Raw genomic sequence first — 53,563 nt, forward strand, 5'->3', positions numbered from 1 at the left:
GGTCAATCTCGACACCCACCTCGCCGGAGTCTCCGGAGTTGCCGCCCCCGGGGACGTGAGGGGGACTCCCCCCGGGCCTCGAACCGTTGTCGCCGCATCGGTCCTGAGCGCCGACCCACGCACCGGTGAATCGACGGTGACGGAGTCCGGAGACGCGGCCGAGCTCCTTGCCCGTCTCGCTGGTGGCAGCGCCAACGTCCTGGTCACCGGGCGCCCGGGCAGTGGGAAAAGCACTCTTCTGCGCGCCCTGGCCGCGGATCCGGAGGTCCGCCGCTTCCGCTTCTACTTCGATCTCGGCCTCAAGCCGAAGGACGAGCCCTTCTCCGAGTACGCCGCCCGGGTCCTCGCACCGGCCATGGCCTCGGACCGTTCCCGCGCGTACGACCTCTTCCTCTACCTCATCCGCTCCGGGACCGCGCTGTGCGTGCTGGACGCCTTCGACGAAGGGGTCACGGAACCGAGCCCCGCCGGGTTCCTGCGCCTGTTCACCGATCTCTCGGCCGTCCTGTCCGCCGAGTCCGCCGTTGTCATCAGCTCCCGAGTCTCGTTCTTGGCGGACTCGCCCCAGGTACGTCAGTTGGTGGACAGCGGCGCCGGCCGCTCCGAACAGCTGGTGGAGCAGATGTACGCGAATGGGGTGGACCCGTCCCGCGTTCCGCACTTCCATGTCGTCCGCCTCACCGAGCCCGAGGCGACGCCGCTCGAGCGAGGTCTCACCGCGCGGCTCGGTCTTGCCCCGGGCCGGCCTCTCGCGGAGATCCTCGGCACCCACCTCACGCGCACGCTGACCGAGCGCGGGCGTCCCGAGCTGGAACAGCGCCTGCCAACCACACTGGGCCGGGCGTTCCTGACCGACCGCACGGTGTTCTCCCTGCTGGACCTGCATCGCGAACTGGGCGGCGACGCCTTCACGGACGGACGGCTCGATCCGGCTTCCTGCGTCCTCGCGCCCCTGCTGCGCCCGGCGGGGCCGGACCACGTAGCGTTCGCGCACACTGCTTACCAGGAGCTGTTGGCTGCCCGGTATCTCGCAGATCCGGCTCATAGGGAAGCCGTGGCCGGCCTATCCGGCGGCGCCTTCCTGACAGAGCAGGTGCGTGCCTTCCTCGCCGGAATGCCCTACGACGCAGCCGGCGCCGGCGCCACGGAGGGCGACGACTGCGTGCTGCCCGCCGGTGCGTACCTCGTAGGCCCGGCCGAGCGGTTACTGGTCCGACGCGTCACGTGCTCCGTCCTCTTCGACCGCCGTGCCGTGACGGTCGCCCGCTACCGGCGTTTCCTCGACTCACTCGACCCGGACGGGACCTCGCGCTGGGACCACCCGGAGCAGCCGTCCCATATCACCCACCGTCCCTGGACGAACCGTTTGCGTCACCCCGACTACTACGAGAACCGGGGCTTCGACAACCATCCGGCAACCTGCGTCAGCTGGTGGAGCGCCTACGCGTTCGCGGCGTTCGAAGGGAAACGGCTGCCGACCTCGCTCGAATGGGAGGCAGCCGCGCGTGGAACCGACGGACGGCTCTTCCCCTGGGGCGACGTCCCGGACATCAGCCGGGTCAACTGCGCCGACACGTGGGTCGGCCGCCCCGTCACGACGTACCAGGCATGGCTTCGGGACTTCGCGGGTGAGGCCGTCCGCCGGGCCGGCGTCAAGCCCACGGACGAACGCACCGGCAACCGTTCCCCGTTCGGCGTCCTGGACATGGTGGGCAACTGCTGGGAGTGGACCTCCACATCGGTGGACGACCCGGCCGAGGCCGTCATCTGCGGCGGAAGCTACGACAACCCGATGCGCGCGGTGCAGACCAGCACGAAAGGCATCTACCGCAAACGTGGTGGAAGCAACGCGGTCGGTTTCCGCTGCGTCGAGGACGTGGACACGGGGGACGGCCCCGCCACGGCCCGGAGCGTCAGCACGACTGGAGTGGAGGGGACAAGGCCATGAGCGTCAGCGGCGAGGGCGGCGGTTTCGGCGGCAGCGGTGGGCCGCGGCACGGGACCATCGTGGACCGGCGGCCGAGCGGCGGAGGAGCGAGTGGCACGGTCGGTTCCTACGTCGTCCGGGACGACGATGACGAGCGGTACTACAACTTCGACTACCGGCAGATCGTGACGGAGGGCTTCCGCACCATCCGTACCGGCGAGCATGTGCGCTTCCACATCAGTGCCACGAGCCCCGGTCAGGCGGAGTTCGTCATCCGTCTCGACCAGCCCGACCCGGCTGAGTACTACCGGTGACGGCTGCCGAGGCCACGCCACGGCTCGACGACGTCACGGGAGCCCGGCAGGAACTGACCGTCGTCCTGCCCGCGCGTCTGCGCCGTGCCCCCAGTTGGCCACAGGGCCCGTTCCCGTTCGAACTCGGCAGCCGCCGTACGGACTCGGCGACGAGATCGACCTACTTCGCCCCCGCTTCCGCCCGGGCCCTCTACGGCAGCCCCGAACGCCCCCGCCGCTGGCACCTGCCCATGGACCTCAAGCACGACGGGCTGCACCTGCTGGGAATAGAACTGCTCCGTGCTGCCACGGCCCGCGACCCCGACCACGCGCTGGCCGTCCTGCACTTGAGTGCCGAAACACCGCTGCTCCCGGTGCTACGCACCTTGGCCGGCCGCGGCTCGCCCGCCACCGGCGAGCCTCTCGTCGGACTCACCGGGCCGTTCGATCCGGCCCTGCTCCTCGACGGCGTCGCCGACGTCGGGGACCCGACCACACCCTTCGCACTCTCCCGGCCGTACACGATCGCGTTCCTCACCCCGACGGCACGGCACACTCCCGCGCTCCGCGACGGCCCCGAGGGCGAACTGCCCACCACCGCCGACCGCTGGCTGTGGCAACTGGCCTCCCGTTCCAGCCCGCAGGACTTCCCGCTGGCCCCGGAGACTCTCGCGACTCACCTCCAGGACGTCGTACGCATCTCCGGAGACTGGAGCGCCCTGGTACTGCGGCAGGGCGCCGCCTTCCTCGGCCACCGCGCCGACACCGGCGAAGCGGACTTCTACCGCTTCGGCGCGCTCCATTCCCGCACCGTCTACCTGGACGCTCTCCTCCTCGGCTCCCTCCAGCGCGACCACATCGACGAACTCACCGACGAGCTGTCGGAGGTGTTCACCTCGCCCCGGCACCTCGCCCGCCGCGTCGCCGCCCTGGAACGCAACATCGCGCACTTCCGCAGCGGCTACTGGCGTCAGCACCTCACCGCCCACGGCCCCGCGAACGAACTCCTCCTCGCCTTCCAGAACCAGCACCGGCTTCCGGCCCGCTTCAACGAGATCCTCGCGGAGGCCGCCGACTACAGCCGCCTGGTCCAGACCCAGGAGAGCCAGCAGATCAGCGGCGCCCTGGGCGTCCTGACCGTCCTCGGCCTACCGCTGGGCACGGCCCTGGGCGTCCTCCAGGTCCTGGGCGACGACTCCCTGTCCCACCTGCTCATCGCCCTGGCTCTGTCGGTGGCGGCGACTGCGGGGGTGCTGACTACGCGGTACGGGCGGTTGGTGTTGTCGTCGTTGCGGGGTGGACAGAGCAGGCGCTAGAGAGAAGGGGCGTCCCCGCCGGCCCAGGACGCGACTGCCCCGAAGAGGCGCAAAACTTCGGGGGCTCTCCACGGACTACCCTCTGTGGTGTGTCAGAGGATCTCGCGTGGGAAGCGCCAGACGGCTCCTGGGCTTCGTCCGCTGCGCGCCGCCGGAATATGCAGGCGATTCGCAGCCGGGACACAAAACCAGAGAAGCTGGTCCGGCGGCTAGTCCATGTCCAAGGCCTGCGGTTCCGTGTCGCCGCCCGTCCTCTGCCAGACCTGCGCCGGACTGCGGACATGGTGTTCCGCCCGGCCAAGGTTGCCGTCTTCATCGACGGCTGCTATTGGCATGGGTGCCCCGAGCACTACGTACCACCGAAGACGAATCAGGGCTACTGGTCCGAGAAAGTCCTGCGCAACGTGGAGCGTGACCGTGACACTGACCAGCGGCTCAGGGAGGCTGGGTGGCTCGTACTCCGTTTCTGGGAGCACGAGCCGGCGGAAGAGTGCTCGCACGCGGTCTGCAAGGCGGTGTCCGACCGAAGGGCACGGTCCCGTAAGACCCCGCACTCGGGCGCCCAGGCTGTGCAGCGTCCCGACCTGGAGGCTTAACGCTTCTCACCATGGCGGAAGAGGCCATGTCACCCCCTTCTCCCTCCCTTACTCTGTCTCCAGCGGATGCAGTTCCGTAAGCGGTTTCTGTGGGGGAAGCTGTCTGGCTGCATTCGCGTCGATGCACAGCTAGTGCGCGCGATCTAGCCGCACCAGCGCAAGAGTTTGGGGGCCAAAGGTGGCGGTTGAGCGCACGAACCGCGATGTCGGCTCTGTCTGTGGTAGATAGAGCGGTTCTACACCCGCGACCAGTGGCTGAACCTGCTTCCCACCACCGGCGGCCTCACCTGGCTTCGCCCCGACCAACCGACTGGGGTACCGGGCGCGATCGGGGACGCCATCGACACCCTGGGGGTCACTTCACGATGCATTACATGACCCTGGCGACCACCGCCGTCCGCATCGGCGCTTCTTGATCCGCAGCCGTGCCGCCTGGTGCCGGTCGGCACGGCGGTTCGGATCCGGCCTCCCGGCGCCCCCACCACAACCCGCCCCCCACCATCCCCAAAGATTTCCCCCACCGCTCCCCTCCCGTTCGCCGAGCCTGGCTACCTTCGCCTCGCCCCGTCCGGTACAGGAGAGGTACACCCATGAGCAGCCCGGTCAACCGAACCGAGACACGGCAGTCCGTGGCCACCATCGCGTCGGCCCGGCAGCGTGGGGAAAGGGGCCGGGACGGGGGTGGGTCCGGGCGGTCGGCGGAGCAGGTGCTGCTCGGGATTCAGGGGAGCGCCGGGAACCGGGCCGCGGCCGCGGCGGTGCAGCGTGCGCGCGGCGCGGACAAGGGCAAGGCGCCGGAGAACGGCGGCGTCGGGGGTGACGGGGCGCAGAAGCGGAAGAGCTACCGGGACCGGATCGCCTCGCTGCTCGACCGGTTCAAGAAGAATCTCGAACCCATCGACACCTGGATCAAGGGCGTCCAGACGCCCACCAACGCCGGCTTCACCCAGCAGGCCGCCGTCTCCGCCAACGAGGGGCTCAAGCACTCCACCGCCGCCTCGGGGACCTCCGCCGCGTCGGGGAACCTCCTCACCGAGGCCGCCGGCACCGTGGTGAGCGGCATGGACGCTTACAAGAGCCTGAAGGACGCCAAGCAGAGCGGGAACGGGGCCGAGCACCACACCGCGAACAAGAGGGCCAAGACCAAGGGGACCGACGCGGTCGTCGGCGCCGCCGGTTCGGGCGCCTACAGCGCGGCCATCGCCAAGGAAGTCACCAAGATCCAGAAGGCGGCGGACGCCGCGGTGGCCTCCGAGGCGAGCGGTGTCGCCAGCGCCGCCGTCGCCGGGATGAAGAGCGTCCGGTCCGTGTTCCGGGTCGGGGGTGCTGCGCGGAAGTACAAGAGGGTGAAGGAGCTGGGCGATCCTCATCTCGTCCACGCCGAGTCACTGGCCCGGCTGAACGAGTCGCGGGAACACGCCAACTGGGCCGCCGCAGAGGCGTACGTCGCGCTGGATGCCTACTGGAAGCAGGAAGGCGAGGGGCGGCTGGAGCTCATCGGCGAGGCCGTCGATGCCGCCTGGGACGCGATGGGTGAAGCCCGTGACGCCGCCGAGAGCCTCCAGCGTGCCGAGAAGAATGTAGAGAAACTGAGCACCGCCCAGGGGTACGCGAAGAAGAAGCAGCTCACCAAGATCGGCAAAGAGACCATCGGTGGCGCCTTGGGGGAGTCCACCAAGGCCGCCGCCGGGGTCGTGACGGCGGTCGCGGCGGGAACGGCCGGGCTCGCGTCCAATCCGGTCGGCTGGGGCCTCGCCGGCGCCGGCGCCGGACTCGTCCTCGGCGTCACCCTCTACAAGGCGCTCCGCGCCGCCACGAAGCGCTACGAGGAGGTCCGCCACCCGGAGATCTGGGCGAAGGAGGGCGAGACACCTGCCGAGGCGGCGTCCCGCAAGGAATCGCTCCAGCACGCCCTGAAGTTCTGGAAGAAGGTGTCCAAGGGCGAGCGGGCGGCCATGGCGCGGGAGATCTACGCCCTGGCCGCGGGGCCCGACATCGCCGGGAGCGGCGGTACGACGGAGGAGATGCGGCAGTCCGGCATGTCCCTGCTCATCGCGCTCAAGTCGGGCCCCGCCGACCACAAGCTCGGCCAGGAGGCGTGGGTGGCGAGCCTCAACGACCCGTCCAAGACGGACGGCTGGATCAAGGAGATCGCGGAGCAGCTGGCGTCGGGGTGACACACACGGAGGTGTGGCCCGTCCTGCGCCCTGCAAGTACCAGGGTGTCATCCCTCAAGGCCAACCTCTTTTCGGCCAAATGGAGTTGGCTGTCATCCGCGCATTTTTCGGCTCAATCCACCGACGGCTCCGTTACATGGTCACCAGGCCGGCACGAGGCGTGAGCGCAAGGGGTAGGGTCCCTTGCCGTACGTCGAACGACGTTCGCGGGTACGGGAGTTCGGGGTGAGTCGGGGCCTGCGGGGTCCCGGGGCGCCTTGAGTCCGCGTCGTCGTCGCCCCCAGCTCGTACCGGCCTCGTGTGTTGCTTGGAGATCCATGTCGTGCGCCGCCCTCACCGTCCCACGAATCGCCGGCTCCTCGGCGCGCGGTGGTCCCGGGAGACAGCACCGGATCTCTTCTGCCTGTTGACGACCCCCGGCCGTGCCACGGGCGTGCCGGTACGTCGTCCCGCGCCTCGCGCTTCGCGCCTTCGCGCCGCCGTCCCCCGGTCTCGGCCCACCCCCACCGACGGCTTCCGATCCGTGAGGACCTGATGACTGAACTGATAGTGAGCGCCGCCGCGTTGCTGGCGGTGGCCGGAGTCGGGGCCGCGTGGTACTTTCCGGCGCAAACGCGACGAGGCGCGGCGCCGGGCCGAGCAGCTGCGCGAGCACGCCGACCGGCTCACCCTGCAACTCGTCGCGGCCGAGCAGTGCGTGAGGCACATCGCGGCCACCGTGGTACCCGCGGTGGCGAAGGGCGGTGAAGGGGCCGAGGCCCGGCTCCTCGTGCCGGCGCAGCTCGACGGGACCCCGCTCGCCGAGCGGCTGCGTGCCGTCCCCGGAGCGGTGGCCTCGGCCGTGGCGGACGTACGGGGGCAGGAGCGGGCGGCGGCCGCCCATGCCGCGGCCCAGGCCGCCGAGCGGGTACGGCAGGACACCGAGCGGCACGTCGCGCAGGTGCGGCAGGAATCCGTCGGCGTGGCCCGCGCCGCCGTGCGCGGCTTCGCCAACAACGTCGTGGCGCGGTCGGCGCGGCTGGGCCGGGCCGTCAGCCAGGGCGTACGGCGGCACATCTCGGACGAGGCGTACGCGACGCTGGTGGAGATCGACCACCTCGCGCAGCAGATGCTGCTCACCGCGTCGGGGTACTCCGTTACTCGCCGGGGACAAGCTGTCCCGGCGCTGGCCCGCCACCTCGCTGACCGACATCACACGCGCGGCGATGGGCCGGATCGAGGGGTACGAGCGGATCAAGCACCCCGAGATGGGGTCCGTGGTGGTCGAGGGGCGCGCGGTGGAGGCGGTCGTGCACGCGCTCGCCGTCCTGCTGGACAACGCGCTGCGCTACTCCCCGCCCGCCGCCAGTGTCCACGTCTCGCTCGAACAGGGGTACCACGCCTGCTTCCTGATCGTGGACGACGCCGGACTGCGCATGGACGACGAGCGGCTGCTGTGGGCCGGCAACGTGATGTCCGGCGAGCAGCGCGACGACATCACCCGCCTCGGCGCCCACCCCCAGACCGGGCTGCGCGTCGCCTCCCTGCTCGCGGAGAACTACGGCTTCCGCGTCGAACTGACCGCACCGAACATCTACCAGGGGACCCGGGCCATGGTCGTCCTGCCGAAGAACCTGCTCGTCGATCCCGCGGCGGGCGCTGCGTCGGGGACTGCCGCCGCGGGGACGGCGCAGCCCGCGGCCGTGCCCGTCGCGCCGTCGGCCGCCGACCCCACGCCCCCGGTGCCCGTCCCCGCCCCCGCGCCAGCCCTCATCACCGAGCCCGCGCACGAGCCCACACCGGAGCACGAGCCCACGCCGCCGGAGCACGAACCCGCCGCCCCGAGCCCGGAACCCGCACCCGCACCCGTACCCCCAACGCCCCCCGCACCCACCCCCACCACCACCGCCAGCGGCCTCACCGTCCGCCGCCGCTCCCCCGCCCCCACCCCGTCGCGGCCACGCCCCGCACCGGCCGCCGACACCGAGCCCGGCCGTCCGGCCGTCGCCGCCGCCTGGGCCGCCGGCACCCGGCGCGGGCGCGACGGGGAGCCCGCACCGGCCGCCCGGGGCACGGACGAGGACACGCCCCGCGAAGCCACCCGCACGGACCGGGACGCACCCCGCGAAGCCACCCGCACCGCCGCCCACCACGCCCCCCACCAGGCCCCCCACCCGGCCGCCCGCGACGCCGCTCACGACGAAGGACACTGATCGTGCAAGACACACACACCAACAGCCTGGGCTGGCTGCTCGACCAGGAACTCGGCACCGTCGAGGGCGTCCGCTACGCCGTGCTGATGAGCAGCGACGGGCTGCTGAAGGCCCGTACGACGACGATCGGCCAGGACGACGGGGAGAAGTTCGCGGCGCTGACCGCGGCGCTGCGGGCGGCGGGCAAGGCCTGGGACGAGTTCACCGGCGGGGCGGGCATGCGCCAGCTGCTGATCGAGTCGGTCGGCTGCATCGGACTGACGACCACCGCCGCGAAGAACACCATGCTGTCGGTGTGCACGACCGGCCCCGACGCCGACGTCGGGCTGATCTCCCATCACATGGTGCGGCTGGCCACCCGGGTGGGGCACGAGCTGGGCACGGCGGAGCGCGTGCCGGTCGCGGAGGGCGCGGAAGGCGGCTCGACGGCATGACGGGGCCGCGGCGTGACCCCGACATGGTCAGGCCCTACGTCCGTACCGGGGGCCAGGTCCGGGCGCGCGAGGACGTGCGCGCGGAGAGCGTGGTCATCGCCGCGACCGGCCCCACGGACACCCTCGCCCCGGACGCCCGCCGGGTGATGCGGCTGTTCGCCGGCGCGGAGGGCGGCCTGGCCGTCGCCGACATCGCCGCCGCGCTGGAGCTGCCGCCCTCCACGGTGCGCATCCTCGTCTCCTCGCTGATGGACTCCGGCCACCTGTCCAGCCCGGTCGCCGCGACCGAGCACCAGCCCGACTTCGACCTGTTGCAGGAGGTACTCCGTGGACTGCGCTCCATGGTCTGACCCGCCCGTCACCTACGTCCCGGCCTCGGTGACGCGGTCGGCCAAGATCGTGGTCGCGGGCGGCTTCGGCGTCGGCAAGACGACGTTCATCGGCAGCGTCTCGGAGGTACGGCCGCTGCGGATGGAGGAACCCATCACGCAGGCCAGCGCCGGCGTGGACGACCTGCGCGGCACCCCGCACAAGACGACGACGACCGTGGCGATGGACTTCGGCCGCATCCACATGGCCGACGGGCGGCTCGCGCTGTACCTGTTCGGGCTGCCGGGGCAGTCCCGGTTCCAGCCGCTGTGGGAGGACCTGGCGGAGGGCGCCCTCGGCTGTCTCGTGCTGGCCGACACCCGCGACCTCGACGCCTCCCACGACGCCCTCGGTCTCCTGGACGGCGCGGGCATCCCGTACGCCGTCGCCATCAACACCTTTCCCGGCGCGCCGGGTTACCCCGAGGCCGAGCTGCGCGAGGCGCTGGCCCTGGAACCCGCCACCCCCCTGACGGCCTGCGACGCCCGCGACCGCACGTCCTCGCTGCACGCCCTGATCACGCTCACCGAGTACCTCTCCGAGCACAAGCAACAGCGCGAGCACCGCTCGGCCGACGCCCTCCTGGAGTCCCGCCCATGACGTTGCCCTCCGCCGAGCCCGCGCCGACGAGCCCACCGGGCCGGATCGCCCTGTACGACCCGGAGTTCGCGGCGGATCCGCACGCCGCGTACCGGCGCATGCGGCGCACCCACGGTCCGCTCGTCCCCGTCGATCTGGCGCCCGGTGTCCCCGCGACCCTGGTGATCGGTTACTACCAGGCCCGCCGCATCCTCAACGACCCGCTGCGCTTCCCGGCCGACCCGCGTGCCTGGGAGAAGCTGATCCCGGCGACCTGCCCGGTCCGGCCGATGATGGAGTGGCGGCCCAACGCGCTGCGCTCGGGCGGCGCCGAGCACGCCCGCTACCGGTCCGCCAACACCCACGCCATCGAGAAGGTCGACCAGCACGGACTGCGCGCCCTCGTCGAGAAGGTCGCCGACGGTGCCATCGACGGGTTCCGCACCGTCGGCTCGGCGGACCTGCTCACCCAGTACTCGTTCCCCATCGCCTTCAGCGTCCTGAGCGCGCTGCTGGGCTGCCCGGACGAGATCGGGCAGCGCATCGCCGACGGCATGGCGAAGATCTTCGACACCACGAACGCCCAGCGCGGCAACGAGATCCTCGCCCAGGCCGTGTCCGACCTCGTGACGCTGCGCCGCCGGCACCCCGGCGACGACATCACGTCCCGGCTGACGCTGCACCCCGCCGAGCTGACCGACGAGGAGATGGGCCATCAGCTCGTCACGCTCTACGGTGCCGGGATCGAGCCGCTGACCAACCTGATCAGCAACACGATCCTGAAGATCCTCACCGACGAGGAGTTCTCCGCCGACCTGCACGCCGGGCTGTCCACGGTGCGCGACGCGCTCGACGCCGTCCTCTACACCGACCCGCCGATGGCCAACTACTGCATCTCCTATCCCCCGTACCCCATCGACGTGGAGGGGGTGCTGCTGCCGGCCGACCAGCCGGTGGTGATCTCGATGGCGGCCGCGAACAACGACCCGGCCCTGACGGAGGGCGTGCCCGAGGGCCGGCACACGGGCAACCGGGCCCATCTGGCCTGGAGCATCGGCCCGCACTCCTGCCCCGCCCGTTCGCACGCCTACCTCATCGCGGAGACCGCGGTCACGCACCTCCTGGACGCGCTGCCGGAGACGGACCTCGCCCGCCCCCTCGCCGACCTCACCTGGCGTCCCGGCCCGTTCCACCGGGCCCTGGAATCGCTGCCCGTCACCTTCCCCGCCGCACACTAAGGAGCCAGGTCATGGCGACCCAGCAGTCTCCCCTCGTCCTCGACCCCACCGGTGCCGGTCATCACGCCGAGCACCGCGCCCTGCGGGAGCGCGGCCCGGCCACGCGGGTGGACGTGCTCGGCGTGGAAGCCTGGTCGATCACCGATCCCGCCCTGCTCAAACAGCTCCTGACCAGTCCGGACGTCTCCAAGGACGCGCGGGCGCACTGGCCCGCCTTCGGTGCGGTGGTGGGCACCTGGCCGCTCGCCCTGTGGGTGGCGGTGGAGAACATGTTCACCGCGTACGGCCCCAACCACCGCAAGCTGCGCCGGCTGGTGGCCCCGGCCTTCAGCGCCCGTCGCATCGCCACGATGCGGCCGGCCGTCGAGGGGATGGTCGCCGGGCTGATCGACCGGCTCGCGGAGCTGCCCGCCGACCGGCCGGTCGATCTGCGGCAGGAGCTGGCGTATCCGCTGCCCATCGCGGTGATCGGTCACCTCATGGGCGTGCCCGAGGAGCAGCGGGAGGGCTTCCGCGCCCTCGTCGACGGCGTCTTCGACACGACGCTGAGCCAGGCCGAGGCGCAGACCAACGCCGCCCGCCTGTACGGGGTCCTGGACGAGCTGATCGCCGACAAGCGGGCCACGCCGGGCGACGACATGACGTCGCTGCTCATCGCGGCCCGGGACGACGAGGAGGACGGTGCCCGGCTCTCCCCCGAGGAACTGCGCGACACGCTGCTGCTGATGATCAGCGCCGGCTACGAGACCACCGTCAACGTCATCGACCAGGCCGCGCACACCCTGCTGACCCACCCCGACCAGCTGGAACTGGTCCGCAAGGGCGCGGTCACCTGGGGCGACGTCGTGGAGGAGACGCTGCGTCACGAACCGGCGGTCAAGCACCTGCCGTTGCGGTACGCGGTCACGGACATCGCCCTGCCGGACGGGCAGACCATCGCCCGCGGGGAGGCGATCCTCGCCTCGTACGCCGCCGCCAACCGGCACCCGGACTGGCACACCGACGCCGACACCTTCGACGCGGCGCGCGTGGTCAAGGACCATCTGGCGTTCGGCCACGGCGTGCACTTCTGCCTCGGCGCTCCGCTGGCCCGCATGGAGGTCGTACTCGCGCTGCAGAGCCTCTTCGACCGCTTCCCCGGCATCCACCTCGCCGATCCGGCGGAGGAACTGCCGCCCGTGCCCTCGCTGATCAGCAACGGCCACCAGCGGCTGCCGGTCCGGCTGTACGCCGGCTGACCCGCCGGGACGGCGCGCCCCGGCGTTCGGGGCGTGCCGTCCACCGGCCGGGAGGCGCCGCGGATCAGCCGAACATGCCCGGCTCGTAGTCGCCCGCCGGCTGCTGGGTGATGACGTTCAGGCGGTTGTACGTGTTGATGAGGGCGATCAGTCCGACCAGCGCGGTCAGCTGTTCCTCGTCGTAGTGCTCGGCGGCCTTCGCCCACGCCTCGTCGGTGACGCCGCCGCCCGCGTCGGCGATGCGGGTGCCCTGCTCGGTCAGTTCGAGGGCGGCGCGCTCGGCGTCGGTGAAGACCTTGGCCTCGCGCCAGGCGGCGATCAGGTTGAGCCGCAGCGAGGTCTCCCCCGCCTTCGCGGCGTCCTTGGTGTGCATGTCGAGGCACATGCCGCAGCCGTTGATCTGGCTGGCGCGGATCTTGACCAGTTCCTGGGTCGCGGCCGGCAGCGTCGAGTCGGTCACGGCCTTGCCCGCCGAGTTGATGTGGCGCAGGAGCTTGCCGGCGAGGGGGTTGGAGAACAGGTTGAGTCGAGCTTCCATGAGGGGTTCCTCCGTCGTGGGTGGTCCGACCGGTCCGGCCAGGTGGCCGGTGGTGCGCTCTGGGGCTACACCGCTACGACGGAGCGCGCGGGTGTGATGTGACAGGCCACGGAAGTCCGCGGATATGACCTGCGTCTCACCCGTTCGGGGTGGGTCATTCGGGCCGTTCGGGCCGTTCGGGTCGTTCCAGCAGCCCGAGCAGGGCTGCCGTGACCTCGGCGGGGCGTTCGTCCATCACCCAGTGCCCCGCGTCGTCCAGCATCGTCAGTTCGGCGCCGGGCACGGCCGCGGCCAGCCCGGTCGCGATGTCCGGGCTCAGATACGGGTCCGCGCGGCCCCAGACCACCGCCGTCGGGCAGGTCACCGCGCCCAGGCGGCGGCGCAGCTCGGGGCGGGGCGGGGTGCGGTAGTCACCGAAGTAGTGGAGCAGCCAGCGGCGGCCCTCCGGGGTGTCCATCCAGTCGACGTAGGACTCCAGGAGACGGGCGTCGAGATGGCCCGCGCGGACGAGCGGGGCGAAGGTGCGGCGGTGGAGGGCGGCGTACGGCAGGCGCAGCGCGACGGGCCGGAGTGCGGGGGTGCGTCCGGCGAGGCCGATCAGGCTGAAGGCGGCGTACCAGCGGCGGGTGAACGTGGCGTGCGCGCGGCTGTTGAGGACGGCCAGGCGGCGCACCCGCGCGGGGTGGGTCTCGGTGAAGCCCAGGGCGAGGAAGCCGCCGTAGTCGTGGCCGACCAGGTTCACCGAGTCGAGCCCCAGGGCGTCCAGCAGCCGGCCGATCCGGGCGACCTCGGTGTCGTAGTCGAAGGGCAGGTGGAGGGGGCGGTCGGACTCGCCCCAGCCGAGCAGGTCCGGGGCGACGACCCGGTGGCGGGCCGCGAGGGGCGGGACCTGGTGGCGCCAGCAGTGGTGGTTGGCGGGGTAGCCGTGCAGGAGCAGCACGGGTTCGGCGTCGGGCGGGCCCGACTCCCAGCAGGCCACCCTCGCTCCGTCCACCCGGACCGACCGGGCGCGGGGCCGGTCCGTGCCGGGACTCTGCGTGTTCATCGGCTGCGCGCTCCCTCGGTCGGTCCGTCCACCCGCTGACCGTGCGGATACCCGGAAGTGACGCGGCCAGGGCACGGCCTGCGGCCGAACGGGGGGTACGCGGCCGCCGACGGGCGCGAGAGGGGCGCTCACCCGGTCACCCGTCCGGGCCTCACCCCGGCGCGTGCGCCGGGCGCGACGGTGATTAGCCTCGGAACCATCAGTCGGTGGCGTGGCAGGAGGCAGAGATGGCGAAGGTTCCCAGCGCGGCGGTCGCCGCGGGCGGGCTCGTCGGCGGGTACGGCGTGGCCCGCTGGACCAAGCGGCGGGAGCTGGGCGGGGCCGTGCTGGCCGTGGCCGGGGCCGCCGCCGCACAGCAGTGGCGGCAGCGGGCCGGCGGTGCGGCCGCCGGCGCCCTGACGGCCGCCTACGTGGCGGGCTTCGCCGGGTCGCACCCCCTGGCCAAGAAGGTGGGCGCCTGGCCCGCCGTCCTCGGCATGGCAGGCGCGGTGGCCCTGGCCTCCTGGGCCGTGGCCGACCGGCGCGCCTGAGCGGACGGGCGTTCAAGAGCGGCGAGTCAGCCCTTGATGCCCCCACGCGGCGGGCCTCGCAGCTCCCGCCCCTGGCCGGCATGGTGGGCGCCTGGCCCGCCGTCCTCGGCATGGCCGGCGCGGTGGCCCTGGCCTCCTGGGCGGTGGCCGACCGGCGCGGCTGAGCGGACGGGCGGCGGGGGCGGCGGGTCAGCCCTTGATGACCGGCCGGAGGAGAGCCGGGTCAGGAGCGGTGGGTCAGGACGTTGATGACCCGGCCGGTCGGGTCCCGTACGAAGAAGCGGCGTACGCCCCACTCCTCGTCCCGCGGCTCCCGTACGATCTCCGCGCCCGACGCGGCCACCTGGGTGTAGACCGCGTCGACGTCCTCGACCTCCACGCTCAGGTCGGGGACGACGGGCGCGGTGCGTTCCTCGGTGAAGAGGCTGATCTGGGCGGTGGGGTTGGACGGCGAGGCCAGGGTCGTCACCCAGCCCATGTCCATGACCTCCTCGAAGCCGAGGAGCCCGTAGAAGTCGCGGCTCGAGTTCCACAGTTCCTCGGACTCGATGTGCATGTTGGGGACGATTCTGCGGATGGTCATCGGGTGGCTCCTGATCCCGTTGTTCCCTAGGGCTGTGCCTTCACCGAGGACAGCGGTTCGGCGATGTCCTCCAGCGAGCGGCGTTCCGCCTTCACCGCCAGGAACGCCGCCACCAGACCGGCCGCGCACATCAGCCCGGCGCCGACCTGGAAGGCCAGAACAGTGTCGCCGACCACGCCGGACTCCGTCAGGTCGGCGAAGAGCAGCGGGCCGCTGATGCCGCCGGCGGCGGTGCCGAGGGCGTAGAAGAAGGCGATGGCCATGGCCCGGGTCTCCATCGGGAAGATCTCGGAAACGGTCAGGTACGCGCTGGACGCGCCCGCCGACGCGAAGAACAGCACCACGCACCAGCACGCCGTCATCGTCGTGGCGGTGAGCGAGCCGCGGTCGAACAGGTACGCCGTGCCGAAGAGCAGCACGCCGGACAGCAGATACGTACTTGAGATCATGATCCGGCGCCCGACCGTGTCGAAGAGCTTGCCGAGGAGCAGCGGGCCGAGGAAGTTGCCGGCGGCGATGACGGCGAAGTAGTAGCCGGTGCTGCCGGTCGGCACGTCGAAGAAGGTGATGAGGATGGTGCCGAAGCCGAAGGTGATGGCGTTGTAGAGGAAGGCCTGGCCGATGAAGAGGGAGAGGCCGAGGACGGCGCGGCGCGGGTAGCGGCGGAAGACGGTCTTGGCGATCAGACCGAAGCCGATGCTCTTGCGCTGGTGGATGGTGATCTCACCGGCCGGCGGCGGCAGCTTCTCGCCCTTCTCCTCCTCGATCTCCCGTTCGACGGACGAGACGAGGGCGTCCGCCTTCTCGCCCTGGCCGTGGATGAACTGCCAGCGTGGGCTCTCCGGCACGTGCCTGCGTACGAGCAGGATGACCAGGCCGAGGACCACGCCGAGGGCGAAGCTGAGCCGCCAGCCGAGGTCCTTGGGGAAGATGTCGGTGTCCAGCATGACGATGGACAGCAGTGCGCCGCCGATCGCGCCCAGCCAGTAACTGCCGTTGATGATGAGGTCGACCCGGCCCCGGTAGTGGGACGGGATCAGCTCGTCGATCGCGGAGTTGATGGCCGCGTACTCGCCGCCGATGCCGAAACCGGTGAGGAACCGGAAGAGGAAGAACCACCAGGACTCGAACGACAGCGCGGTCAGCGCGGTCGCCGCCAGGTAGACGACCAGCGTCGTGATGAACAGCTTCTTGCGCCCGTAGCGGTCCGTCAGCCAGCCGAAGAACAGGGCGCCGGAGCACGCGCCCGCCACGTACAGGGCGGCGGCGAGGCCGGTGATCTGCGCGGAGCTGATGTCGAGACCGCTGCCGTCCTCGGCGATGCGGCCGGCGACATTGCCGACGATCGTGACCTCCAGACCGTCCAGGATCCAGACGGTGCCGAGGCCGATCACGATCATCCAGTGCCATCGCGACCAGGGCAGGCGGTCCAGGCGGGCCGGGACGGCCGTGGTGACGGTCCCGGTGGAGGCGGGCACCGAACCCGACGACGATTCTGCTGTCATGGCTCCCTCTCCGTCGAGCGAACGCCTCCCTTGTGCCCGGCACCGGAGGGAACACGCCCGCCGCGCCGGGTGGCAGAAGGCCCGCCGGACCGGAGCCGGACGGGGCCTACGCCCCCAGCATGCGGGAGACCGTGTAGATCAGCAGCCCGGCCAGCGAGCCGACCACCGTGCCGTTGATCCGGATGAACTGGAGGTCGCGGCCGATGTTCGCCTCGATCTTCTTGGTGGTGTGCTCGGCGTCCCAGCTCGCCACCGTGTCGGTGATCAGGGACGTGATCTCGCGGCGGTAGGTCGTCACCACGTACACCGCGGCGCCCTCCACCCACCCGTCGACCTTGCCCTGCACCTTGGGGTCGGAGGCCATCCGGGCGCCCAGGGAGAGCAGCGAGGCCCGGACCCGCAGCCGCAGTTCGCTGCGCTCGTCCTCCGCCGCCGAGACGATCATCGACCGTACGGCCGTCCAGGCGGACGCGATCAGGTCCTGGACCTCGCCGCGGCCCAGCACCTCGGTCTTCAGCCGCTCCACGCGCGCGCGGGTGTCCGTGTCGGACTGGAGGTCGGAGGCGAAGTCGGCGAGGAAGCGGTCGAGGGCGCCGCGCGCCGGGTGGGCGGGCATGTCGCGCATCTCGGTGACGAAGCGCAGCAGCTCCTTGTAGACCCGCTCGCCGACCCTCTTGTCCACGAACCGGGGCGTCCAGCCGGGCGCCCCGCCCTGTACGGCGTCCATCACGGAGTCGCCGTGCAGGATCAGCCAGTCGTGGGCGCGGGAGACGACCAGGTCGACGGCGCGTTTGTGGCCGCCGTCGGTGACGATCCGGTCCAGCAGCTTGCCGATGCCGGGGGCGATCTCCTGCGCGTCGGCCCGGCGCGTAATCGCCTCCCCCACCACGGCCTGCACGTCGGAGTCGCGCAGCACCGTGAGGGCGCCGCGCAGGGCCGCGGACAGCTCGGCCGTCACCCGGTCGGCGTGTTCGGGCACGGCGAGCCAGGCGCCGAGCCGGCTGCCGATGCCGACGGCGCGCAGCCGCTGCCGCACGACGTCCTCGGAGAGGAAGTTCTCGCCGACGAACTCACCCAGAGAGACGCCGAGCTGGTCCTTTTTCTTGGGGATGATCGCGGTGTGCGGAATGGGGATGCCGAGCGGGTGGCGGAAGAGGGCGGTGACCGCGAACCAGTCGGCGAGCGCGCCGACCATGCCGGCCTCGGCGGCGGCGCCGACATAGCCCGCCCAGGGGCCCGCGCCGCGGTGGGAGGCCCACTCGGCCAGCACGTACACCACGGCGACGAACAGCAGCAGTCCGGTCGCGGTGAGCTTCATTCGGCGTACGCCGCGGCGCTTTTCCTCGTCGGCCGGGCTGAAGGAGGTCATCGCGCGGTCACGGAACGCCCCCGCGCCGGGTCCGCGGGCGCCCGCGCCGGTCCCCGGGCGCTCCCCGGCACCCCCGGTATCCCCGGAACCGCCGGGAAGTTCCGCCTTCGTGCGTTCCATCCGCTCCACCCGTTCGCTGATCCGTCCCGCACACATTGTCCCTTCCTGACCGACTCCTGGAACGGAACACAAGTTCCCTGCGTCTGTCCGTGAGGGGGAACGCCCAGGGCTGGTGCGGCCTTTCCCCGGCCCATGCCTCATCATGGGTTCATCGGACCGGAGCCTCGGGGCTCCCCTCGCCCGAGGAGAACAGCACAACATGACCCGGGGTCGTGACGGGGGTGCGGGGGCACCTCCCACCAAGCACCGTGCCCTGCTCGCAGCGATCGTCACCTTGATAGTGGCGATTTCCGCGGCCATATACGCCGGAGCGTCCGCGGACGACGGCAGCACGGACCAGTCACCGCTCGCGGGCGGTCGTTTCCCGCGCGGTGACGCCGCTCCCGCCTCCACCGGCTCGTGGGTCGGCGCGTGGTCCACCTCGCCGGCGGCCGCCGAGCCGGGCACCGAGACGACGGGCATGGCGGGCCGTTCGGTACGCAACGTCGTGCACGCAGGGGTCGGCGGCACCAGCGCGCGGATCACCCTGTCCAACCTGTACGGGCAGTCGCCGCTGACCGTCACGCACGCCTCCATCGCGCTGGCCGCCGGCCCCGACACGGCGGCCGCGGTCGCCGACACGATGCGCCGGCTCACCTTCCGCGGCAGCCCCCGGGTGATCATCCCGGCGGGCGGCCAGGTGATGAGCGACATCGCCCGCATCGCCGTCCCGTACGGCGCGGACGTCCTGGTCACCACGTACTCCCCGGTGCCCTCCGGCCCGGTCACCTACCACCCGCAGGCCCGGCAGACCAGCTACCTGGCCGACGGCGACCGCACGGCGGACGTCACGGCCGTCGCGTACACCACCGAGACGCCGTACTGGCGCTACCTGACGGCGCTGGACGTGCTGAGCAACGAGGCCCACGGCACCGTCGTCGCGATCGGCGACTCGATCACCGACGGCTTCGGCTCCGAGACCAACGCCAACAACCGCTGGACCGACGTGCTCGCCGAGCGGCTGCACGACGCGGCCGGGGACGGGCGGGACGCGCCCCGCTACAGCGTCGTCAACCAGGGCATCAGCGGCAACCGGATCCTGACCAGCAGGGCGGGGCGGCCCGCCGACAACCCGAGCGCGCTGAGCCGTTTCGAGCGGGACGTGCTGCAACGCACCAACGTCAAGGTCGTCGTGATTGTCCTCGGCGTCAACGACATCCTGAACAGCCCGAAACTCGCCGACCGGGACTCCATCCTCGACGGCCTGCGCACGCTGGTCGACCGGGCGCACGCGCGGGGGCTGCGGGTCGTCGGCGCGACGATCATGCCGTTCGGCGGCTACCGGAACTACACGCCGGCCCGCGAGGCCATGCGGCAGCAGGTCAACGAGGAGATCCGGTCCGGCCGCGTGTTCGACGAGGTCGTCGACTTCGACAGGGCCCTGCGCGACGCCTACGACCCGCGCCGCCTCCGCGGCGACTACGACAGCGGGGACCACCTGCACCCCAGCGACAAGGGGTACGCCCGCATGGGCCAGGTCCTCGACCTGGACTCCCTGAAGGGCGCGGTCCCGGTCGAGGCGTGACCCGCCCCGGCCGTCAGGAGTCCCGGCGGCGCTCCCGTTCCCGCCGGTCGCCGTGCAGGTCGTGGAAGGTGTGGCGGGAGGGGTCCAGTTCCTTGGGGTCGGAGTCGCGCTCCAGCGGGTCCCGCCCCCGGGACTGGCGGCGTTCCAGCTTCTCCTGGCGGCGCTCCTCCTTGATCCGGAGCTTCTCCGCGCGGGTCAGCTTGCGTTCGACGCCGACGCCGCCCCAGAAGGCGAAGCCGGTCACGATCACGCGCGGGGCGCCCGGGTCGCCGGGGACGCCCTCCTCGTTGTGGTCGAAGCCGCCCATGATCCCGATGCCGCGCACGATCACCTCGACACCGGGCGGCACGATCACGTTCATCCCGCCCATGATCGCGACGCAGTTGATCACGACCTCGCCGTCCGCGAAGTTCGCCTCGCGCAGGTCGATGTCCCCGCCGCCCCAGAACGCGAACGAGTTGAACCGCCGGGGCACCGTCCAGCGGCCCTTGCGCTGGAACCCGGACATCACCGCGACCGCCCAGGTCGACGAGGGCTCACCGCCGGTGATCCGGCCCGCCCAGTCCCCCGTGGCCGCCGGCTCCTTGGTCATCGACACCTTGGGCACCACCACCGCCGTACCGTCCGGCAGGTCCCGGGTGATCGGCGCCAGTTCCCCGTAGGTCCGCGCGCGGTAGGTGGCGTCCAGCCGCTCCTCGAACTCGGTCATGTCGAGGCGGCCCTCCGCGAGGGCGTCCCGCAGGACCTCGGCGACTCGTTCACGGTCGGCGTCGGAGGCGCGGAGCTCCGGGGCGTCGTCGGTCATGTACAGCAGCCTACGAGGTCACCGCGCCGGGCACTACGCGCTCGCGCGTTCCGCGTACATCTTGGCGATCACCGCTTCGATGTCCGGTTCCCGCACCGACAGGTCCACCAGCGGATACTCCGCGGCGATCCGCGCCACCAGCCCCGCCGCCGACGCCGACGCCGGGAACGCCAGCCACTGCCGCGGCCCCTCCACCCGCACCACCCGCGCGGGCGCCGGCGCCTCGATCGGCGGCAACTCCCGCTCCAGGTCCACCACCAGCGTCCGCTCGCTCTCCCCCGCCTCGTGCAGCCCCGCCAGCGGACCGTCGTACATCAGCCGCCCGTGGTCGATGACCATCACGCGCGAGCACAGCTGCTCGATGTCCTGGAGGTCGTGCGTGGTCAGCAGCACCGTCGTGCCGCGCTCCGCGTTCAAGTCCCGCAGGAATCCCCGCACCTTGGCCTTCGACACCACGTCCAGGCCGATCGTCGGCTCGTCCAGGTACAGCACCTCGGGGTCGTGCAGCAGCGCCGCCGCGATGTCGCCGCGCATCCGCTGGCCCAGCGAGAGCTGCCGTACCGGCACGTCCAACAGTTCCTGGAGCTGGAGCAGTTCCACGCAGCGGTCCAGGTTCTCCCGGTAACGGGCGTCCGGGATCCGGTACATGCGGTGCATCAGCCGGTAGGAGTCGATCAGCGGCAGGTCCCACCACAGCGTCGTCCGCTGCCCGAACACGACCCCGATGCGGTGAGCCAGCCGAGTCCGCTCCCGGGACGGGTCGATCCCCGCCACCCGCAGCCGGCCCCCGCTCGGCGTCAGGATGCCGGTGAGCATCTTGATCGTCGTCGACTTCCCGGCGCCGTTCGGCCCGATGTAGCCGACCATCTCGCCGCGCGCCACCGTGAAGGACAGCCCGTCCACGGCCCGCACCTCACGCCGCTCCCGCTTCAGGAAACCCGTCTTCCTGCGCACGTCGAAGACCTTCTCGACGCCGTCCAGCTCGATGAAGGCCGCGCCCTGCGGCGCGGCGGTGTCCCCCTCGGTCATCGCCGTCGGCTCCCTCACTCGTCAGCTCCCTGTACTCCGGTACGAAAGCAGCCCCGCCCGCCAGGCCAGCCCCGCCAGCGCGCAGCAGGCCACCGCCACCAGCGGCGACGTGAACGCCACCCACTCCGGCAGGTCCAGCGGGAAGGGCCGGTCCAGCACATAGCCCGCCGGCAGCCAGTTGACGAAGGCCAGCGGCACCACGAAGGTCACCCCCCGCACCAGGTCCAGCGCGAACACGGTCGGCGGATACTGCAGCATCGTCGTGCCGCCGTACGTGAACGCGTTCGACACCTCCGCCGCGTCCTGCGCCACGAACTGGAACGCCGCCGCCGCCACGAACACCGCGCAGAAGATCCCCGCCCCGCTGAGCAGCATCACCGGCATCAGCAGCAGCTTCGCCGCCGTCCAGTCGATGTCCAGCAGCACCAGGGCGTAGACCAGCACCAGCACCCCCTGCGTCACCCGGCCGAGGCGGCGCAGCGCGAACCGGTCCGCCGCCACCTGCGCCAGCACCGGCGCCGGGCGCACCAGCAGCGTGTCCAGCGTGCCGTCGCGCACCCGCCGGCCCAGCCGTTCCATCGAACCGACCGCCAGGTCGGCCAGCCCAAAGGACACCCCCGCCACCCCGTACAGGAACGCCACCTCGCCCAGCGACCAGCCGCCCAGCGCGTCGACGCGGGAGAACATCAGCAGGACCGCCACGAAGTCCAGCGCGGTCGCCGCGAAGTTCCCGAACGTCGTCAGCGCGAACGACGTCCGGTAGGCCATCGTCGACCTGATCCACATCGTGGCGATCAGGCCGTACGTCCGCACCCCCTCCGCGACCCGGCCGCGCTCCCGGTCCACCCGCGCCGTCTCAGCCACCCTGGACCACCACCCGTCGTGTCGCCGCCGACTGCATCAGCCGCCCCACCGCCAGCAGCGCCACCGCCCACGCGGCCTGGAAGACGAACGTCCCCAGCGCGTCGGCCTCGCCGAGCAGCACGTCGGCCGGCGCCTGGAGCAGCGACGACCACGGCAGCATCCGGACCACCTCGCCGAGCGCGCCCGGGAACACGTTCAGCGGAAGCAGCATCCCCGAACAGAAGAATCCCGCGAGCCACATCATCTGCGTCACCCCCGTGCCGTCCATCAGCCAGAACGCCGAGAGCGCCACCAGGTACCGCAGCGCGAAACTGACCGCCGCCCCCAGCACCACCGCCACCAGGAACGCCGCCCATCTCGACACCTCCCCCGGCAGGGCCACCGGGAAGACCAGCGACCCGAACGCGAACGGCAGGACCCCGCGCCCCAGCAGCTGGAACACCGCCCGCCCCAGGTCCGCCGCCAGCCACCACAGCTGGAGGTCGGCCGGCCGGTACAGATCGACGGCGATGTCACCCGTACGGATGCGCTCCATCAACTCGTTCTCGAACCCCCCGCCCCCGATCGCCAGCGCCGCCAGCAGGGCCTGCCCCAGCCAGACGAACGTCACGGCCTGCGCCTGGTCGTATCCCCCGAGCTGCGGATTCTCCTCCCACAGGGCCAGATAGGTGTAGACCAGAATCAGTCCGAAGACCGTGTTGGTGAACACCCCGGCGGCGGTGGCCGCACGATAGGTCGCGTACCGTCTGAATCCCCCCGCCGCGACGGCCACGTACAACCGCCCCGAGCCCACGCGCACGGCCCTCCCCCTCCGATCGGCACCAAAGCGCAGGAGCCTAGTGCGACGGCGACCACCCGTGCCACGGAATTTCACGGGTGTGCCGTCGAGTGGGAACGGAACACCCGGTGCGAGAGTCTTCTTCAGAGGGCCCGGAGGACGCAGAGGCGTACAAGGCCGTACGAGTCCAGACCGTACGACGCGAAACAGGAGTCCGTGCACGACATGAGCGACGAGCCGCAGCCGCAGCAGCCGGAACAGGGCTGGGCGCCGAGAGAGCCACAGGCGGCCGGCGACGGGGACGCGAAGAAGCCCAAGCGGCCGAAGCGGACCGGCTGGCGCAGGCTGATCCCGACCTGGCGCATCGTGCTGAGCACCTGCGTGATCGGCCTCCTGCTGCTGGTCGGCGGCTTCTTCCTCGGCTACCACCTGGTGCAGATCCCGGCCGCCAACGCGGCCGCCACCAAGCAGTCCAACGTCTACCTGTACGCCGACGGCAGCGTCCTCGCCCGCGACGGCGAGGTCAACCGGGAGAGCGTCGGCCTCGCCCGCATCTCCAAGGACGCCCAGCACGCCGTCCTGGCCGCCGAGGACCGCGACTTCTACAGCGAGTCCGCCATCGACCCGGGGGCCATGGTCCGGGCCGGCTGGAACACCGCGACCGGCAAGGGCAAGCAGTCCGGCTCCACGATCACCCAGCAGTACGTCAAGAACTACTACCTGGCCCAGGAGCAGACGGTCACCCGCAAGGTGAAGGAGTTCTTCATCTCGATCAAGCTCGACCGCGAGAAGAGCAAGAGCGAGATCCTGGAGGGCTACCTCAACACCAGCTTCTTCGGCCGCGGCGCCTACGGCATCCAGGCCGCCGCGCAGGCGTACTACGGCATCGACGCCAAGGACCTCACGGCCGGCCAGGGCGCCTACCTCGCCTCCCTGCTCAACGCCCCCAGCCAGTACGACGTCGTCGCCCACCCCGAGAACAAGGGCGCCGCCGAGTCCCGCTGGAACTACGTCATGGACGGCATGGCCGACAAGGGCTGGCTGAGCGCCTCCGAGCGCGCCGCCGCCAAGTTCCCCATGCCCAAGCAGTCCACGGTCTCCACCAGCATGTCCGGGCAGCGCGGCTACGTCGTCAACATCGTCAAGGACTACCTGGTCCAGAACGAGATCGTGGACGAGGAGGAACTCGACCGCGGCGGCTACCGCATCACCACGACCCTCCAGAAGGACAAGCAGAACGCCTTCGTCAAGGCCGTCGACGACAAGCTGATGTCCCAGCTCTCCGAGGACCGCAAGGTCGACAGCTACGTCCGGGCCGGCGGCGCCTCCGTCGACCCGCGCAACGGCAAGGTCGTCGCGATGTACAACGGCATCGACTACGTCAAGCAGTACACGCCCAACGCCGTCCGCCGGGACTTCCAGGTCGGCTCCACCTTCAAGCCCTTCGTGTTCACGTCCGCCGTCGAGAACCACTCCGAGACGCAGGACGGCAACACGATCAACCCGAACACGCGCTACGACGGCACCAGCGAACGCCCCGTCGAGGGCTGGAGCGGCGGCCGCTACGCCCCCGAGAACGAGGACCACCGCGACTACGGCGACGTCACCGTCCGCGAGGCCACCGACAAGTCCATCAACGCCGTGTACGCCCAGATGGCCGTGGACGTCGGCTCCGACAAGGTCATGCAGACCGCCATCGACCTGGGACTCTCCAAGAACACCCCCGAGCTGACCCCCTCCCCCTCCATCGCCCTCGGCGTCGCCACCGCCAGCCCCCTCGACATGGCCGAGGCGTACGCGACCCTCGCCAACCACGGCAGGCACGGCACGTACACGCTGGTCGAGAAGGTCATGAAGGACGGCAAGCACGAGGTCGACCTGCCCGAACGGCGCGAGCGCCAGGCCGTCAGCCGCGAGTCCGCCGACACCACGACGTCCGTCCTGCGCAGCGTCGTCGAGAACGGCACCGCCACCGCCGCCCAGGCCGCCGGCCGTCCCGCGGCCGGCAAGACCGGTACCGCGGAGGAGGACACCGCCGCCTGGTTCGCCGGCTACACCCCCGAACTGGCCACCGTCGTCGCCGTCATGGGCCAGGACCCGAAGACCGCCGCCCACAAGTCGCTGTACGGCGCGATGGGGTTGCCCAGGATCAACGGCGGCGGCGCGCCCGCCGAGATCTGGGGCCAGTACACCCGCAAGGCGCTGGAGGGCGAACCGGTCAGCGCCTTCGACCTCCAGCTCCAGACGGGCGCCGACGTCACCGCACCCCCGTCCGCCGACTCCTCGGACGAACCGGGCTCCGGCGACGAGAGCGGCAGCAGCGAACCGGACGACGAGTCCACCGGCGACGAGGACTCCGGCACCGAGACCCCGGGCGACGGCAGCGGCGGCACCAGCACCTCGCCCGGCGACTCCGGCGGCTCGGGCGACTCCGGCGACTCCGGCGGCGAGACCGGCACCCCGACCACCGGCGGACCCTCGGGCGGCGCCAGCACGGAGCCGGGCCCCACGGGCGGCGGCGACGGAGGCGGCGACGATGCGGAGAACGGCGGCACCACCGAGGGGGCGGGCGGCGGCGGCTCCGACCCGACCGCCGGCACGGTCGCCGGCGTCCCCGTCACACCCCGGCGTCAGTGACCCGAGGTCGCCTTCAGACCCACGACGGCGACCAGCAGCAGACAGATGAAGAAGATCCGGGCGGCGGTCACCGGCTCACCCAGCACCACCATGCCGAGCACCGCCGCCCCGGCCGCACCGATCCCCACCCACACGCCGTAGGCGGTACCGATGGGGAGCGTCCGGGCCGCGTACGACAGCAGCACCATGCTCGCGACGATCCCGGCACCGGTGAACAGACTGGGCACGAGCCGGGTGAAACCGTCGGTGTACTTCATCCCGATCGACCAGCCGACCTCGAGCAGACCGGCGACGAGCAACAGAACCCAAGCCATGACGGGCACCTCCGTGAAACGAACTGAACGGTGGTGCGTCGTCTTTTCATTCAGCCCGGTACGGCGCGTCTCGTCGGGTGTCTCCAAGGTAGCAAAGTCGACGGAGACAGACGGAAAGGGGCTGGTGACCCTGGTCACCAGCCCCTTTTCGCTCGCTGCTTCTACAGATACAGCCCGGTGGAGTCCTCGGACCCCTCGAACCGGTCCGCGGCCACCGCGTGCAGATCACGCTCGCGCATGAGCACGTAGCCGACCCCCCGCACCTCGACCTCGGCACGGTCCTCCGGGTCGTACAGCACCCGGTCGCCCGGCTCGACGGTCCGTACGTTCTGCCCGACGGCGACGACCGCCGCCCAGGCCAGCCGCTTGCCGACCGCCGCCGTGGCGGGGATCAGGATGCCGCCCCCGGAACGCCGCTCGCCCTCACCGGTGTCCTGCCGCACGAGTACGCGGTCGTGCAGCATCCGGATGGGCAGCTTGTCGTCCTGGGAGCCGTGCTCGTTTCTCTTGGCGCTCACGCCCCGAACCTACCTGCCCCGGCTCAGCGCCCGCGCCGCCGGGTACTGCCCAGGGCGAGCAGCCCCACGACCCCGACCACCACGAGCGCGACGGGCACGACCCGCTCCAGCCGGGGCGCGCCCTCCTCGTCCACGAACTGCGACTTCACGTCGCTGACCGCGCTGTTGACCTTGACGTAGGCGCGCCCGAGGGTGTGGTCGACGCTGGAGGCGACCTTGGCCTTCGCATCCCCCACGATCGTCTTCGGGTGCACCCGCATCCCGAGCTCGTCGAGCGTTTCGGCCAGCACCTCGCGGCGGCGCTTGATGTCCGCCTCGATCTGCGCCGGGGTTCTGATGTCCGACGTGTCCGCCACCGTACGCCTCCGAAGTCCTCTGACACTGTCCCGCACAGTCTGTCAGCTACTCGCTTCTCCGCACTGTCAGGACCCCCGGTTACGCTGATTCGATGAGCGAGCGACTCCAGCCCGGGGACCCGGCCCCCGCCTTCACCCTCCCGGACGCCGACGGCAACGAGGTGTCCCTGTCGGACCACAAGGGCCGCAAGGTCATCGTCTACTTCTACCCTGCTGCCCTTACCCCCGGCTGCACGAAGCAGGCGTGCGACTTCACGGACAACCTGGAGCTGCTGGCCGGCGCCGGGTACGACGTGATCGGCATCTCCCCCGACAAGCCGGAGAAACTCGCCAAGTTCCGCGAGGCCGAGTCCCTGAAGGTCACCCTCCTCGCCGACCCCGACAAGAAGGCCCTCGACGCGTACGGCGCCTTCGGCGAGAAGAAGAACTACGGCAGGACCTACCTGGGCGTCATCCGCTCCACGATCGTCGTGGACGAGGAGGGCAAGGTCGAACACGCCCTGTACAACGTCCGCGCGACGGGCCACGTGGCCAAGATCATCAAGGACTTGGGGATCTGACGGCGCTGCCCGGCCAGTAGCATGGCCGGGCAGCAGTTCCGGGCGGCCGTGGTGGAATTGGCAGTCACGCTGGGTTTAGGTCCCAGTGGGGTAACTCCCGTGAGGGTTCGAGTCCCTCCGGCCGCACCAGTACGTTCTCGGCGGCTCAGCCGAGCAGTTCCCGCACCACCGGCACCAATGCCCGGAACGCCTTCCCCCGGTGGCTGATCGCGTTCTTCTCCGCCGCTGTCAGTTCCGCGCACGTCCGGGTCTCGCCCTCCGGCTGGAGGATGGGGTCGTAGCCGAAGCCGCCCGTGCCGGCGGGGGTGTGGCGGAGGGTGCCGCGGAGTTGGCCCTCGACGACGCGCTCCGTGCCGTCGGGCAGGGCCAGGGCGGCCGCGCAGGCGAAGTGGGCGGCCCGGTGCTCGTCGGCGATGTCGGAGAGCTGGGCCAGGAGAAGGTCCAGGTTGGCCTGGTCGTTGCCGTGAGTGCCGGACCAGCGGGCGGAGAAGATGCCCGGCGCGCCGTTCAGGACGTCGACGCAGAGGCCGGAGTCGTCGGCGACGGCGGGCAGGCCGGTGGCCTGGGCGAGGGCGTGGGCCTTGAGCAGGGCGTTCTCGGCGAAGGTGACGCCGGTTTCCTTGACGTCGGGGATCTCCGGGTAGGCGTCCGCGCCGACGAGGTCGTGGGGCAGGCCCGCGTCGGCGAGGATGGCCCTCAGTTCGGTGATCTTTCCGGCGTTACGGGTGGCGAGGATCAGGCGGGTCATGGGGTCCAGTATCGCCGGACCCCGCCGCCCGTTCCGGAGCCCCTCCCCTACGGCGTGCAGACCTTCGTCAGTTCGCCGGCCGCGTCGGTGACAGGGCTGAGGTCGGGGGTCTCGTCGCCGTTCTCGACCGAGGTGCGGACGTTGTCGACGGCCTTGCCGAGGTCGTCGACCGCCTTGTTGACGTCGGCGTTGTCGGTCTTGTCGCCGATCTTGTTGAGGTTCTTGTCTATGGAGTCGAGGGATTCCTCGAGTTGCGTCGGGTCGTTGGACGCGTTCTCCACGACCTGCTGGAGCGAGGTGACGCTGTCGGCTATGGCGTCTGCCGTCTGGACACAGTCGAGTGCCTTGCCGACGGCGTCGCAGCCGGTGGTGAGGCCGGCCGTCAGGGCGATGGTCGCCACGGTGGCGACGGCGGTGGCGGTGCGGCGAAGGCGGCGGTGGCGGCTCGCGGCCATGGGTCTCGGTCCTCCCGTTGAGACAGGGCCGGACGGCCCGTGTGCGGTGTCGCGTCGGGCGTACGGCGACTGCCGCCGTACGCCCGTAGAACTCCTGTACTGCTGTGGTGCTGTACTGCTAGTGACGCGGCCGCGGGCGGCTGAGTTGCGCGCCCGGGCCGCCTTTTCTTGAGACGCCCTTGGCGCGCTCTTTACCTTTCGAGGACCGTATCAAGCGCCTTGCGCTGGAGTTCGGCGAGTTCCGCGCAGCCGGCGGTGGCGAGGTCGAGCAGGGTGTTGAGCTCGTCGCGCGCGAAGGGCTCGGCCTCGGCGGTGCCCTGGACCTCGACGAAACGGCCGTCGCCGGTGCAGACGACGTTCATGTCGGTGTCGGCGCGCACGTCTTCCTCGTAGCGCAGGTCGAGGAGCGGGGTGCCGTCGACGATGCCGACCGAGACGGCGGAGACGGTGCCGGTCAGCGGCTTGCGGCTGGGCTTGATCAGCTTCTTGGTCTGGCCCCACGCGATGGCGTCGGCGAGGGCGACGTAGGCGCCGGTGATGGCGGCGGTGCGGGTGCCGCCGTCGGCCTGGAGGACGTCGCAGTCCAGGACGATGGTGTTCTCGCCGAGCGCCTTGTAGTCGATGACGGCGCGCAGGGAACGGCCGATGAGGCGGCTGATCTCGTGGGTGCGGCCGCCGATGCGGCCCTTGACGGACTCGCGGTCGCCCCGGGTGTTGGTGGCGCGGGGCAGCATGGCGTACTCGGCGGTGACCCAGCCTTCGCCGCTGCCCTTGCGCCAGCGCGGGACGCCTTCGGTGACGGAGGCGTTGCAGAGGACTTTGGTGTCGCCGAAGGAGACGAGGACGGAGCCTTCGGCGTGCTTGCTCCAGCCCCGTTCGATGGTGACGGGGCGGAGCTGCTGGGGGGTGCGGCCGTCGATGCGTGACATGCGGGTGAGCCTAGCGGCCCATGCGGAAGGGGCCTTGGCCGCAGTGGAAAAGCCGCCGCGGTCAAGGCCCCTTGCCGGTGGACCCGGTGGGTCGGGTCACATCATGTCTTCGATTTCCGCGGCGATCGGGTCGGCGTCGGTGCCGATGACGACCTGGATGGCGGTGCCCATCTTGACGACGCCGTGGGCGCCCGCGGCCTTCAGGGCGGCTTCGTTGACCAGCGCGGGGTCGTTGACCTCGGTGCGGAGGCGGGTGATGCAGCCCTCGATCTCGTCGATGTTGTCGATGCCGCCGAGGCCGGCGACGATCTTCTCAGCCTTGCTGGCCATGTTCCTTCTCCCTGATCCGAACCGCTTTGTCGCAGTAACCCACAGTTGGCCCATCTTCGCGAGCCATCCGTGCGGTGGCTGCCGAATGATGGCGTCACGGCGACGTAGCCGTCTGCCAACTGGTCTACACCAGTGTACCGGCGAGCGGATGGAGACCGGAGGGAGACCGGATGAGTGCCGACAGCGCGGTCAGTCCCGCGCGCGCCCGTTGGAACAAGGCGTTCCAGGGCCTGCAGAAGATGGGACGCAGTCTTCAGCTGCCCATCGCGGTCCTGCCCGCCGCCGGCATTCTCAACCGGCTCGGACAGCCGGATGTCTTCGGGGACGACGGTCTTGGCTGGTCGAACGTCTCGAAGGTGATGACCGGCGCGGGCGGCGCGCTGCTCGACGGTTCGCTGGGGCTGCCGCTGCTGTTCTGTGTGGGCGTGGCCATCGGGATGGCGAAGAAGGCGGACGGTTCGACGGCGCTGGCGGCGGTGGCGGGGTTCCTCGTCTACTTCAATGTGCTGCGGCAGTTCCCGGAGGACTGTCCGGAGGGATCGGAGGTGGTCCCGCAGATCGGGTGCCGGCTGACGGACGGGTCGCAGACGGTGACCGCGTTCACCTTCCAGAACCCGGGGGTCTTCGGGGGCATCGTGATGGGGCTGCTGACGGCGTACCTCTGGCAGCGCTTCCACCGTACGAAGCTGGTGGACTGGCTCGGCTTCTTCAACGGGCGCCGGCTGGTGCCGATCATCATGGCGTTCGTGGCGATCGCGTTCGCGGCGCTGTGCCTGTGGGTGTGGCCGCCGATCGGTGACGCGCTGGAGAGTTTCAGCGACTGGCTGAACGGACTGGGCGCGTGGGGTTCGGGCATCTTCGGGGTCGCGAACCGGGCGTTGCTGGTGATCGGCCTGCACCAGTTCCTGAACGTGCCGATGTGGTTCCAGTTCGGCTCGTACACCAAGCCCGACGGCACGGTGGTGCACGGCGACGTCAACATGTTCCTGGCGGGTGATCCGACCGCGGGGCAGTTCACCACGGGCTTCTTCCCGATCATGATGTTCGCGCTGCCGGCGGCGGCGCTGGCGATCACGCACTGCGCGAAGCCGCACCGGCGCAAGGAGGTCGGGGGTCTGATGCTGTCGGTGGCGCTGACGTCGTTCGTGACGGGGATCACGGAGCCGCTGGAGTACTCGTTCCTCTTCATCGCGCCGGTGCTGTACGCGGTGCACGCGGTGCTGACGGGTGTGTCGATGGCGGTGACGTGGGCGCTGGGCGTGAAGGACGGGTTCAGCTTCTCGGCGGGGCTGATCGACTACGTCATCAACTGGAACCTGGCGACCAGGCCGTGGCTGATCATCCCGATCGGGCTGTGCTTCGCGGTGGTGTACTACGTGGTCTTCCGGTTCGCGATCACAAAGTTCGACCTGAAGACGCCGGGCCGGGAGCCCGAGGACGAGGTGGAGGACGTCACGAAGGTGTAGACCTCACGTACCCTCACGTACCCTTTGCACGTGGTCTCCCGAAGGCCCCCGGACCGCCCGGTCCGGGGGCCTTCGCCGCGCCCTCGCACGCGCCTGAACTGGGGTCTTGCGCCAGCACTGCGCGTAGCGCTCCGGTCGCGGAATCGCGGGTTCCTTACGCGGCCTTCATCGTGCTACAACAGGTCTACACCACTGAGTGGTGTAGACCTCAGACGCCGCCGTCCCCTTCCTTCCCGTATGACCGGGCGGCGCGCCCTGCCCCCTGGAGGATGTTGTGACCACGCCCAGCGCCGCGCCCGCGGCCGAGAAGAAGAAGGGCGCCGGCGTGATGTCTGTACTGCAGCGCATCGGCCGCAGCCTCATGCTGCCGGTCGCAGTGCTGCCCGCCGCCGCGCTGCTGGTGCGCCTCGGCAACGCCGACATGCTGGGCCGCCCGGAGTTCCCCACGTTCCTGACGAAGATCGCCGGGTTCATGGCGGCCGGCGGCAACGCCATCCTCGACAACATGCCGCTGCTGTTCGCGGTGGGCATCGCCATCGGCTTCGCCAAGAAGTCGGACGGCTCCACGGCGCTTGCGGCGGTGGTCGGCTACCTGGTCTTCAAGAACGTGCTGGCGACGTTCACCGACAAGAACCTCCCGCAGGTGGCCCAGGCCGTCGACGGGAAGGTCGTCATGACGGACGCGCCTGTGGACGCCAAGGTCCTCGGCGGCGTGGTGATGGGCCTCGTGGTCGCGCTGCTGTATCAGCGCTTCTACCGGACCAAGCTGCCCGACTGGGCGGGCTTCTTCGGCGGCCGCCGTCTGGTCCCGATCCTGTCGGCCTTCGCGGGCCTGCTTCTCGGCATCGTCTTCGGTTACATATGGCCCGTACTCGGCACGGGTCTGCACAACTTCGGCGAGTGGCTGGTCGGCTCCGGCGCCGTCGGCGCGGGCATCTTCGGCGTCGCCAACCGCGCGCTGATCCCGATCGGCATGCACCACCTGCTGAACTCCTTCCCCTGGTTCCAGGCGGGCGAGTACGAGGGCAAGAGCGGCGACATCGCCCGCTTCCTGGCCGGTGACCCGACCGCGGGCCAGTTCATGACCGGGTTCTTCCCGATCATGATGTTCGCGCTGCCCGCCGCCTGCCTGGCGATCGTGCACTGCGCGCGCCCCGAGCGCCGCAAGGTCGTGGGCGGCATGATGTTCTCGCTCGCGCTGACGTCGTTCGTCACCGGCGTGACCGAGCCGATCGAGTTCACGTTCATGTTCATCGCACCGGTGCTCTACGCCATCCACGCGGTGCTCACCGGTGTCTCGATGGCGCTGACCTGGGCGCTGGGCATGAAGGACGGCTTCGGCTTCTCGGCGGGCGCGGTCGACTTCTTCCTCAACCTGGGCATCGCGAACAACCCATGGGGCCTGGCACTGGTGGGACTGTGCTTCGCGGCCGTCTACTACTTGGTCTTCCGGTTCGCGATCACCAAGTTCAACCTGCCCACACCCGGGCGTGAGTCGGACGAGGAGCTTGCCGAGCTGCAGAAGGCGGAAGCGAAGTAGCAGCACACGTCGGCCGGTGCGCACCGGCCGACAGCAAAGAGCCCCGGAGGTCAGCCTCCGGGGCTCCTTGCTGGCTAGACCTCGTACACCGCACCCGTCGCCGCGACCTCCACCACCCCGTCGTAGACCTCGCGCGCGTCGGCCAGGTTGACCCGGGGGTCGGTCCACGGGGGGATGTGGGTGAGCACCAGGCGGCGGGCGCCGGCGCGGGTGGCGGTCTCGCCGGCCTCGCGGCCGTTGAGGTGCAGGTCGGGGATGTTCTCCTTGCCGTGCGTGAAGGCGGCCTCGCAGAGGAACAGGTCGGTGTCCCGGGCGAGTTCGTCCAGCGTGGGGGTGACGCCCGTGTCGCCGGAGTAGGTGAGCGAGCGGCCGCCGTGCTCGACGCGGATGGCGTAGGCCTCCACGGGGTGGGCGACCCGCTCGGTGTGCACGGTGAACGGGCCGATCTCGAAGGTCGACGGCTTGACCGTGTGGAAGTCGAACACCTCGCTCATGGACGAGGCCGAGGGGGTGTCGGCGTAGGCGGTGGTGAGCCGGTGCTCGGTGCCCTCGGGTCCGTAGACCGGGAGGGGAGCGCAGCGGCCGCCGTCGTGCCGGTAGTAGCGCGCCACGAAGTAGGCGCACATGTCGATGCAGTGGTCGGAGTGCAGGTGGCTGAGGAAGATCGCGTCGAGGTCGTAGAGACCGCAGTGGCGCTGCAGCTCGCCGAGGGCACCGTTGCCCATGTCGAGGAGCAGCCGGAAGCCGTCGGCCTCGACGAGGTAGCTCGAGCAGGCCGATTCCGCGGACGGGAACGACCCCGAGCAGCCGACGACGGTGAGCTTCATGAAGCAGAAACCTCCGCTGGCGCGTGTGGAGAGACGGGGGTCGTGCGGTTTGTCGAGCGTAAGGCGCAAAACCCCGGGTCGCTCCTCCACCAGGGTGCGTTGTGGGCGAACTCACCTGCGCTGTCACCGGTTCGGCTGGAACCGGGGCGCGTGGGGGCATTGAAGGGGCGCGCGTTCAGAGTGCGCGCCGGTACCGTCTCGGTATGCACACGTCCTGGTGGCTCGCCCTCGCGGCGGTGGTACTGCTCGCGGCCGTCGCCACGGCCGTCGACGGCTGGGGCCGCGGGCGGCGCCCTCCCCGGCCGGGCGGCAGCCGGCGGCCGCCGGGACGTCCCGCGGGTCCCCGGGCCCGGTCCACGCGTCCGCGGCCCGCGGAGATCTGGTGGGCGAACGTGCCGTACGAGGACACCGCCGGTGCCAAGGACCGGCCGTGCCTGGTGATCTCGGTGCGGGGGCGGCGGGTGCTGGTCGCGAAGATCACCACGCGGCAGCGGGACGGGCGGACCGGGGTGATCACGCTGCCGCCGGGCTCGGTCGGGGACGTCCGGGGCCGGACGAGTTTCCTGGAGACCGACGAGCTGCGTGAGGTGCCCGTGGGCGAGTTCCGGCGCCGGGTGGGTGTGGTGGACCCGGTCCTGTGGGACCAGGTCCGTCACCTCGCCAAGTGAACGATCAAGCCCAGAGCTGGCCCTGGAGGGTCTCGATGGCCGCTTCGGTGGTGGCCGCCGTGTAGACGCCGGTGGAGAGGTACTTCCAGCCGCCGTCGGCGACGACGAACACGATGTCCGCGCTCTCGTCGGCCTTCACCGCCTTCTTGCCCACGCCGATCGCGGCGTGCAGCGCGGCGCCGGTGGAGACGCCCGCGAAGATCCCCTCCTGCTGGAGGAGTTCCCGGGTGCGGGTGACCGCGTCGGCGGAGCCCACCGAGAAGCGGGTGGTGAGCACGGAGGCGTCGTACAGCTCGGGTACGAAGCCCTCGTCGAGGTTGCGCAGCCCGTACACCAGGTCGTCGTAGCGCGGCTCGGCGGCGACGATCCGGACGTCCGGCTTGTGCTCGCGCAGGTAGCGGCCGACGCCCATGAGGGTGCCGGTGGTGCCGAGGCCGGCCACGAAGTGGGTGATGGACGGGAGGTCGGCCAGGATCTCGGGTCCGGTGCCGGCGTAGTGGGCGCCCGCGTTGTCCGGGTTGCCGTACTGGTAGAGCATCACCCAGTCCGGGTGTTCCCCGGAGAGTTCCTTGGCGACCCGTACGGCGGTGTTGGAGCCGCCCGCGGCCGGCGAGGAGATGATCTCCGCGCCCCACATGGTGAGCAGGTCCCGGCGCTCCTGCGAGGTGTTCTCGGGCATCACGCAGACGATGCGGTAGCCCTTGAGCCTGGCCGCCATGGCCAGGGAGATGCCGGTGTTCCCGCTGGTCGGCTCCAGGATCGTGCAGCCGGGGGTGAGGCGGCCGTCCTTCTCCGCCTGCTCGATCATGTGCAGCGCTGGGCGGTCCTTGATGGAGCCGGTCGGGTTGCGGTCCTCCAGCTTGGCCCAGATGCGGACGTCGTCGGACGGCGAGAGCCGCGGCAGGCGCACCAGAGGGGTGTTGCCCACCGCCGCCAGCGGGGAGTCGTACCGCATCCCGATCAGGCCATACCGCCGGCGACGGCCGGCAGGATCGTGATGCTGTCGCCGTCGCTGAGCTTGGTGTCGATGCCGTCCAGGAAGCGGACGTCCTCGTCGTTCAGGTAGACGTTGACGAAGCGGCGCAGCTGCTCTCCGTCCACGATGCGCGCCTGGATGCCCGTGTGCCGGGTCTCGAGGTCGGCGAAGAGCGCGGCGAGGGTGTCCCCGTTGCCCTCCACCGCCTTCTGACCGTCGGTGTACTGGCGGAGGATGGTCGGGATGCGGACCTCGATGGCCATGGCTGAGGGCTCCTGTCGGAAAGTTCGTGGTGGGTTCGGAGGGCACGCGGCGGCACACGTCGGCAGGCCGCGGCGCACGGCCGGACAGCCGTACGGCGGCGGCGGAAGATCAACAGATGGCGCTGTTCAGCCTGCACAGGTCGACGTGCAGACGCGCCACGAGCAGCGTGCCCGGCGCCTTGTCGCTCACGTCGAGAAGAACCATGGGCTCATCGTATCGATTCCCGGTCCGGCTTCCGGAGTGTGATATCACATCGTGGACGATTTTCGTCCGCCATGCGATATCAGTACGCCTCCACCACCTTGACCTCCTCCTCCGTGACCTCTCCCGCCACGATCCGGAAGGAACGGAACTGGAAGTCTCCGGCGCCGTCGGCGTCCGCCGTGGAGACCAGGACGTAGTGCGCGCCGGGCTCGTTGGCGTAGCTGATGTCGGTGCGGGAGGGGTAGGCCTCGGTGGCGGTGTGCGAGTGGTAGATGACCGCCGGCTCCTCGTCGCGGTCGTCCATCTCGCGGTAGAGCTTGAGCAGGTCCTGGGAGTCGAACTCGTAGAAGGTGGGCGAGCGGGCCGCGTTCAGCATCGGGATGAACCGCTCGGGGCGGCCCTCGCCCTCGGGACCGGCCACCACGCCGCACGCCTCGTCGGGGTGGTCCTCGCGCGCGTGGGCGACGATCTGGTCGTACAGGGCCTGGGTGATGGTCAGCATGCGGCCAGGATAAGCAGAAGGGCCGGTCCGTACCGAGGGGTGGTACGGACCGGCCCGTATGCCGGACATCCTGAGCGGTGGCCGTGCCGGGTGCCACGAGCACCCCGTGCGGCCGGACGTCCGCGATGCGCGCGAACGCGCAGGTCAGCCGATCTTCTCCATTTCCGGCTCGCCGTGCCGCTCGGCGATCTGCGGGTTGCGGCTCTTGAGCACGGCCCAGCCGATGCCGAGGGCGGCGGCCCAGCCGGCCATCACGTACAGACAGACGCGGGCGTCGGCGTCGATGGCGATGAGGCAGGTGACGAAGAGGAGGAAGGCGATGGCGATGTAGGAGCAGACGGAGCCGCCCGGGGCCGGGAAGGAGGAGGCGGGCAGGCGGCCCGCGACGACCTTGCGGCGGTACAGGACGTGACTGATCAGGATCATCAGCCAGGTCCAGATGCCGGCCGCGGTGGCGATGGAGGTGACGTAGCCGAAGGCCTTCTCCGGGACGACGTAGTTCAGCACCACACCGATGCCCATGAAGACGACCGAGACGCCGATGCCGATGGCGGGGGTCTTGGTCGACGACAGCCGGTTGAAGACCCTGGGGGCCTCGCCCTTGTCCGCGAGGTTGCGCAGCATGCGGCCCGTGGAGTACATGCCGGAGTTGCAGGACGACAGGGCGGCGGTGAGCACGACGAAGTTGACGATGCCCGCGCCGGCCGGGATGCCGATGACCGTGAAGGCCTCCACGAAGGGGCTGACGCCCTCGGCGAACTGGGTCCACTTGACCACCGCCAGGATGACGGTGAGGGCGCCGACGTAGAAGAGCGCGATGCGCCAGGGCAGGGTGTTGATCGCCTTGGGGAGGGTCTTCTCCGGGTTCTCGGACTCGCCGGCGGTGACGCCGACCAGCTCGACGGCGAGGTAGGCGAACATGACGCCCTGGAGGGTCATCAGGGACGAGCCGATGCCCTTGGGGAAGAAGCCGTCGAAGGCCCACAGGTTGGAGACGGCGGCGGTGTCGCCGGCCTGGCTGAAGCCGAGGGTGAGCACGCCGATGCCGATCACGATCATGCCGATGATGGCGGTGACCTTGACCATCGAGAACCAGAACTCGATCTCGCCGAAGAGCTTCACCGAGATCAGGTTGGCCACGAACAGCAGCACCAGGAAGACCAGGGCCGACACCCATTGCGGGATTTGCGGGAACCAGTAATGGATGTAGATGGCGGCGGCGGTGAGTTCCGCCATGCCGGTGACCACCCACATCAGCCAGTACGTCCAGCCGGTGAAGTAACCGAAGAAGGGGCCGAGGAACTCGCGCGAGTACTCGGCGAAGGAGCCGGAGACGGGACGGTAGAGCAGGAGCTCGCCGAGCGCCCGCATGATGAAGAAGATGATCACGCCCGCGAGGGCGTACATGAGGATGATGCTGGGGCCGGCCTTGGCGATGTTCGCCCCGGCGCCCAGGAAGAGACCGACGCCGATGGCGCCGCCGATCGCGATCATCTGGACCTGGCGGCTGTTGAGTCCGCGCTCGTAGCCCTCTTCCGGTGCCTTCTCCGTGTCGACCTGCGCAGAGGTCATGTGTGATGCGCCTTTCTCCATGCCGATCCGGACCTTTGGTCGGTCTCGGATCGGGTCGCGATCCCCCCGGATGATGGAGCTGAGCGGGCCTCACATCCCGCTCGGTGCCTGGCCGGCGGTCGCCGGCTCGGTGGCGCACCCGGACGAACATTCGGGTGGTGTTCGCCGGGCGGTCGTGAAGATTTACCACGACGGCGGCGCTGATCACAGGGGCGCTCTGTGACGTGTCACACAGGCAGAAGCGGACAAAAGGCACCCGGGGGGTGCAAAAAAGGACGCGGCTTTCACAGGATCGTTATCCGGATTTGAGGCTCCGCTGAGCGGACACGAAGGGTGACCGAACCGCCACCTTCCGGGCATAAGGTCCGCGGTCAGGGCATGCGGTCAGGGCATGAGGGTCGCGACGAGCGACTCCTGGAGCCCGCCGAGCCACAGATACGCCATCACCATCGGCTTGCGCGGGTCCTCGTCCGGGAGCCGGTAGAGCAGGTCGGTGTCGTCCTCGTCGGCGATCTCCAGCCGGGAGCCGATCGCGAGGCGCAGGTCGTTCAGGGCGCCCAGCCACTGCCGGGACTCCTCCGCCGACAGCTTCAGCACCGCCGCGTCCTTGCCGGCCGACCGGGAGGTCACGGCGTCCAGCGCGCGGATCACGGCGAGCGCGGTCTCCCGCTTGCCGGCCCGCAGGTCGTTCTCGGTGTACCGGCGGAACTCGGCGGAGGACGCCCGCTGCTCCTCGGCCTCCCGGGCCTGCGGGGTGCCCTCCGGGTCGCCGTAGGCGTCCGGGAACAGGCGGCGCAGCACCGGGTCGGACGGCGGCTCGCTCGGACCCTCGGCGAACAGCTCGGCGAGCGGGTCGTCGGAGGCGTCCTCGGCGGGGCCGGGGCCGATCAGCTCCAGGAGCTGTACGGCCAGCGAGCGGATGATGGAGATCTCGACGTCGTCGAGGGCGACGGCCGCGCCGCCGCCGGGGAGCGGTTCGAACTGTCCTGACATGGCGGCGATTCAGCTACTTCCGTCCTGCGGGCGGGCGAGGGTCATTTCCGGTCCTGCTGGAGGGTGGCCCACAGGCCGTAGCCGTGCATGGCCTGGACGTCCCGCTCCATCTCCTCGCGCGAGCCGGCGGAGACGACCGCCCGGCCCTTGTGGTGGACATCCATCATCAGCTTGGTGGCCTTGTCCTTGGAGTAGCCGAAGTACGACTGGAAGACGTACGTCACGTAGCTCATGAGGTTGACGGGGTCGTTGTGCACGATCGTCACCCAGGGCACGTCGGGCTCGGGTACAGCGAAGACCTCCTCCGCCGACTCGGTCTTCTCGATCTCCATGGGTGCGGCTGCCGTCACAGGGCCCATGCTGCCACCACAGGGGGGCACCCGCACAAACGGGCCTGTGGCGGGCGCCACGCGAACCGAAATCGTCAGAGTGACGAAATGGGGGTAGCATCCTCGTCATGAACACAGCGGACCTTGGGCTGCCGGTCGACGTTCCCTCCACGGCGCTCTTCACCGACCAGTACGAGCTGACCATGCTGCGGGCCGCCCTCAAGGCGGGCACGGCCGGGCGGCGGAGCGTGTTCGAGGTCTTCACCCGCCGACTGCCGGACGGGCGCCGCTACGGCGTCGTGGCGGGCACCGGGCGGGTGCTGGACGCGGTGGAGAACTTCCGCTTCGACGCGGACGTGCTGCGCTTCCTGCGCGAGAAGGACATCGTCGACGAGCAGACCCTGGACTGGCTCGCCCAGTACCGCTTCAGCGGCGACATCTGGGGCTACCCCGAGGGCGAGGTGTACTTCCCGGGCTCGCCGATCATGCGGGTCGAGGGGACCTTCGGCGAGTGCGTGCTGCTGGAGACGGTGATCCTCTCCATCCTGAATCACGACTCGGCGATCGCCGCCGCCGCCTCCCGGATGTCCTCGGCCGCCGGGGACCGCCCGCTGATCGAGATGGGCGCCCGCCGCACCCACGAGCTGGCCGCGGTCGCCGCCGCCCGCTCCGCCTACGTCGGCGGCTTCGCCACCACCTCCGACCTGGCCGCCGGCTTCCGCTACAACATCCCCACCGTCGGCACCTCGGCCCACGCCTTCACCCTGCTGCACGACAACGAGCGCGACGCCTTCCGGGCCCAGGTCGACGCCCTCGGCCGGGACACCACGCTCCTGGTGGACACCTACGACGTCGCCGAGGCCGTCCGTACGGCCGTGGAGGTCGCCGGGCCCGAGCTGGGCGCCGTGCGCATCGACTCCGGCGACCTGCTGCTGGTCGCGCACCGGGTGCGGCAGCAGCTGGACGAGCTGGGCGCCACCCGGACGAAGATCGTCGTGACCTCGGACCTGGACGAGTACGCCATCGCCTCGCTGGCGGCGGCGCCCGTGGACGCGTACGGGGTCGGCACCCAGCTGGTGACCGGGTCCGGGCACCCGACGGCCTCGATGGTCTACAAGCTGGTCGCCCGCGAGTCCGGCGGCGCCGGCGACGGCGCGCCGCTGGTGCCGGTGGCCAAGAAGTCCAGCGGCGGCAAGACGTCGATCGGCGGACGCAAGTGGGCCGCCCGGCGACTGGACGCCGACGGGCACGCGGAGGCCGAGGTGATCGGCACCGGGCCGGTGCCCGCGGACCTCGCCGACCGGCAGCTCCTGGTCGAGCTGGTCAAGGGCGGTGAGGTCGTCGCCCGCGAGCCGCTGGACGCCGCCCGGGACCGGCACGCGGCCGCGCGCGCCGGGCTGCCGCTGTCCGCTACACAGCTCTCCCGAGGGGAACCCGTCATTCCGACGGAGTACGCGCACGAGGGCTCGGGTAACTAAAGCTGGTGCGGCCCGTCAGGCGTCCGCACCGTCCGTCCCCCACATCACCGAGCCCACAATCGACCCAGTCGAAGGACACCGACCATGCGCCGCGCCTTGATCGTCGTAGACGTGCAGAACGACTTCTGCGAGGGGGGCAGCCTCGCGGTGTCCGGCGGTGCCGACGTGGCCGCCGCCATCACCGAGCTGATCGGGCAGGCGCCCGCCGGCTACCGCCACGTCGTGGCCACCCGCGACCACCACATCGCGCCGGGCGGCCACTTCGCCGACAACCCCGACTACGTCCACTCCTGGCCGGCGCACTGCGTGGCCGGCACCGAGGGGGTCGGCTTCCATCCGAACTTCGCGCCGGCCGTCGCCTCCGGGGCCATAGACGCCGTCTTCGACAAGGGGGCGTACTCGGCGGCCTACAGCGGCTTCGAGGGCGCCGACGAGAACGGCACGACGCTCGCCGAGTGGCTGCGGACCCGGGAGATCGACGAGGTCGACGTCGTGGGCATCGCCACCGACCACTGCGTGCGGGCCACCGCCCTGGACGCGGCCCGCGAGGGCTTCCGCACCCAGGTGCTGCTCGACCTGACCGCCGGGGTGGCCCAGGCGACCACCGAGCGGGCGCTGGAGGAGCTGCTGGAGGCGGGCGTGGAGCTGTCCGGGAAGCCGGTCGTCCAGTAGTCGGCCGGTAGTCGGCCGGTAGTCGGCCGGCCGGCTCTAGGTCTGGGCCGTCGGGCGTCTGAGCAGGGCGCGGATCGGGTGCCACAGCTCCTGGACCAGGTCCGGGCCGCCCGCCACCCCGGCCACCGGCGCCGTGCGCCATATCAGGCCGTCCGGGTGGTGCAGGACCGCGGTGACCTCGTCCGGGGTCGGCGGGGCCGCGTTGCCCCGCAGGTAGACCGCGCGCAGCCCCAGGTTGCGCAGCCTGGTCAGGGCGCGCGCCCGGTTGCGGGCGTGGACGAGAAAGCGCACGCTGCCCTCCGGACAGGCGGGGCTGGGCAGGTTCAGTGCCACCACCACCGTGCCGTTCGGCAGCTTGCAGAAGCCTCCTGCGGCCATGCGGTCATACCCCCCTGTCAGCCTGTGTCGGGCCGGGTGTCGGTCCGGGCTCCGCGCCCGGTGTCAATAAGAGAACCACAGGACGCACCTAAACACGGATCGGCGGTGACCCGCCAGGGGGTCACCGCCGAACACACTCTGACCTGGGCAGATGCTATTTACCTGCCCGCGGGGCCAACTTCCAGCTCGATCGTCGAGCCGTTCTTGGCCTCCTTGAGGATCTTGATCTTCGTGTTGGTGTCAGTGATCTTGACACCGCCCGTGGGGTTCGCCGGGTCGTAGTAGTCGCTCTTGCGGTCGTTGAAGACCGAGACGCCCTTCGAGCCCGGGATGTACTTCGCGACGTCCGCCTGGTGCAGCGTCATGCCGTCCGTGCGGTAGCGGCTGAACGGCGAGTCGTACGACTGGATGCGGTTGCGCATCAGCGTGCCGTCCTTCCACTTCAGCGCGGTCGGGTGCGAGTCGATCGGCAGGACCAGGCCGGAGCCCGGGTGCTGGCTGGTGTTGTTGTCCGCCTGGGAGGTGTCCCACTTCCAGATCAGCAGGCCGTTCTGGTACGCGTAGTGCTCCACCCAGTTCGGGCGCTCCGAGAAGCCGAAGTTGTACGGGCCGGTCTTCAGCGTCTTGTCGTACGACACGTACTGACGGTTCTCGGCGATGTAGTACTGCGCGTAGTCCTTGGTGAAGGACGCGCCCACGCGGGAGAAGCCGTTCGCGGTCCAAGCGGCGTCCGCGGACTCGGCGTTGTCGGTGAACAGCGCCTTGCCGTCGGCCGTCACCGTGATCGCGTCGGCCGCGAAGCCCTTCTGGGCCACGCCGCCGTCGGTCTGGTAGCGGAAGCGGAGGTCGATCTTCTTGCCCGCGTAGGCGTCCAGCGGGTAGGCCAGCTTGCCGTAGGCGTCGACCGTGCCGTGCAGGGCCGGCTTGTCGGCGGCGTCGCGCGGGATCGGCTGGCCGTCGAACGTGCCGTCGATGGCGGTCCAGTTGGCGCCGCCGTCGGTGGACACCTCGGTGTAGAGGTAGTCGTAGTTGGCCTCGATGTCGTACCAGCCGTCCAGGGTGAGGGCGGCGGACGACTTGCCGGTGAGGTCGACGCTGCGGGTCAGCGTGTTCTTGAGGTTGTCACCGCTGCCGCTCCACCACTGGGTCTTGCCCTCGGCGGGGGTGACGATCTCGGTGGTGACCGCCTTCTTCGGCAGCTCGACGACCAGGCCCTGCTTGTGCTTGGTGTTGTACTCGGCCAGGCCCAGCTTGTGCCAGGAGTTGACGCCCGCCTTGGCGGTGTCGTAGTTCAGCCAGCCCAGCTGGAGCTTGTCCCAGGCGGTCATGTCGCCGGGCAGGTCGCCGATCTCCTTGCGGCCGGTGCCCAGCCACGAGCCGGACGACATCAGCGTCCAGAAGCCGGTGGAGTTGTCGCCGCCGGCCGTGTCGTAGTGGTCCGGCAGACCGAGGTCGTGGCCGTACTCGTGGGCGTAGACGCCGAGTCCGCCGTTCTCGGGCTGGATCGTGTAGTCGCCGACCCACACGCCGGTGGAGCCGATCTGCGAGCCGCCGAGCTTGTTCTGCTCGGGGCCGGTGGCGCCGGCGTCGGTGCCGAAGGCGTACCAGCGGTGCGCCCAGATCGCGTCGGTGCCCTGGGCGCCGCCGCCCGCGGACTCGTCCTCGCCGGCGTGCACGACCTGGAAGTGGTCGATGTAGCCGTCGGGCTCGTTGAAGTCGCCGTCGCCGTCGAAGTCGTAGCGGTCCCACTCGTCGAAGCGGGCGGCGTCCGCCTTGATCTGGGCGTCGGTGCGGCCGGCCGCCTTCTGCTGCTCGACCCAGGCGTTCAGGCCGTCGCTGACGACGTTCCACACGCTCGGGCAGTTGGTGTCGCCGCAGGAGTTGTTGCCGTAGCGCGCCTCGTTGTAGGGGACCTTGACCCAGTCGGAGACCTCGCCCTCGACCGAGTAACGGCCGGAGGACTGCTTCTCGTAGTACGTCTTGACGGAGTCGACGCCCTTGCCGGAACCGAAGTACAGGTCCTGGAAGTGCTGCTGGTCGTAGTCCTCCTGCCAGGCCGTGGAGTTGTCCGTCTTGCGGTCCGGCTTGGCTATCTGGTTGTGCAGCGGGCCGGCCTCGCCGCCGTAGCGGCTGTCGACCTTGTCGCCGAACTCGACCAGGATGGTGAAGATCTTGTCGGTCTTCTCCCGGCCCAGCTCGACGTACTTGCTGTCGCCCTTCTTGCTCTTGAGCTGGACGACGTTGGAGCCGTCCTTCTTCTTCACCGAGGCCTTGCCGGATATGACCTGGTTCAGGGCCTCCTCACGCTGAGCGGCCTGCGTGTCGCTCATCGGGCCCTTGAGGTCGTGGGAGTCCACGCCCTTCTCCGGGTGCGGGTCTTGGCGGTCCACGGCCGCGGGCCGGGCCGGCGAGTCCGCCTGGGCCACGCCTGCCGCGGACAGCGTGGCGGTGGCGGCGGCGAGTGCGACGGTGGTCGCCGCCGTTCTGAACGTCCAGGATCTGCTGGTCACTTGAGTTCCTCCCCCGCGTTCACGCGCGCGGATGGGGGGACAAGGACAGAGCAAAGTCCGCGCACACGTGCTCAACGCGTGTAGTCAAGTGACGACATTTGACTAGAGGTTCACCAGAAAAGACAGACCTTGACTTGAGCAGAACAAGTGCACTATGCGGAGGCGTCGTTCGTTTTGCGGACACCGGATCGTGACCGACGAGGCCGTCGGCACCTCCGGCGGGCGCGCGGCGCCGTCCACTTCCCGGACGCCATGAATCCGTGCGCCCCCCGTGCATCGGCCATGTCGGTTAGGTCATGCTTACTGCTGGTTCCACTCGGGCACACAGCGGGTTAGAGTCGCTTGGCGGAACGCCCGGAAGCCGGCGGACAGCCAGGCCGACAGACCGTCTCACCCCCAAGATCGTCTTCCGAGGACACGATGGCCATGCCCCGTCCGACTGCCGCACAGTTCGCCTACGGTTCGTGCACCGTGATCTTCTCGACACTCGCCATGCTGCTGCTGTCACGGACGAGTTCGGGTCCCGGCGTCGCCGTCATCGCCGTCGCGGCGCTCGCCCTCGGGCTGCTGGTCGCCATGACGGTCCCCCAGCCCAGGACACGCACCGTGTCCCCCGTCGCGGCCCGCGGGCCCGCCGCGGACCGGACGCCGGTGCCGGCGGCCCGGATCTCCGCGGGGGCGGGCGAGTCGGCGCGGGGACGCGCCGCGTAGGAGCCTTCGGCCGGGCCGTCGGCGGGGCGGTCAGCGGGGCCGTCAGCGGGTGCTGACCACGACCGTCTTGGCGGCCTTGTCGTGCAGGCCCTGTTTGTAGGGCCGGTCGAAGAAGCTCCAGCCGCCCGCGATGACCGTCCAGACGCAGGCACAGCAGAACGCGAACGGGATCCACAGCACCAGGGCACGGATCAGCGACGTCTGCACCGAGGGCGTCGCTCCGTTGTCCAGGTTGGCCACGCGCATCCCGAGCCACTTCTTGCCCAGGGTCTGGCCCGTCCTGCTGATCAGGAAGGTGTCGTAGGCGATGTAGAGCACGGCGGCGATCACGGACTGCCAGAGCGAGTTGCCGACCTCGATGTCCTCGCCGTCCACCGTGTACTCCTGGACGTTGAAGGCCCAGCTGAGCAGCCAGACCACGATGCCCACGAGGATCATGTCGATGATCCTCGCGAGGGTGCGGCGGCCGCTGTCGGCGAGCGGGGGCATACCGGCGAGGGGGTCGCCGGGGGCGCCGGCACCGCCGTAGGGGTCACCGCCGTAGGGACCGCCGCCACCGGGGGGTGGGGCGCCGTACGGACCGCCTCCACCAGGGGGTGGGGTGCCGTACGGGCCTCCTCCGCCGGGGGGCGGGGCACCACCCGGGGGCGGGGTGCCGTAGGGGCCGCCCTCGCCGGACCCGGGCTCCGGGCCCGGGCCGGGGGACGGAGGCGGTTTCCTGAACGGGTCGTCTTCCGGCGGCTGCCCGCCGGATCCGGGGGGCGGTTCACTGCTCATGTCCCGAGTCGAACTCGGACTCTCTTTCCTCGCATCCGGCGAGCGGCCGTCCGGAGTAGCGAGGGGGCCAGGGGTTCGTCGGTAGGTGCGGGTGCGTCGTGGTTGCTCGCGCAGTTCCCCGCGCCCCTTCGGGGCGCGTCCAGTGCACGTACCTCAAGGGGCGCGGGGAACTGCGCGACCAGCCCCCGCGCACCCGCAGTCGGCCGCGAGACAGAAGCCCCCGACCCCTACCCCGCCCGCCCAGTCAGCCCGCGACGAACGTACCCGCCGCCTTGTCGTGCCAGCACTGGTGCCACGGCCGGTCGAACAGGCACCAGGCGACGCCCACCACACCGACGACCAGAAGCCCGGGCACGCTGTAGACCAGCCAGCGGCGCAACGCGGCGCCGAAGGACGGCGCCTCGTGGGCCTCGATGTCCCGTACCTCCAGGCCCAGCAGCCGCTTGCCCAGGGTGCGGCCCCACTTGGCGGTGGGCAGCGCCTCGTAGAGGACGCCGAAGACGAGCAGGACGGCCAGGACGATCCCCAGATACAGCGACGTCGTGCCGTCGAGCAGCCAGACCGTGACCGTCTCACCGGAGAGCTTCGCCTGGTCGATCTTGTCGTTGACGTGGTCGATCGCCTTGGTGCCGAGCGGTACGGCGGCCACGGCGGTGACGCCCGCGAGGACGACGGTGTCGATCAGCCGGGCGGCCAGCCGCTTGCCGAGTCCGGCGGGCCGGGCCGCCGCCTGGCGCCGGGCGGCGGCCTGGAACACGTCCTCGACCGGCGGCTTCCACGGCGCGACGGGCTGCTCCTCGCCGCCCGCCCCGGCCAGCCGGTGCACCTGCTGCGCCCACGAGGACTGACCGCCGCCGGGACCGGCCGCGACCGGCGCGGCGGGCTGCGGCGCGGGCGCCTGGTGGGGAACGGGCGCCTGCTGAGGAACGGCCGGGTTCGCGGGCGCCTGCGGGGCGGCCGCCCGTGCGGCGGCCGCCCCGGCGCCGAATCCGGGCCCGTCCGGAGTGCCCGCACCGCCGGGCTGCCCGCCCGCGCGGGGCTTGACGGCGCGGAAGGTCATGGTGCCCTCGTCGTCATCGGCGGAAGACGCGGGCCCGGGGGCGGGGGTGCCGCCCGCGGCCGGGGCGCCCTGCGGGCCCGCCGTCGGGCGGCGGAAGACGAAGGTGTTGCCGCCCCGGCCCTCCGCCTCGCCGGACGCGGGCTCCGCCGGGACGTCCGCCCGCGCGGCACCGGCACCCGCACCCGCGTCGGCGGGGGCCGCCTCGCCGGACGGTCCCTCCTGCCGGGCGTGCGGGATCCTCGGGTCGGTCCCCTGCGCCGGGCCGGGCCAGGCGACGGACCGGCCCGGGGCGTCCGGGTGACCGGAGCGGTGGGCGCGGTCGCCGCCCCAGGCCGCCGCGGGCTCGGGACGGCTGCCGTGCTGGGACGCCGCGGGCGGCTGTTCCGCGACCGGGTCCTCGTCGAAGAAGTGCGGGCCGGTCTCCTCGACGGAGGCCGAGGCCGGCGCGCCGGGCGGCGGCGCGAGCGACTCGCCGTCCTTGGGGGCGGGCCGGCTGGTGCCCGACACCCAGGAGGCGCCGTTCCAGTACCGGACATATCCAGGAATGGACGGGTCCGGGTAATACCCTTCGCGGGGCCTGTCGTCGCCGGGGGCCGGGGTTGGGGCGCTCATGTCCGTCGTCCCGTATCTGCTCGGGGGTTGATAGAGGGGCACCAAACATCTATCAGACGGGCGCAATCCGCACCGCCGGTCCCGCCGGACCCGCCCCTTTCCGGGCAACCTCGTGCATGGACCTTCACACCTGGGACAGAGGTGGTGGGAAAAAAGTTCCGCGAACCCGCGTAACGCTCGCGGCTCCGGCCGCTCTCACTCGTGCGGGCCCGCTCCGGGCGGCCCGTGCGGATCCGTACGAGAGAGGAACAACCCGCCATGCACCCCACCGTCGTGGAACGCGAACTGGAGCTGAGGCTCATCCTGTCCCCCGAGCGCGGCATCGCCGTGCCGGCCCTGCTCGGCTACCACACCGACGACCCCTACGCCGTGCACATCACCTTCCACATCGACTCCGGCCACCCGGTGCACTGGACGTTCGCGCGCGATCTGCTGGTGGAGGGGGTCTTCCGGCCGTCCGGGCACGGGGACGTGCGGGTGTGGCCGTCGAAGGCGGAGGGCCGCAGCGTCGTACTGATGGCGCTGAGCAGCCCCGACGGGGACGCCCTCCTGGAGGCGCCCACCGCCCAGGTGTCCGCCTGGCTGGAGCGGACGCTGCGCACCGTGCCGCCGGGCACCGAGGGCGGGCAGCTCGGCATCGACGACGGACTGGCCGAACTGCTCGCCCGGTGAGCCCCGCCGCGGGTCAGAAGAGCTTGCCGGGGTTGAGGATGCCCAGCGGGTCGAAGACGTGCTTGACGGCCCGCTGCATCTCCAGTCCCACCGGGCCGATCTCGCGGGCCAGCCACTCCTTCTTCAGGACGCCCACGCCGTGCTCGCCGGTGATGGTGCCGCCCAGTTCCAGGCCGAGGGCCATGATCTCGTCGAAGGACTCGCGGGCCCGCCGCGACTCGTCGGGGTCCCCCGCGTCGAAGCAGACGGTGGGGTGGGTGTTGCCGTCACCCGCGTGGCAGCAGACGCCGATGGTGAGGTCGTACTTGGCGGCGACGCGCTCGATGCCCTCCAGCATGTCGCCGAGCCGGGAGCGCGGCACGCACACGTCGTCGATCATCGTGGTGCCCTTGACCGCCTCCAGCGCCGTGAGGGACAGGCGCCGCGCCTGGAGGAGGAGTTCGGACTCGGCCGCGTCGTCGGCGGGCACCACCTGGGTGGCACCGGCGGCCTCGCACAGCGCGCCGACGGCGCCGAGGTCGGCGGCGGGGTCGGTGGTGTCGAAGGCGGCCAGCAACAAGGCCTCCGTGGTCTCCGGCAGACCCATGTGGGCGAGGTCGTTGACCGCCTTGACGGTCGTACGGTCCATCAGTTCGAGGAGGGACGGCACGTGGCCGCCCTCCATGATCCGGCAGACCGCGTCGCAGGCGGCGGACGCGGAGGCGAACTCGGCGGCCAGCACCAGCTGCTCGGGCGGCTTGGGGCGCAGCGCGAGGACGGCCCGTACGACGATGCCGAGGGAGCCCTCGGAGCCGACGAAGAGGCGGGTGAGGTCGTATCCGGCGACGCCCTTGGCGGTGCGGCGGCCGGTGGACATCAGGCGGCCGTCGGCGAGGACGACGTCCAGGCCGAGGACGTACTCGGCGGTCACCCCGTACTTGACGCAGCACAGGCCGCCGGAGGCGGTGCCGATGTTGCCGCCGATGGTGCACATCTCCCAGCTGGAGGGGTCCGGCGGGTAGTACAGGCCGTGTTCGTTCACCGCGCGGGAGAGCGTGGCGTTGACGACGCCCGGCTCGACGACGGCGACGCGGTCGACCGGGTTGATCTCCAGGATGCGGTCCATCCTGGTCAGGGAGAGCACGACGCAGCCGTCGGTGGCGTTGGCCGCGCCGGACAGCCCGGTGCGGGCGCCCTGCGGGACGACCGGGACGCGCAGCTCGGTGGCGGTGCGCATGACGTGCTGGACGTCCTCGACCGTGCGCGGTAGGACGACCACCGCGGGGACGCCGGACGGGCAGAAGCTCGCCATGTCGTTGGCGTAGGAGGCCGTGACGTCGGGGTCGGTGAGGACGGCCTCGACGGGCAGCCCGGCGAGCAGCCGCTCGACGAGGGCGCTGGTGACGGCCGGGGCCGCGTCGGCTCCGTCGGCTCCGTCGGCTGGCTCTTGAGGCGCTTCGATACGGCTCATGATCACAGGTTCGCACCCGGGGCCATCGGTGTGAACCCCGTGGACGGCGCCCGGCGCAAGCACGGGTGTGCTCGTCATATGGGCGCACAGTGGGCGCCATGGAGATCGAACACGGGTGGCGTTCCCGCCGCACGCGCCGGGTGCTGATCGCCTCAGTCGCCGGAGCCGTCGTACTCGGCGGGGTCCTGGTGCTGCTGCCCTGGGAGGGGGACGACGCTCCCCCGCCCGCGCCGGGGCCCGCAGCCATGGCCCGGGGGGCGGTGACCACCGGGGTGCCGGCCGCGCTCCCGGACCTGGCGGTGCTGATCGGCGACCGGGAGTCGCACCTGCGGGCGCATCCGCTGGACGGGGTGTCGTGGGCGGTGCTGGGCACGGCCTACGTCGAGCAGGGCCGCCGGACGGAGTCCTTCGCGAACTGGGCGAAGGCCGAGAAGGCGCTGAACACCTCGCTGAAGGTGGGGGCGGAGCGCAATCCGCAGGCCCTCGAGGGGCTGGCGGCGCTGGCGGTCGTGCGCCGGGACTTCCCCGCGGCGAAGAAGTGGGGCGAGCGCGCGGCCGAGGCGGCGCCGAAGCGGTGGACGGCGCACGCGGTGCTGATCGACGCCTACACCGGGCTCGGCGACCGCAAGGGCGTCGGCCGCGCCCTGGACAGGATGCTGGAGCTGCGTGCGGGCACACCGGCCGTGAAGGCGCGGGCCGCGGCCGTGTACCGGGACCGGGGCTGGCGGGAGGACGCGGCGGCGCAGATCTCCGACGCGGCGGCCGCGGCTCAGGCGCCGGCCGAGCGGGCCGCCTATCTGGAGCAGGCCGGGCGGCTGGCGTTCGAGCGCGGGGACCTCCAGGGGGCGCTGCGGTTCTTCCAGGAGGCGCTGCGCACCGACCCCGACCAGCGGGCCGCGCAGGCCGGGCAGGGCCGGGCGATGGCGGCGCTGGGCCGGACGACGGACGCGCTGACCGCGTACCAGGCGGCGCTGGCGAAGCGGCCGAGCCCCGAGTACGCCCTGGAGCTGGGCGAGCTGTACGAGTCGCTGGGTCTTGAGCAGGCCGCGCGGGTGCAGTACGACCTGCTGCGCGCGCGGGTGCGCGGCGCCGAGGCGGCCGGGGCCGACGAGGCGCTGGTGCTGGGGCGGTTCGAGGCGGACCACGGGGACCCGGCGGCCGCGGTGCGGCGGCTGCGGGCGGAGTGGGGGCGGCAGCCGGGGACCGCGGTCGCCGACGCGCTGGGCTGGGCGCTGCACCGGAGCGGTGAGCACGAGGAGGCGCTGGAGTTCGCGACCCTGGCGACGGACAGCGAGAAGGGCGGCGGGGTGCGCAGCGCGCTGTACGTGTTCCACCGGGGTGTGATCGAGAAGGAGCTGGAGCGGTACGGGCCCGCGCGGCGGCATCTGCGGGAGGCGCTGATGATCAACCCGCACTTCTCGCCGCTGGGGGCGCCGGAGGCGGAGCGGGCGCTGAAGGAGCTGGGCGAGCCCTCGGAGGAGGGCCCGCCCGGGGAGTGACGCGGGTCAGAGGTTGCCGCAGGTCAGAGGTTGCCGCGCTTCTCCTGCTCGCGCTCGATCGCCTCGAACAGGGCCTTGAAGTTGCCCTTGCCGAAGCCCATCGAGCCGTGCCGCTCGATCATCTCGAAGAAGACGGTCGGGCGGTCCTGGACCGGCTTGGTGAAGATCTGCAGCAGGTAGCCGTCCTCGTCCCGGTCGACGAGGATCTTCAGCTCCCGCAGGGTCTCGACCGGCACCCGGGTCTCGCCGGCCCACTCGCCGAGCGTGTCGTAGTACGAGTCGGGCGTGTCCAGGAACTGGACGCCGGCCGCGCGCATCGAGCGGACGGTCTGCACGATGTCGTTGGTGTTCAGCGCGATGTGCTGGACGCCGGCGCCACCGTAGAACTCCAGGTACTCGTCGATCTGGGACTTCTTCTTGGCGATCGCGGGCTCGTTGATCGGGAACTTGACCTTGAGGGTGCCGTCGGCCACGACCTTCGACATCAGCGCGCTGTACTCGGTCGCGATGTCGTCGCCCACGAACTCCTTCATGTTCGTGAAGCCCATGACCTTGTTGTAGAAGCCGACCCACTCGTTCATCCGGCCGAGTTCGACGTTGCCGACGCAGTGGTCGACGGCCTGGAAGGTGCGCCGGGCGGGCGGCTCGACCATCGGGTCGGCGGCGGCGTAGCCGGGCAGGTAGGGGCCGTCGTAGCCGGTGCGCTCGACGAGCGTGTGGCGGGTCTCGCCGTAGGTGGCGATCGCTGCGAGGACGACGGTGCCGTGCTCGTCCTTGACCTCGTGGGGCTCGGCGAGCGAGCGGGCGCCGTGCTCGACGGCGTACGCGTGGGCGGCGCGCGCGTCCGGCACCTCGATGGCGAGGTCGACGACGCCGTCGCCGTGCTCGGCCACGTGCTGGGTGAGGAAGGTGCCCCACTCGGTGGACGGCTTGATCACCGAGGTGAACACGAAGCGGGCGGAGCCGCTCTCCAGGACGTAGCTCGCGGTCTCCCGGCTGCCGTTCTCCGGTCCGGAGTAGGCGACCAGCTTCATGCCGAAGGCGGTGGAGTAGTAGTGCGCGGCCTGCTTGGCATTGCCCACGGCGAAGACGACCGCGTCCATTCCCTTGACCGGGAAGGGATCGGCCTGCCGGGCGGTGTCGGGAGTGTGGTGTGTGGTCTGCGTCATAGCCGCAGGTTCTCCCCTGCCTGCAAGGTGCGCAATAGTTCGCGTTTTCAGTGGGCAACCTGACCAGTGAAACGCCGGTCGATGCGGGCGATCTGTACAGGATGACTAGCCGGGGTGACCGGCCGGGAGGGTGCGGTTATGGCGGGTACGGGGATCGATCGGCTGGACGGGCGGATCATCGGGCTGCTGGCCCGGGAGCCGCGGATCGGGGTGCTGGAGATGTCCCGGCGGCTCGGCGTGGCGCGCGGCACCGCGCAGGCCCACCTCGACCGGCTTCAGTCGAACGGAGTCATCCGCGGCTTCGGTCCCGAGGTGGACCCGGCGGCCCTCGGCTACCCGGTCACCGCCTTCGCGACGCTGCAGATCCGGCAGGGCCAAGGGGCCGACGTCCGGGCGCACTTGGCGACCGTGCCAGAGGTGCTGGAGCTGCACACCACCACCGGTACCGGGGACATGCTGTGCCGGCTGGTGGCCCGCTCGAACGCCGATCTCCAGCGTGTGATCGACCTGGTCGTCGGTTTTGATGGCATCGTCCGGGCCTCCACGGCGATCGTCATGGAGAACCCCGTCCCGCTGCGGATCATCCCGCTGGTGGAGCAGGCGGCCGAGGACACCGGCAGAGGCGACTGAGACCGAACCGATCCCGGAGGTGAGCGGACGTGAACTTCTGGGACTTCCTGGGCAGCCGCCACCAGCAGTTGCTCGCGGACGCCTATCAGCACGCCAGCGCCGTCTTCCAGTGCATGGTGGTGGCGACGCTGCTCGGGGTGCTGATCGGCGTGGTCACCTACCGCAGCGAGTGGGCGGGAAACCTGGCGACCCTGTCCACGTCGACCATCCTCACCATCCCGTCGCTGGCCATGATCGGTCTGCTCATCCCGATCGTGGGTCTGGGCGTGCCGCCGACGGTGACGGCCCTGACCCTGTACGGGCTGCTGCCGATCGTGCGGAACTCGATCGTCGGTCTGCGCGGGGTCGACCCGGCGCTGGTGGACGCGGCCAAGGGCATCGGGATGTCGCGCCCGGCCCGGCTGCTGCGGGTGGAGCTGCCGCTGGCGTGGCCGCCGATCCTCACCGGCATCCGGGTCTCGACGCAGATGCTGATGGGCATCGCCGCGATCGCCGCCTACGCCTCGGGTCCCGGCCTCGGCAACGAGATCTTCCGCGGCATCGCCTCGCTGGGCAGCAAGAACGCGCTCAACCAGGTGCTCGCGGGCACGCTCGGGATCATCATCCTGGCGCTTCTGTTCGACGCCGCGTACGTCCTGCTCGGACGCCTGACCATTCCCAGGGGGATC

General features: G+C 71.0%; 55 protein-coding genes, 1 tRNA gene, 1 pseudogene and 1 riboswitch (2 of these 58 running past the window's edge). Of the genes and pseudogenes, 27 read left to right on the top strand and 30 right to left on the bottom strand.

Annotated elements, in window-relative coordinates; all coding sequences use genetic code 11:
- From ACFC1X_RS21780 to ACFC1X_RS21835, 12 genes and pseudogenes are all read left to right on the top strand, one after another.
- Positions 1-1,948, top strand: partial view of an SUMF1/EgtB/PvdO family nonheme iron enzyme gene (locus tag ACFC1X_RS21780; RefSeq protein WP_376356025.1) — the 3' portion only. 482 nt of this gene lie to the left of the window's left edge; only the last 1,948 of its 2,430 coding nucleotides appear in the window; its start codon lies beyond the left edge, outside the window; it ends in the stop codon at positions 1,946-1,948.
- A complete protein-coding gene (locus tag ACFC1X_RS21785; RefSeq protein WP_376356027.1) occupies positions 1,945-2,241 on the top strand; it encodes a hypothetical protein in 297 nt (98 codons plus the stop codon). Before ACFC1X_RS21780 ends, ACFC1X_RS21785 begins: the two co-directional genes overlap by 4 nt.
- The gene (locus ACFC1X_RS21790; protein ID WP_376356029.1) at positions 2,238-3,536 is read left to right on the top strand and encodes a hypothetical protein; all 1,299 of its coding nucleotides are present in this window, start codon (positions 2,238-2,240) and stop codon (positions 3,534-3,536) included. Before ACFC1X_RS21785 ends, ACFC1X_RS21790 begins: the two co-directional genes overlap by 4 nt.
- Positions 3,537-3,694: 158 nt before the next feature.
- Positions 3,695-4,132, top strand: a complete 438-nt coding sequence (locus ACFC1X_RS21795; protein ID WP_376356278.1) for a very short patch repair endonuclease — start codon at positions 3,695-3,697, stop codon at positions 4,130-4,132.
- A gap of 228 nt (positions 4,133-4,360) precedes the next feature.
- Positions 4,361-4,548: pseudogene (locus tag ACFC1X_RS21800) on the top strand (SAM-dependent methyltransferase); the annotation flags it as partial.
- Between the two features lie 174 nt (positions 4,549-4,722).
- The gene (locus ACFC1X_RS21805; protein ID WP_376356031.1) at positions 4,723-6,309 is read left to right on the top strand and encodes a hypothetical protein; all 1,587 of its coding nucleotides are present in this window, start codon (positions 4,723-4,725) and stop codon (positions 6,307-6,309) included.
- 1,205 nt (positions 6,310-7,514) lie between these two features.
- On the top strand, positions 7,515-8,501 hold the full coding sequence (locus tag ACFC1X_RS21810) for an ATP-binding protein (RefSeq protein WP_376356033.1): 987 nt from the start codon (positions 7,515-7,517) through the stop codon (positions 8,499-8,501).
- A 2-nt stretch (positions 8,502-8,503) separates the two neighbouring features.
- On the top strand, positions 8,504-8,935 hold the full coding sequence (locus ACFC1X_RS21815; protein ID WP_376356035.1) for a roadblock/LC7 domain-containing protein: 432 nt from the start codon (positions 8,504-8,506) through the stop codon (positions 8,933-8,935).
- Entirely contained in the window at positions 8,932-9,285 is a 354-nt protein-coding gene (locus ACFC1X_RS21820) for a DUF742 domain-containing protein (RefSeq protein WP_376356037.1), read from the top strand. Before ACFC1X_RS21815 ends, ACFC1X_RS21820 begins: the two co-directional genes overlap by 4 nt.
- A complete protein-coding gene (locus ACFC1X_RS21825) occupies positions 9,263-9,904 on the top strand; it encodes an ATP/GTP-binding protein (RefSeq protein ID WP_376356038.1) in 642 nt (213 codons plus the stop codon). Before ACFC1X_RS21820 ends, ACFC1X_RS21825 begins: the two co-directional genes overlap by 23 nt.
- Complete coding sequence (locus ACFC1X_RS21830; protein WP_376356040.1) at positions 9,901-11,121, top strand: cytochrome P450; 1,221 nt, start codon at positions 9,901-9,903, stop codon at positions 11,119-11,121. The genes ACFC1X_RS21825 and ACFC1X_RS21830 overlap by 4 nt, the downstream gene beginning before the upstream one ends.
- Before the next feature lie 11 nt (positions 11,122-11,132).
- Positions 11,133-12,359: a cytochrome P450 gene (locus ACFC1X_RS21835; RefSeq protein WP_376356042.1), complete on the top strand. Its 1,227-nt coding sequence runs from the start codon at positions 11,133-11,135 to the stop codon at positions 12,357-12,359.
- Positions 12,360-12,423: 64 nt separating this feature from the next.
- Here the strand turns inward: ACFC1X_RS21835 and ACFC1X_RS21840 are convergent, their stop codons facing one another.
- Positions 12,424-12,897, bottom strand: coding sequence for a carboxymuconolactone decarboxylase family protein (locus ACFC1X_RS21840; RefSeq protein ID WP_376356044.1), 474 nt, complete (start codon positions 12,895-12,897; stop codon positions 12,424-12,426).
- 154 nt (positions 12,898-13,051) lie between these two features.
- A complete protein-coding gene (locus ACFC1X_RS21845; protein WP_376356046.1) occupies positions 13,052-13,942 on the bottom strand; it encodes an alpha/beta fold hydrolase in 891 nt (296 codons plus the stop codon).
- Positions 13,943-14,169: 227 nt separating this feature from the next.
- Here ACFC1X_RS21845 and ACFC1X_RS21850 point away from each other — a divergent pair, with 227 nt between their 5' ends.
- Entirely contained in the window at positions 14,170-14,472 is a 303-nt protein-coding gene (locus tag ACFC1X_RS21850; protein WP_376356048.1) for a hypothetical protein, read from the top strand.
- 223 nt (positions 14,473-14,695) lie between these two features.
- Here the strand turns inward: ACFC1X_RS21850 and ACFC1X_RS21855 are convergent, their stop codons facing one another.
- The 3 genes from ACFC1X_RS21855 to ACFC1X_RS21865 all read right to left on the bottom strand — a co-directional run bounded on the left by ACFC1X_RS21855 (position 14,696) and on the right by ACFC1X_RS21865 (position 18,085).
- On the bottom strand, positions 14,696-15,055 hold the full coding sequence (locus tag ACFC1X_RS21855) for a VOC family protein (protein ID WP_376356050.1): 360 nt from the start codon (positions 15,053-15,055) through the stop codon (positions 14,696-14,698).
- Positions 15,056-15,081: 26 nt separating this feature from the next.
- Positions 15,082-16,560, bottom strand: a complete 1,479-nt coding sequence (locus ACFC1X_RS21860; RefSeq protein ID WP_376356052.1) for an MFS transporter — start codon at positions 16,558-16,560, stop codon at positions 15,082-15,084.
- A gap of 106 nt (positions 16,561-16,666) precedes the next feature.
- Complete coding sequence (locus ACFC1X_RS21865) at positions 16,667-18,085, bottom strand: DUF445 domain-containing protein (protein WP_376356054.1); 1,419 nt, start codon at positions 18,083-18,085, stop codon at positions 16,667-16,669.
- 163 nt (positions 18,086-18,248) lie between these two features.
- Between ACFC1X_RS21865 and ACFC1X_RS21870 the strand changes: the two genes are divergently transcribed.
- Entirely contained in the window at positions 18,249-19,613 is a 1,365-nt protein-coding gene (locus tag ACFC1X_RS21870; protein ID WP_376356056.1) for an SGNH/GDSL hydrolase family protein, read from the top strand.
- Between the two features lie 13 nt (positions 19,614-19,626).
- Here ACFC1X_RS21870 and ACFC1X_RS21875 read toward each other — a convergent pair whose 3' ends face one another.
- The 4 genes from ACFC1X_RS21875 to ACFC1X_RS21890 are packed head-to-tail and all read right to left on the bottom strand — an operon-like array spanning position 19,627 to position 23,110.
- The gene (locus ACFC1X_RS21875) at positions 19,627-20,418 is read right to left on the bottom strand and encodes a DUF1707 domain-containing protein (protein WP_376356058.1); all 792 of its coding nucleotides are present in this window, start codon (positions 20,416-20,418) and stop codon (positions 19,627-19,629) included.
- 33 nt (positions 20,419-20,451) lie between these two features.
- Positions 20,452-21,447, bottom strand: coding sequence for an ATP-binding cassette domain-containing protein (locus tag ACFC1X_RS21880; protein WP_376356060.1), 996 nt, complete (start codon positions 21,445-21,447; stop codon positions 20,452-20,454).
- A gap of 21 nt (positions 21,448-21,468) precedes the next feature.
- On the bottom strand, positions 21,469-22,311 hold the full coding sequence (locus ACFC1X_RS21885; protein WP_376356062.1) for an ABC transporter permease: 843 nt from the start codon (positions 22,309-22,311) through the stop codon (positions 21,469-21,471).
- The gene (locus ACFC1X_RS21890) at positions 22,304-23,110 is read right to left on the bottom strand and encodes an ABC transporter permease (RefSeq protein WP_376356063.1); all 807 of its coding nucleotides are present in this window, start codon (positions 23,108-23,110) and stop codon (positions 22,304-22,306) included. The genes ACFC1X_RS21885 and ACFC1X_RS21890 overlap by 8 nt, the downstream gene beginning before the upstream one ends.
- Positions 23,111-23,314: 204 nt before the next feature.
- Here ACFC1X_RS21890 and ACFC1X_RS21895 point away from each other — a divergent pair, with 204 nt between their 5' ends.
- Positions 23,315-25,726 (top strand): transglycosylase domain-containing protein, encoded by a 2,412-nt coding sequence (locus ACFC1X_RS21895; protein WP_376356065.1) that lies wholly within the window; start codon positions 23,315-23,317, stop codon positions 25,724-25,726.
- Here the strand turns inward: ACFC1X_RS21895 and ACFC1X_RS21900 are convergent.
- The 3 genes from ACFC1X_RS21900 to ACFC1X_RS21910 all read right to left on the bottom strand — a co-directional run bounded on the left by ACFC1X_RS21900 (position 25,720) and on the right by ACFC1X_RS21910 (position 26,914).
- Positions 25,720-26,040, bottom strand: coding sequence for a multidrug efflux SMR transporter (locus ACFC1X_RS21900; RefSeq protein WP_055417143.1), 321 nt, complete (start codon positions 26,038-26,040; stop codon positions 25,720-25,722). The genes ACFC1X_RS21895 and ACFC1X_RS21900 overlap by 7 nt on opposite strands.
- Positions 26,041-26,072: 32 nt before the next feature.
- A riboswitch (guanidine-III (ykkC-III) riboswitch) is annotated at positions 26,073-26,142 on the bottom strand.
- Between the two features lie 59 nt (positions 26,143-26,201).
- Positions 26,202-26,504: a co-chaperone GroES gene (locus ACFC1X_RS21905; RefSeq protein ID WP_202557607.1), complete on the bottom strand. Its 303-nt coding sequence runs from the start codon at positions 26,502-26,504 to the stop codon at positions 26,202-26,204.
- Between the two features lie 77 nt (positions 26,505-26,581).
- Positions 26,582-26,914, bottom strand: a complete 333-nt coding sequence (locus tag ACFC1X_RS21910) for a DUF3618 domain-containing protein (protein ID WP_376356067.1) — start codon at positions 26,912-26,914, stop codon at positions 26,582-26,584.
- A 92-nt stretch (positions 26,915-27,006) separates the two neighbouring features.
- On the opposite strand from ACFC1X_RS21910, the gene bcp reads away from it, so the two are divergent.
- Positions 27,007-27,474 (top strand): thioredoxin-dependent thiol peroxidase, encoded by a 468-nt coding sequence (bcp, locus tag ACFC1X_RS21915; protein ID WP_376356068.1) that lies wholly within the window; start codon positions 27,007-27,009, stop codon positions 27,472-27,474.
- Positions 27,475-27,516: 42 nt separating this feature from the next.
- Positions 27,517-27,603, top strand: a tRNA-Leu gene (locus tag ACFC1X_RS21920).
- 16 nt (positions 27,604-27,619) lie between these two features.
- Here ACFC1X_RS21920 and rdgB read toward each other — a convergent pair.
- The 4 genes from rdgB to ACFC1X_RS21940 form a co-directional block, all read right to left on the bottom strand.
- A complete protein-coding gene (rdgB, locus tag ACFC1X_RS21925) occupies positions 27,620-28,222 on the bottom strand; it encodes an RdgB/HAM1 family non-canonical purine NTP pyrophosphatase (protein ID WP_376356070.1) in 603 nt (200 codons plus the stop codon).
- A 47-nt stretch (positions 28,223-28,269) separates the two neighbouring features.
- Complete coding sequence (locus tag ACFC1X_RS21930; RefSeq protein ID WP_376356071.1) at positions 28,270-28,677, bottom strand: hypothetical protein; 408 nt, start codon at positions 28,675-28,677, stop codon at positions 28,270-28,272.
- A gap of 191 nt (positions 28,678-28,868) precedes the next feature.
- Positions 28,869-29,606 carry a ribonuclease PH gene (gene rph / locus ACFC1X_RS21935; protein WP_376356073.1) on the bottom strand — a complete coding sequence of 246 codons (738 nt, stop codon included), beginning with the start codon at positions 29,604-29,606 and terminating at the stop codon, positions 28,869-28,871.
- 96 nt (positions 29,607-29,702) lie between these two features.
- Positions 29,703-29,936, bottom strand: coding sequence for a glucose PTS transporter subunit EIIB (locus tag ACFC1X_RS21940; RefSeq protein ID WP_003975905.1), 234 nt, complete (start codon positions 29,934-29,936; stop codon positions 29,703-29,705).
- A 170-nt stretch (positions 29,937-30,106) separates the two neighbouring features.
- On the opposite strand from ACFC1X_RS21940, the gene ACFC1X_RS21945 reads away from it, so the two are divergent.
- Both ACFC1X_RS21945 and ACFC1X_RS21950 read left to right on the top strand, forming a co-directional pair.
- On the top strand, positions 30,107-31,402 hold the full coding sequence (locus ACFC1X_RS21945; RefSeq protein WP_376356075.1) for a PTS transporter subunit EIIC: 1,296 nt from the start codon (positions 30,107-30,109) through the stop codon (positions 31,400-31,402).
- A 274-nt stretch (positions 31,403-31,676) separates the two neighbouring features.
- Positions 31,677-32,942: a PTS transporter subunit EIIC gene (locus ACFC1X_RS21950; RefSeq protein WP_376356077.1), complete on the top strand. Its 1,266-nt coding sequence runs from the start codon at positions 31,677-31,679 to the stop codon at positions 32,940-32,942.
- 74 nt (positions 32,943-33,016) lie between these two features.
- On the opposite strand, the gene ACFC1X_RS21955 is transcribed toward ACFC1X_RS21950, so the two are convergent.
- Positions 33,017-33,769 (bottom strand): MBL fold metallo-hydrolase, encoded by a 753-nt coding sequence (locus ACFC1X_RS21955; RefSeq protein ID WP_376356079.1) that lies wholly within the window; start codon positions 33,767-33,769, stop codon positions 33,017-33,019.
- Positions 33,770-33,972: 203 nt separating this feature from the next.
- On the opposite strand from ACFC1X_RS21955, the gene ACFC1X_RS21960 reads away from it, so the two are divergent.
- Positions 33,973-34,437: a type II toxin-antitoxin system PemK/MazF family toxin gene (locus ACFC1X_RS21960; protein WP_376356081.1), complete on the top strand. Its 465-nt coding sequence runs from the start codon at positions 33,973-33,975 to the stop codon at positions 34,435-34,437.
- A 4-nt stretch (positions 34,438-34,441) separates the two neighbouring features.
- Here the strand turns inward: ACFC1X_RS21960 and ACFC1X_RS21965 are convergent, their stop codons facing one another.
- From ACFC1X_RS21965 to clpS, 7 genes are all read right to left on the bottom strand, one after another.
- The gene (locus tag ACFC1X_RS21965; RefSeq protein ID WP_376356083.1) at positions 34,442-35,392 is read right to left on the bottom strand and encodes a PLP-dependent cysteine synthase family protein; all 951 of its coding nucleotides are present in this window, start codon (positions 35,390-35,392) and stop codon (positions 34,442-34,444) included.
- Positions 35,393-35,397: 5 nt separating this feature from the next.
- On the bottom strand, positions 35,398-35,676 hold the full coding sequence (locus ACFC1X_RS21970; RefSeq protein WP_376356085.1) for a MoaD/ThiS family protein: 279 nt from the start codon (positions 35,674-35,676) through the stop codon (positions 35,398-35,400).
- A 109-nt stretch (positions 35,677-35,785) separates the two neighbouring features.
- Positions 35,786-35,881 (bottom strand): putative leader peptide, encoded by a 96-nt coding sequence (locus tag ACFC1X_RS21975; RefSeq protein WP_019065921.1) that lies wholly within the window; start codon positions 35,879-35,881, stop codon positions 35,786-35,788.
- Positions 35,882-35,960: 79 nt separating this feature from the next.
- Positions 35,961-36,383 (bottom strand): Mov34/MPN/PAD-1 family protein, encoded by a 423-nt coding sequence (locus ACFC1X_RS21980; protein ID WP_122619851.1) that lies wholly within the window; start codon positions 36,381-36,383, stop codon positions 35,961-35,963.
- Positions 36,384-36,527: 144 nt separating this feature from the next.
- Positions 36,528-37,955: an amino acid permease gene (locus ACFC1X_RS21985; RefSeq protein ID WP_376356088.1), complete on the bottom strand. Its 1,428-nt coding sequence runs from the start codon at positions 37,953-37,955 to the stop codon at positions 36,528-36,530.
- A 384-nt stretch (positions 37,956-38,339) separates the two neighbouring features.
- Positions 38,340-38,948, bottom strand: coding sequence for a DUF2017 domain-containing protein (locus tag ACFC1X_RS21990; RefSeq protein ID WP_376356090.1), 609 nt, complete (start codon positions 38,946-38,948; stop codon positions 38,340-38,342).
- A gap of 41 nt (positions 38,949-38,989) precedes the next feature.
- A complete protein-coding gene (gene clpS, locus ACFC1X_RS21995) occupies positions 38,990-39,307 on the bottom strand; it encodes an ATP-dependent Clp protease adapter ClpS (RefSeq protein WP_122619849.1) in 318 nt (105 codons plus the stop codon).
- A gap of 98 nt (positions 39,308-39,405) precedes the next feature.
- Here clpS and ACFC1X_RS22000 point away from each other — a divergent pair, with 98 nt between their 5' ends.
- The gene (locus ACFC1X_RS22000) at positions 39,406-40,755 is read left to right on the top strand and encodes a nicotinate phosphoribosyltransferase (RefSeq protein ID WP_376356092.1); all 1,350 of its coding nucleotides are present in this window, start codon (positions 39,406-39,408) and stop codon (positions 40,753-40,755) included.
- A gap of 84 nt (positions 40,756-40,839) precedes the next feature.
- Entirely contained in the window at positions 40,840-41,427 is a 588-nt protein-coding gene (locus ACFC1X_RS22005; RefSeq protein WP_376356094.1) for a nicotinamidase, read from the top strand.
- A 36-nt stretch (positions 41,428-41,463) separates the two neighbouring features.
- Here the strand turns inward: ACFC1X_RS22005 and ACFC1X_RS22010 are convergent, their stop codons facing one another.
- Both ACFC1X_RS22010 and ACFC1X_RS22015 read right to left on the bottom strand, forming a co-directional pair.
- Positions 41,464-41,805 (bottom strand): hypothetical protein, encoded by a 342-nt coding sequence (locus ACFC1X_RS22010; protein ID WP_376356096.1) that lies wholly within the window; start codon positions 41,803-41,805, stop codon positions 41,464-41,466.
- Positions 41,806-41,963: 158 nt separating this feature from the next.
- Complete coding sequence (locus ACFC1X_RS22015; protein ID WP_376356098.1) at positions 41,964-44,315, bottom strand: immune inhibitor A domain-containing protein; 2,352 nt, start codon at positions 44,313-44,315, stop codon at positions 41,964-41,966.
- A gap of 420 nt (positions 44,316-44,735) precedes the next feature.
- Between ACFC1X_RS22015 and ACFC1X_RS22020 the strand changes: the two genes are divergently transcribed.
- The gene (locus ACFC1X_RS22020; protein WP_376356100.1) at positions 44,736-45,026 is read left to right on the top strand and encodes a hypothetical protein; all 291 of its coding nucleotides are present in this window, start codon (positions 44,736-44,738) and stop codon (positions 45,024-45,026) included.
- 42 nt (positions 45,027-45,068) lie between these two features.
- Here the strand turns inward: ACFC1X_RS22020 and ACFC1X_RS22025 are convergent, their stop codons facing one another.
- Positions 45,069-45,803 (bottom strand): RDD family protein, encoded by a 735-nt coding sequence (locus ACFC1X_RS22025; RefSeq protein ID WP_376356102.1) that lies wholly within the window; start codon positions 45,801-45,803, stop codon positions 45,069-45,071.
- Between the two features lie 244 nt (positions 45,804-46,047).
- Positions 46,048-47,475, bottom strand: a complete 1,428-nt coding sequence (locus ACFC1X_RS22030) for an RDD family protein (protein WP_376356104.1) — start codon at positions 47,473-47,475, stop codon at positions 46,048-46,050.
- A gap of 258 nt (positions 47,476-47,733) precedes the next feature.
- On the opposite strand from ACFC1X_RS22030, the gene ACFC1X_RS22035 reads away from it, so the two are divergent.
- Positions 47,734-48,147: an SsgA family sporulation/cell division regulator gene (locus tag ACFC1X_RS22035; protein WP_376356106.1), complete on the top strand. Its 414-nt coding sequence runs from the start codon at positions 47,734-47,736 to the stop codon at positions 48,145-48,147.
- Positions 48,148-48,160: 13 nt separating this feature from the next.
- On the opposite strand, the gene ACFC1X_RS22040 is transcribed toward ACFC1X_RS22035, so the two are convergent.
- On the bottom strand, positions 48,161-49,603 hold the full coding sequence (locus ACFC1X_RS22040; protein ID WP_376356108.1) for an FAD-binding oxidoreductase: 1,443 nt from the start codon (positions 49,601-49,603) through the stop codon (positions 48,161-48,163).
- A 92-nt stretch (positions 49,604-49,695) separates the two neighbouring features.
- Between ACFC1X_RS22040 and ACFC1X_RS22045 the strand changes: the two genes are divergently transcribed.
- Positions 49,696-51,096, top strand: a complete 1,401-nt coding sequence (locus ACFC1X_RS22045) for a tetratricopeptide repeat protein (protein WP_376356110.1) — start codon at positions 49,696-49,698, stop codon at positions 51,094-51,096.
- Positions 51,097-51,119: 23 nt separating this feature from the next.
- On the opposite strand, the gene hppD is transcribed toward ACFC1X_RS22045, so the two are convergent.
- A complete protein-coding gene (gene hppD / locus ACFC1X_RS22050) occupies positions 51,120-52,265 on the bottom strand; it encodes a 4-hydroxyphenylpyruvate dioxygenase (RefSeq protein ID WP_125495259.1) in 1,146 nt (381 codons plus the stop codon).
- Between the two features lie 138 nt (positions 52,266-52,403).
- Between hppD and ACFC1X_RS22055 the strand changes: the two genes are divergently transcribed.
- Both ACFC1X_RS22055 and ACFC1X_RS22060 read left to right on the top strand, forming a co-directional pair.
- Entirely contained in the window at positions 52,404-52,895 is a 492-nt protein-coding gene (locus ACFC1X_RS22055) for an Lrp/AsnC family transcriptional regulator (protein WP_376356112.1), read from the top strand.
- 29 nt (positions 52,896-52,924) lie between these two features.
- Positions 52,925-53,563: the 5' portion of an ABC transporter permease gene (locus ACFC1X_RS22060; RefSeq protein WP_376356114.1), read on the top strand. Its footprint extends 9 nt past the window's final position; 639 of the gene's 648 nt are visible here — the first part of the coding sequence; it begins with the start codon at positions 52,925-52,927; its stop codon lies off the right edge, out of view.

It is taken from the genome of Streptomyces sp. NPDC056128, from assembly GCF_042263835.1.
GTDB lineage: Bacteria > Actinomycetota > Actinomycetes > Streptomycetales > Streptomycetaceae > Streptomyces.

What these genes read in the sequence shown, in the direction of transcription:
- ACFC1X_RS21785 (WP_376356027.1), top strand. Translation starts at nt 1,945, where the DNA reads ATGAGCGTCAGCGGCGAGGGCGGCGGTTTCGGCGGCAGCGGTGGGCCG.
- ACFC1X_RS21795 (WP_376356278.1), top strand. Translation starts at nt 3,695, where the DNA reads ATGCAGGCGATTCGCAGCCGGGACACAAAACCAGAGAAGCTGGTCCGG.
- ACFC1X_RS21805 (WP_376356031.1), top strand. Translation starts at nt 4,723, where the DNA reads ATGAGCAGCCCGGTCAACCGAACCGAGACACGGCAGTCCGTGGCCACC.
- ACFC1X_RS21810 (WP_376356033.1), top strand. Translation starts at nt 7,515, where the DNA reads ATGGGCCGGATCGAGGGGTACGAGCGGATCAAGCACCCCGAGATGGGG.
- ACFC1X_RS21820 (WP_376356037.1), top strand. Translation starts at nt 8,932, where the DNA reads ATGACGGGGCCGCGGCGTGACCCCGACATGGTCAGGCCCTACGTCCGT.
- ACFC1X_RS21830 (WP_376356040.1), top strand. Translation starts at nt 9,901, where the DNA reads ATGACGTTGCCCTCCGCCGAGCCCGCGCCGACGAGCCCACCGGGCCGG.
- ACFC1X_RS21835 (WP_376356042.1), top strand. Translation starts at nt 11,133, where the DNA reads ATGGCGACCCAGCAGTCTCCCCTCGTCCTCGACCCCACCGGTGCCGGT.
- ACFC1X_RS21840 (WP_376356044.1), bottom strand. Translation starts at nt 12,897, where the DNA reads ATGGAAGCTCGACTCAACCTGTTCTCCAACCCCCTCGCCGGCAAGCTC.
- ACFC1X_RS21845 (WP_376356046.1), bottom strand. Translation starts at nt 13,942, where the DNA reads ATGAACACGCAGAGTCCCGGCACGGACCGGCCCCGCGCCCGGTCGGTC.
- ACFC1X_RS21850 (WP_376356048.1), top strand. Translation starts at nt 14,170, where the DNA reads ATGGCGAAGGTTCCCAGCGCGGCGGTCGCCGCGGGCGGGCTCGTCGGC.
- ACFC1X_RS21855 (WP_376356050.1), bottom strand. Translation starts at nt 15,055, where the DNA reads ATGACCATCCGCAGAATCGTCCCCAACATGCACATCGAGTCCGAGGAA.
- ACFC1X_RS21860 (WP_376356052.1), bottom strand. Translation starts at nt 16,560, where the DNA reads ATGACAGCAGAATCGTCGTCGGGTTCGGTGCCCGCCTCCACCGGGACC.
- ACFC1X_RS21865 (WP_376356054.1), bottom strand. Translation starts at nt 18,085, where the DNA reads ATGTGTGCGGGACGGATCAGCGAACGGGTGGAGCGGATGGAACGCACG.
- ACFC1X_RS21870 (WP_376356056.1), top strand. Translation starts at nt 18,249, where the DNA reads ATGACCCGGGGTCGTGACGGGGGTGCGGGGGCACCTCCCACCAAGCAC.
- ACFC1X_RS21875 (WP_376356058.1), bottom strand. Translation starts at nt 20,418, where the DNA reads ATGACCGACGACGCCCCGGAGCTCCGCGCCTCCGACGCCGACCGTGAA.
- ACFC1X_RS21880 (WP_376356060.1), bottom strand. Translation starts at nt 21,447, where the DNA reads ATGACCGAGGGGGACACCGCCGCGCCGCAGGGCGCGGCCTTCATCGAG.
- ACFC1X_RS21895 (WP_376356065.1), top strand. Translation starts at nt 23,315, where the DNA reads ATGAGCGACGAGCCGCAGCCGCAGCAGCCGGAACAGGGCTGGGCGCCG.
- ACFC1X_RS21900 (WP_055417143.1), bottom strand. Translation starts at nt 26,040, where the DNA reads ATGGCTTGGGTTCTGTTGCTCGTCGCCGGTCTGCTCGAGGTCGGCTGG.
- ACFC1X_RS21905 (WP_202557607.1), bottom strand. Translation starts at nt 26,504, where the DNA reads ATGCTGCACGACCGCGTACTCGTGCGGCAGGACACCGGTGAGGGCGAG.
- bcp (WP_376356068.1), top strand. Translation starts at nt 27,007, where the DNA reads ATGAGCGAGCGACTCCAGCCCGGGGACCCGGCCCCCGCCTTCACCCTC.
- rdgB (WP_376356070.1), bottom strand. Translation starts at nt 28,222, where the DNA reads ATGACCCGCCTGATCCTCGCCACCCGTAACGCCGGAAAGATCACCGAA.
- ACFC1X_RS21930 (WP_376356071.1), bottom strand. Translation starts at nt 28,677, where the DNA reads ATGGCCGCGAGCCGCCACCGCCGCCTTCGCCGCACCGCCACCGCCGTC.
- rph (WP_376356073.1), bottom strand. Translation starts at nt 29,606, where the DNA reads ATGTCACGCATCGACGGCCGCACCCCCCAGCAGCTCCGCCCCGTCACC.
- ACFC1X_RS21940 (WP_003975905.1), bottom strand. Translation starts at nt 29,936, where the DNA reads ATGGCCAGCAAGGCTGAGAAGATCGTCGCCGGCCTCGGCGGCATCGAC.
- ACFC1X_RS21945 (WP_376356075.1), top strand. Translation starts at nt 30,107, where the DNA reads ATGAGTGCCGACAGCGCGGTCAGTCCCGCGCGCGCCCGTTGGAACAAG.
- ACFC1X_RS21955 (WP_376356079.1), bottom strand. Translation starts at nt 33,769, where the DNA reads ATGAAGCTCACCGTCGTCGGCTGCTCGGGGTCGTTCCCGTCCGCGGAA.
- ACFC1X_RS21960 (WP_376356081.1), top strand. Translation starts at nt 33,973, where the DNA reads ATGCACACGTCCTGGTGGCTCGCCCTCGCGGCGGTGGTACTGCTCGCG.
- ACFC1X_RS21965 (WP_376356083.1), bottom strand. Translation starts at nt 35,392, where the DNA reads ATGCGGTACGACTCCCCGCTGGCGGCGGTGGGCAACACCCCTCTGGTG.
- ACFC1X_RS21970 (WP_376356085.1), bottom strand. Translation starts at nt 35,676, where the DNA reads ATGGCCATCGAGGTCCGCATCCCGACCATCCTCCGCCAGTACACCGAC.
- ACFC1X_RS21975 (WP_019065921.1), bottom strand. Translation starts at nt 35,881, where the DNA reads ATGGTTCTTCTCGACGTGAGCGACAAGGCGCCGGGCACGCTGCTCGTG.
- ACFC1X_RS21980 (WP_122619851.1), bottom strand. Translation starts at nt 36,383, where the DNA reads ATGCTGACCATCACCCAGGCCCTGTACGACCAGATCGTCGCCCACGCG.
- ACFC1X_RS21985 (WP_376356088.1), bottom strand. Translation starts at nt 37,955, where the DNA reads ATGACCTCTGCGCAGGTCGACACGGAGAAGGCACCGGAAGAGGGCTAC.
- ACFC1X_RS21990 (WP_376356090.1), bottom strand. Translation starts at nt 38,948, where the DNA reads ATGTCAGGACAGTTCGAACCGCTCCCCGGCGGCGGCGCGGCCGTCGCC.
- clpS (WP_122619849.1), bottom strand. Translation starts at nt 39,307, where the DNA reads ATGGGCCCTGTGACGGCAGCCGCACCCATGGAGATCGAGAAGACCGAG.
- ACFC1X_RS22000 (WP_376356092.1), top strand. Translation starts at nt 39,406, where the DNA reads ATGAACACAGCGGACCTTGGGCTGCCGGTCGACGTTCCCTCCACGGCG.
- ACFC1X_RS22005 (WP_376356094.1), top strand. Translation starts at nt 40,840, where the DNA reads ATGCGCCGCGCCTTGATCGTCGTAGACGTGCAGAACGACTTCTGCGAG.
- ACFC1X_RS22010 (WP_376356096.1), bottom strand. Translation starts at nt 41,805, where the DNA reads ATGGCCGCAGGAGGCTTCTGCAAGCTGCCGAACGGCACGGTGGTGGTG.
- ACFC1X_RS22020 (WP_376356100.1), top strand. Translation starts at nt 44,736, where the DNA reads ATGGCCATGCCCCGTCCGACTGCCGCACAGTTCGCCTACGGTTCGTGC.
- ACFC1X_RS22025 (WP_376356102.1), bottom strand. Translation starts at nt 45,803, where the DNA reads ATGAGCAGTGAACCGCCCCCCGGATCCGGCGGGCAGCCGCCGGAAGAC.
- ACFC1X_RS22030 (WP_376356104.1), bottom strand. Translation starts at nt 47,475, where the DNA reads ATGAGCGCCCCAACCCCGGCCCCCGGCGACGACAGGCCCCGCGAAGGG.
- ACFC1X_RS22035 (WP_376356106.1), top strand. Translation starts at nt 47,734, where the DNA reads ATGCACCCCACCGTCGTGGAACGCGAACTGGAGCTGAGGCTCATCCTG.
- ACFC1X_RS22045 (WP_376356110.1), top strand. Translation starts at nt 49,696, where the DNA reads ATGGAGATCGAACACGGGTGGCGTTCCCGCCGCACGCGCCGGGTGCTG.
- hppD (WP_125495259.1), bottom strand. Translation starts at nt 52,265, where the DNA reads ATGACGCAGACCACACACCACACTCCCGACACCGCCCGGCAGGCCGAT.
- ACFC1X_RS22055 (WP_376356112.1), top strand. Translation starts at nt 52,404, where the DNA reads ATGGCGGGTACGGGGATCGATCGGCTGGACGGGCGGATCATCGGGCTG.